At 55.5% G+C, this 56,639-nt stretch carries 57 protein-coding genes; 30 read left to right on the forward strand and 27 right to left on the reverse strand.

The window, feature by feature from the left end; all coding sequences use genetic code 11:
- Positions 1-3 precede the first annotated feature (3 nt).
- Both ACQY5R_RS14380 and ACQY5R_RS14385 read left to right on the forward strand, forming a co-directional pair.
- Complete coding sequence (locus ACQY5R_RS14380; RefSeq protein ID WP_428609740.1) at positions 4-372, forward strand: VOC family protein; 369 nt, start codon at positions 4-6, stop codon at positions 370-372.
- 227 nt (positions 373-599) lie between these two features.
- Positions 600-1,688, forward strand: coding sequence for a GGDEF domain-containing protein (locus ACQY5R_RS14385; RefSeq protein WP_428609622.1), 1,089 nt, complete (start codon positions 600-602; stop codon positions 1,686-1,688).
- 24 nt (positions 1,689-1,712) lie between these two features.
- Here ACQY5R_RS14385 and ACQY5R_RS14390 read toward each other — a convergent pair whose 3' ends face one another.
- Positions 1,713-2,048, reverse strand: a complete 336-nt coding sequence (locus ACQY5R_RS14390; RefSeq protein ID WP_428609624.1) for a winged helix-turn-helix domain-containing protein — start codon at positions 2,046-2,048, stop codon at positions 1,713-1,715.
- Positions 2,049-2,146: 98 nt separating this feature from the next.
- Complete coding sequence (locus ACQY5R_RS14395) at positions 2,147-3,409, reverse strand: MFS transporter (RefSeq protein WP_428609626.1); 1,263 nt, start codon at positions 3,407-3,409, stop codon at positions 2,147-2,149.
- 183 nt (positions 3,410-3,592) lie between these two features.
- Here ACQY5R_RS14395 and ACQY5R_RS14400 point away from each other — a divergent pair, with 183 nt between their 5' ends.
- From ACQY5R_RS14400 to ACQY5R_RS14425, 6 genes are all read left to right on the forward strand, one after another.
- A complete protein-coding gene (locus tag ACQY5R_RS14400) occupies positions 3,593-4,486 on the forward strand; it encodes a LysR family transcriptional regulator (protein ID WP_428609628.1) in 894 nt (297 codons plus the stop codon).
- A 160-nt stretch (positions 4,487-4,646) separates the two neighbouring features.
- Entirely contained in the window at positions 4,647-5,255 is a 609-nt protein-coding gene (locus ACQY5R_RS14405) for an FMN-dependent NADH-azoreductase (RefSeq protein ID WP_428609630.1), read from the forward strand.
- Positions 5,256-5,272: 17 nt separating this feature from the next.
- The gene (locus tag ACQY5R_RS14410) at positions 5,273-5,878 is read left to right on the forward strand and encodes a cytochrome b (protein ID WP_428609632.1); all 606 of its coding nucleotides are present in this window, start codon (positions 5,273-5,275) and stop codon (positions 5,876-5,878) included.
- On the forward strand, positions 5,875-6,453 hold the full coding sequence (locus tag ACQY5R_RS14415) for a YceI family protein (RefSeq protein WP_428609633.1): 579 nt from the start codon (positions 5,875-5,877) through the stop codon (positions 6,451-6,453). Before ACQY5R_RS14410 ends, ACQY5R_RS14415 begins: the two co-directional genes overlap by 4 nt.
- A gap of 184 nt (positions 6,454-6,637) precedes the next feature.
- A complete protein-coding gene (locus tag ACQY5R_RS14420) occupies positions 6,638-9,211 on the forward strand; it encodes a diguanylate cyclase domain-containing protein (protein WP_428609635.1) in 2,574 nt (857 codons plus the stop codon).
- A 99-nt stretch (positions 9,212-9,310) separates the two neighbouring features.
- Positions 9,311-10,039 (forward strand): MBL fold metallo-hydrolase, encoded by a 729-nt coding sequence (locus tag ACQY5R_RS14425; protein ID WP_428609636.1) that lies wholly within the window; start codon positions 9,311-9,313, stop codon positions 10,037-10,039.
- A gap of 9 nt (positions 10,040-10,048) precedes the next feature.
- Here ACQY5R_RS14425 and ACQY5R_RS14430 read toward each other — a convergent pair whose 3' ends face one another.
- Positions 10,049-10,402 carry a gamma-butyrobetaine hydroxylase-like domain-containing protein gene (locus ACQY5R_RS14430; protein ID WP_428609637.1) on the reverse strand — a complete coding sequence of 118 codons (354 nt, stop codon included), beginning with the start codon at positions 10,400-10,402 and terminating at the stop codon, positions 10,049-10,051.
- A 93-nt stretch (positions 10,403-10,495) separates the two neighbouring features.
- On the opposite strand from ACQY5R_RS14430, the gene ACQY5R_RS14435 reads away from it, so the two are divergent.
- From ACQY5R_RS14435 to ACQY5R_RS14445, 3 genes are all read left to right on the forward strand, one after another.
- Positions 10,496-11,074 (forward strand): hypothetical protein, encoded by a 579-nt coding sequence (locus tag ACQY5R_RS14435; RefSeq protein ID WP_428609638.1) that lies wholly within the window; start codon positions 10,496-10,498, stop codon positions 11,072-11,074.
- Positions 11,075-11,245: 171 nt separating this feature from the next.
- Entirely contained in the window at positions 11,246-12,442 is a 1,197-nt protein-coding gene (locus tag ACQY5R_RS14440) for a diguanylate cyclase (RefSeq protein WP_428609639.1), read from the forward strand.
- A 218-nt stretch (positions 12,443-12,660) separates the two neighbouring features.
- Positions 12,661-14,274 carry a sensor domain-containing diguanylate cyclase gene (locus ACQY5R_RS14445; protein WP_428609641.1) on the forward strand — a complete coding sequence of 538 codons (1,614 nt, stop codon included), beginning with the start codon at positions 12,661-12,663 and terminating at the stop codon, positions 14,272-14,274.
- A 566-nt stretch (positions 14,275-14,840) separates the two neighbouring features.
- Here the strand turns inward: ACQY5R_RS14445 and ACQY5R_RS14450 are convergent.
- The 8 genes from ACQY5R_RS14450 to ACQY5R_RS14485 form a co-directional block, all read right to left on the reverse strand.
- On the reverse strand, positions 14,841-16,577 hold the full coding sequence (locus ACQY5R_RS14450; RefSeq protein WP_428609643.1) for a cation:proton antiporter: 1,737 nt from the start codon (positions 16,575-16,577) through the stop codon (positions 14,841-14,843).
- Between the two features lie 138 nt (positions 16,578-16,715).
- A complete protein-coding gene (locus tag ACQY5R_RS14455) occupies positions 16,716-16,862 on the reverse strand; it encodes a hypothetical protein (protein WP_428609644.1) in 147 nt (48 codons plus the stop codon).
- 269 nt (positions 16,863-17,131) lie between these two features.
- Positions 17,132-17,599 (reverse strand): hypothetical protein, encoded by a 468-nt coding sequence (locus tag ACQY5R_RS14460; protein ID WP_428609645.1) that lies wholly within the window; start codon positions 17,597-17,599, stop codon positions 17,132-17,134.
- A gap of 47 nt (positions 17,600-17,646) precedes the next feature.
- A complete protein-coding gene (locus ACQY5R_RS14465) occupies positions 17,647-18,237 on the reverse strand; it encodes a TetR/AcrR family transcriptional regulator (RefSeq protein WP_428609647.1) in 591 nt (196 codons plus the stop codon).
- 81 nt (positions 18,238-18,318) lie between these two features.
- Entirely contained in the window at positions 18,319-20,430 is a 2,112-nt protein-coding gene (locus ACQY5R_RS14470; protein ID WP_428609648.1) for a nitric oxide reductase activation protein NorD, read from the reverse strand.
- Between the two features lies 1 nt (position 20,431).
- Entirely contained in the window at positions 20,432-21,238 is an 807-nt protein-coding gene (locus ACQY5R_RS14475) for a CbbQ/NirQ/NorQ/GpvN family protein (RefSeq protein WP_428609650.1), read from the reverse strand.
- Positions 21,239-21,449: 211 nt separating this feature from the next.
- Complete coding sequence (gene hspQ / locus ACQY5R_RS14480; protein WP_428609652.1) at positions 21,450-21,758, reverse strand: heat shock protein HspQ; 309 nt, start codon at positions 21,756-21,758, stop codon at positions 21,450-21,452.
- Positions 21,759-21,844: 86 nt separating this feature from the next.
- A complete protein-coding gene (locus ACQY5R_RS14485) occupies positions 21,845-23,248 on the reverse strand; it encodes a class II fumarate hydratase (protein WP_428609653.1) in 1,404 nt (467 codons plus the stop codon).
- A 233-nt stretch (positions 23,249-23,481) separates the two neighbouring features.
- Here ACQY5R_RS14485 and ACQY5R_RS14490 point away from each other — a divergent pair, with 233 nt between their 5' ends.
- Positions 23,482-23,949, forward strand: a complete 468-nt coding sequence (locus tag ACQY5R_RS14490) for a DUF4863 family protein (RefSeq protein ID WP_428609655.1) — start codon at positions 23,482-23,484, stop codon at positions 23,947-23,949.
- A gap of 38 nt (positions 23,950-23,987) precedes the next feature.
- On the opposite strand, the gene ACQY5R_RS14495 is transcribed toward ACQY5R_RS14490, so the two are convergent.
- The gene (locus ACQY5R_RS14495) at positions 23,988-24,494 is read right to left on the reverse strand and encodes a hemerythrin domain-containing protein (protein WP_428609657.1); all 507 of its coding nucleotides are present in this window, start codon (positions 24,492-24,494) and stop codon (positions 23,988-23,990) included.
- Positions 24,495-24,949: 455 nt separating this feature from the next.
- Between ACQY5R_RS14495 and ACQY5R_RS14500 the strand changes: the two genes are divergently transcribed.
- The gene (locus ACQY5R_RS14500; protein WP_428609659.1) at positions 24,950-25,699 is read left to right on the forward strand and encodes a ferredoxin--NADP reductase; all 750 of its coding nucleotides are present in this window, start codon (positions 24,950-24,952) and stop codon (positions 25,697-25,699) included.
- 29 nt (positions 25,700-25,728) lie between these two features.
- Here ACQY5R_RS14500 and ACQY5R_RS14505 read toward each other — a convergent pair whose 3' ends face one another.
- The 9 genes from ACQY5R_RS14505 to ACQY5R_RS14545 form a co-directional block, all read right to left on the reverse strand.
- Entirely contained in the window at positions 25,729-26,364 is a 636-nt protein-coding gene (locus ACQY5R_RS14505; protein ID WP_428609661.1) for a V-type ATP synthase subunit D, read from the reverse strand.
- Positions 26,365-26,384: 20 nt separating this feature from the next.
- Positions 26,385-27,764, reverse strand: a complete 1,380-nt coding sequence (locus ACQY5R_RS14510) for a V-type ATP synthase subunit B (protein WP_428609663.1) — start codon at positions 27,762-27,764, stop codon at positions 26,385-26,387.
- Positions 27,761-29,560 (reverse strand): V-type ATP synthase subunit A, encoded by a 1,800-nt coding sequence (locus ACQY5R_RS14515; RefSeq protein ID WP_428609665.1) that lies wholly within the window; start codon positions 29,558-29,560, stop codon positions 27,761-27,763. Before ACQY5R_RS14515 ends, ACQY5R_RS14510 begins: the two co-directional genes overlap by 4 nt.
- Entirely contained in the window at positions 29,557-30,201 is a 645-nt protein-coding gene (locus tag ACQY5R_RS14520; RefSeq protein ID WP_428609667.1) for a V-type ATP synthase subunit E, read from the reverse strand. Before ACQY5R_RS14520 ends, ACQY5R_RS14515 begins: the two co-directional genes overlap by 4 nt.
- A 2-nt stretch (positions 30,202-30,203) precedes the next feature.
- Positions 30,204-30,554: a V-type ATP synthase subunit F gene (locus ACQY5R_RS14525; protein ID WP_428609668.1), complete on the reverse strand. Its 351-nt coding sequence runs from the start codon at positions 30,552-30,554 to the stop codon at positions 30,204-30,206.
- 9 nt (positions 30,555-30,563) lie between these two features.
- Positions 30,564-31,007 carry an ATP synthase subunit C gene (locus tag ACQY5R_RS14530; RefSeq protein ID WP_428609669.1) on the reverse strand — a complete coding sequence of 148 codons (444 nt, stop codon included), beginning with the start codon at positions 31,005-31,007 and terminating at the stop codon, positions 30,564-30,566.
- 82 nt (positions 31,008-31,089) lie between these two features.
- Positions 31,090-32,985: a V-type ATP synthase subunit I gene (locus ACQY5R_RS14535; protein WP_428609670.1), complete on the reverse strand. Its 1,896-nt coding sequence runs from the start codon at positions 32,983-32,985 to the stop codon at positions 31,090-31,092.
- Positions 32,978-34,021, reverse strand: coding sequence for a V-type ATPase subunit (locus tag ACQY5R_RS14540; protein WP_428609671.1), 1,044 nt, complete (start codon positions 34,019-34,021; stop codon positions 32,978-32,980). Before ACQY5R_RS14540 ends, ACQY5R_RS14535 begins: the two co-directional genes overlap by 8 nt.
- Before the next feature lie 19 nt (positions 34,022-34,040).
- Positions 34,041-34,364 carry an ATPase gene (locus tag ACQY5R_RS14545; RefSeq protein ID WP_428609672.1) on the reverse strand — a complete coding sequence of 108 codons (324 nt, stop codon included), beginning with the start codon at positions 34,362-34,364 and terminating at the stop codon, positions 34,041-34,043.
- Between the two features lie 758 nt (positions 34,365-35,122).
- Here ACQY5R_RS14545 and ACQY5R_RS14550 point away from each other — a divergent pair.
- The 8 genes from ACQY5R_RS14550 (at position 35,123) to ACQY5R_RS14585 (ending at position 40,554) form a co-directional block, all read left to right on the forward strand.
- Positions 35,123-35,608: a c-type cytochrome gene (locus ACQY5R_RS14550; RefSeq protein ID WP_428609673.1), complete on the forward strand. Its 486-nt coding sequence runs from the start codon at positions 35,123-35,125 to the stop codon at positions 35,606-35,608.
- A gap of 3 nt (positions 35,609-35,611) precedes the next feature.
- Positions 35,612-36,097 (forward strand): c-type cytochrome, encoded by a 486-nt coding sequence (locus ACQY5R_RS14555; RefSeq protein WP_428609675.1) that lies wholly within the window; start codon positions 35,612-35,614, stop codon positions 36,095-36,097.
- A gap of 2 nt (positions 36,098-36,099) precedes the next feature.
- Positions 36,100-36,954, forward strand: coding sequence for a c-type cytochrome (locus tag ACQY5R_RS14560; protein WP_428609677.1), 855 nt, complete (start codon positions 36,100-36,102; stop codon positions 36,952-36,954).
- Positions 36,951-37,331 carry a heavy-metal-associated domain-containing protein gene (locus ACQY5R_RS14565; protein ID WP_428609679.1) on the forward strand — a complete coding sequence of 127 codons (381 nt, stop codon included), beginning with the start codon at positions 36,951-36,953 and terminating at the stop codon, positions 37,329-37,331. The genes ACQY5R_RS14560 and ACQY5R_RS14565 overlap by 4 nt, the downstream gene beginning before the upstream one ends.
- Positions 37,332-37,391: 60 nt before the next feature.
- A complete protein-coding gene (locus tag ACQY5R_RS14570; protein WP_428609681.1) occupies positions 37,392-37,805 on the forward strand; it encodes a c-type cytochrome in 414 nt (137 codons plus the stop codon).
- 103 nt (positions 37,806-37,908) lie between these two features.
- The gene (locus ACQY5R_RS14575; RefSeq protein WP_428609683.1) at positions 37,909-38,328 is read left to right on the forward strand and encodes a hypothetical protein; all 420 of its coding nucleotides are present in this window, start codon (positions 37,909-37,911) and stop codon (positions 38,326-38,328) included.
- A 257-nt stretch (positions 38,329-38,585) separates the two neighbouring features.
- Positions 38,586-39,773, forward strand: coding sequence for an acetyl-CoA C-acyltransferase family protein (locus tag ACQY5R_RS14580; protein WP_428609685.1), 1,188 nt, complete (start codon positions 38,586-38,588; stop codon positions 39,771-39,773).
- A 148-nt stretch (positions 39,774-39,921) separates the two neighbouring features.
- Positions 39,922-40,554, forward strand: a complete 633-nt coding sequence (locus tag ACQY5R_RS14585; RefSeq protein WP_428609686.1) for a trimeric intracellular cation channel family protein — start codon at positions 39,922-39,924, stop codon at positions 40,552-40,554.
- A gap of 13 nt (positions 40,555-40,567) precedes the next feature.
- On the opposite strand, the gene ACQY5R_RS14590 is transcribed toward ACQY5R_RS14585, so the two are convergent.
- On the reverse strand, positions 40,568-40,921 hold the full coding sequence (locus ACQY5R_RS14590) for a hypothetical protein (RefSeq protein ID WP_428609688.1): 354 nt from the start codon (positions 40,919-40,921) through the stop codon (positions 40,568-40,570).
- A gap of 295 nt (positions 40,922-41,216) precedes the next feature.
- On the opposite strand from ACQY5R_RS14590, the gene ACQY5R_RS14595 reads away from it, so the two are divergent.
- Entirely contained in the window at positions 41,217-41,570 is a 354-nt protein-coding gene (locus ACQY5R_RS14595) for a hypothetical protein (protein ID WP_428609689.1), read from the forward strand.
- A gap of 41 nt (positions 41,571-41,611) precedes the next feature.
- Positions 41,612-42,172 (forward strand): TlpA family protein disulfide reductase, encoded by a 561-nt coding sequence (locus ACQY5R_RS14600; RefSeq protein WP_428609691.1) that lies wholly within the window; start codon positions 41,612-41,614, stop codon positions 42,170-42,172.
- A 51-nt stretch (positions 42,173-42,223) separates the two neighbouring features.
- Here ACQY5R_RS14600 and ACQY5R_RS14605 read toward each other — a convergent pair whose 3' ends face one another.
- On the reverse strand, positions 42,224-42,634 hold the full coding sequence (locus ACQY5R_RS14605) for a glutaredoxin family protein (RefSeq protein WP_428609692.1): 411 nt from the start codon (positions 42,632-42,634) through the stop codon (positions 42,224-42,226).
- A 495-nt stretch (positions 42,635-43,129) separates the two neighbouring features.
- On the opposite strand from ACQY5R_RS14605, the gene ACQY5R_RS14610 reads away from it, so the two are divergent.
- Positions 43,130-47,374, forward strand: a complete 4,245-nt coding sequence (locus ACQY5R_RS14610; protein ID WP_428609693.1) for an EAL domain-containing protein — start codon at positions 43,130-43,132, stop codon at positions 47,372-47,374.
- A gap of 90 nt (positions 47,375-47,464) precedes the next feature.
- The gene (locus ACQY5R_RS14615) at positions 47,465-47,947 is read left to right on the forward strand and encodes a GNAT family N-acetyltransferase (RefSeq protein WP_428609695.1); all 483 of its coding nucleotides are present in this window, start codon (positions 47,465-47,467) and stop codon (positions 47,945-47,947) included.
- A gap of 119 nt (positions 47,948-48,066) precedes the next feature.
- Here the strand turns inward: ACQY5R_RS14615 and moeA are convergent, their stop codons facing one another.
- From moeA to ACQY5R_RS14635, 4 genes are all read right to left on the reverse strand, one after another.
- On the reverse strand, positions 48,067-49,332 hold the full coding sequence (gene moeA / locus ACQY5R_RS14620) for a molybdopterin molybdotransferase MoeA (RefSeq protein WP_428609697.1): 1,266 nt from the start codon (positions 49,330-49,332) through the stop codon (positions 48,067-48,069).
- 109 nt (positions 49,333-49,441) lie between these two features.
- A complete protein-coding gene (locus ACQY5R_RS14625; protein ID WP_428609698.1) occupies positions 49,442-50,164 on the reverse strand; it encodes an energy-coupling factor ABC transporter ATP-binding protein in 723 nt (240 codons plus the stop codon).
- Positions 50,161-50,862 carry an ABC transporter permease gene (locus ACQY5R_RS14630; protein ID WP_428609701.1) on the reverse strand — a complete coding sequence of 234 codons (702 nt, stop codon included), beginning with the start codon at positions 50,860-50,862 and terminating at the stop codon, positions 50,161-50,163. The genes ACQY5R_RS14625 and ACQY5R_RS14630 overlap by 4 nt, the downstream gene beginning before the upstream one ends.
- A gap of 7 nt (positions 50,863-50,869) precedes the next feature.
- The gene (locus ACQY5R_RS14635; RefSeq protein WP_428609703.1) at positions 50,870-51,676 is read right to left on the reverse strand and encodes a substrate-binding domain-containing protein; all 807 of its coding nucleotides are present in this window, start codon (positions 51,674-51,676) and stop codon (positions 50,870-50,872) included.
- 619 nt (positions 51,677-52,295) lie between these two features.
- On the opposite strand from ACQY5R_RS14635, the gene ACQY5R_RS14640 reads away from it, so the two are divergent.
- From ACQY5R_RS14640 to ACQY5R_RS14660, 5 genes are all read left to right on the forward strand, one after another.
- The gene (locus ACQY5R_RS14640; protein WP_428609704.1) at positions 52,296-52,778 is read left to right on the forward strand and encodes a 4Fe-4S dicluster domain-containing protein; all 483 of its coding nucleotides are present in this window, start codon (positions 52,296-52,298) and stop codon (positions 52,776-52,778) included.
- 15 nt (positions 52,779-52,793) lie between these two features.
- Positions 52,794-54,644 carry an aldehyde ferredoxin oxidoreductase family protein gene (locus ACQY5R_RS14645; RefSeq protein ID WP_428609706.1) on the forward strand — a complete coding sequence of 617 codons (1,851 nt, stop codon included), beginning with the start codon at positions 52,794-52,796 and terminating at the stop codon, positions 54,642-54,644.
- A 78-nt stretch (positions 54,645-54,722) separates the two neighbouring features.
- Positions 54,723-55,979, forward strand: a complete 1,257-nt coding sequence (locus ACQY5R_RS14650; RefSeq protein ID WP_428609708.1) for an NAD(P)/FAD-dependent oxidoreductase — start codon at positions 54,723-54,725, stop codon at positions 55,977-55,979.
- Positions 55,980-56,027: 48 nt separating this feature from the next.
- Positions 56,028-56,276 (forward strand): sulfur carrier protein ThiS, encoded by a 249-nt coding sequence (gene thiS, locus ACQY5R_RS14655; RefSeq protein WP_428609710.1) that lies wholly within the window; start codon positions 56,028-56,030, stop codon positions 56,274-56,276.
- Positions 56,277-56,307: 31 nt separating this feature from the next.
- Positions 56,308-56,607: a hypothetical protein gene (locus ACQY5R_RS14660; protein WP_428609712.1), complete on the forward strand. Its 300-nt coding sequence runs from the start codon at positions 56,308-56,310 to the stop codon at positions 56,605-56,607.
- Positions 56,608-56,639: the final 32 nt, after the last annotated feature.

Consider the following 56,639-nt stretch of genomic DNA (forward strand, 5'->3'; position numbering starts at 1 on the left):
CAGATGCGCCTTCACCACGCCAGTCTTATCGTTTCAGACACGCAGCGGGCACTGGCATTTTATCGGGATGTGTTGGGTCTGACCGTTGATCAGACGCGCCCGGATCTGGGTTATCCGGGTGCCTGGATTCAGGTGGGGGCCCATCAAATCCACCTCTTGGAGTTGCCAAACCCTGACCCGCTGACCGGTCGGCCGACCCACGGAGGGCGTGACCGTCATCTGGCTTTACAGGTTGAGTCATTGGAGGGTTTGGTGGGGGCGCTGGATGACGCCGGGATCCACTATACCCTCAGTCGTTCAGGCAGGCGGGCTCTGTTCTGCCGCGATCCGGATCAGAATGCCCTGGAGTTTATCGAGCAGCCATTGGTGTAGCCGACTGGCACTGTTTATCTTCGCAATCACTTTTTATTGTGTGGTTATAAATCACCAAACATTGCCGATATACCTGGGGCTGTTATCACGATGTGGATGTCCGGTGCCGGCCATCTGCACGGTGTAACAGGCCCTACTAAAATTTGTTTGTTGCCGGGTTTCTGGCGTTGGCCCATGGTCCGCTTGTAAGCGTTGCTTGAGCGACATTCAATACTTGAGGTATTGGCATGAAAAAGACGGATCAAACCCTGCTGGATCAAATGCGTATTACCGATCTGGAGATCGATTACCGTAAAAAGCTGTTTATGATTACGGATCAAGATGTACAGGCGTTGAAACGGGCCAAGCCGCTTGTCGAAGCGCACCTCGATACCCTGGTGGCCAGTTTTTATGAGATGCAGACCAATATTCCGGAGATTGCCCTGCTTATTGGCGATGCCGATACCCTGGCGCGTCTGCAAAATGCCCAAAGCCGCTATATCATCGATCTCTTCAGTGGGCTGTATGACCTCGAGTACGTCAATAACCGTCTCAGAATCGGCTTGGTACACAAGCGTATTGGCGTGGAGCCCACGCTATATCTGTCGGCGATCTACACCCTGAAAGGCCTGCTAAACGACCTGGTTCGCCAGGAGACTCCTAAAGGGGAGGAGTATCGTTCGGTCATCGATGCGCTGGAAAAATTGATCTTGTTTGATGTGACGCTGGTATTCGATACCTATATTCGCAGCCTGCTGTCCGAAATTGAAATAGCCAAAGAGAAGGCGGAACACTATGCGCTTGAATTGGAGGAGAAGGTTAAACAGCGTACGCAGCAACTCGAGGAGATGTCGCGTACCGATGCATTGACCGGTTTGCTGAATGTCCGGCACTTGAACGATACCCTCACCCGATGCCTGCGGGCGGCGCAGAGACGCTCGGAACCGGTTTCCATCGTGTACATTGATATTAACGATTTCAAGCTGATCAACGATACGGAAGGCCATCAACGGGGTGATGAAGTGCTGCGCTTACTCGGTGCCGCTGTCAAGCGAGTCGCGCGGAAAGAGGATGTCTGCTTTCGTTATGGCGGGGATGAACTCTGTATCGTCCTGCCCAATTGCCAGGAGCATGACGCACAGGAGATCTACATCACCCGGCTTAAGGCGGAGCTCGGACAGCAACTGGACAATTTGTCACTGAGTACCGGGGTGGTACAAACCGGTCCAGACGATTATGTCGAAGCTGAAGCGTTGATTCGTGAAGCCGATAAAAGAATGTATGAAGTGAAAAAACAGGGCAAGTTACAGGCGACGATGCAACCGTTAGACGACTAGCGAAGACGGGGTTGACCAGGTACGTTACGGTTCGGCCGAATCCAGCAGTTGAAACAAGGGGCCGGCAGAGTCGTAGGCCTGTTTTTCCAACATCCGGTAATGTTTGATCAGCGCCTTGGCGAAGGTTGTCAGGGATGCGCCACCGCCGCCTTTCCCGCCAACGGTCGTCTCCACCAGCGGTTGCCCGAGCGCCTCTTGAACAGTTTCTATCAGTTGCCAGGCGCGTCGAAAGGTCATACCGCACGCTTTCCCTGCCGCAGAGATACTGCCGTTTGCCTCGATCGATTCAAGCAGGGCTATCTTGCCCGGTCCGACAACCGTTTCGTTAAAACGAATCTGCAGTCGTAATTTTGTTTTCATCCGTTTACCCGAGTGTGATCCCTGACGATGAATCCAGGAATCGATGCGCTGAATAATCATCCCTATCCTAAAGCAGCCGTATCCCTGCCACAACAGTATCAGGTCATTTTGGGCTTCAATGTTTTCTTACGGTGTCTGCAGCGGTACTCACGGGCAAACCAGATCAAGGCCAGTAGCTGCAGCGTCAAGATGAATCCGAATGCCGACTGATAGGCCTCTTTCAGATAGTGGCCGGGTGAGACCTGGGGCCAGAGGTTGATTACGGCACCGATACTCGATTGGAGGATAAAGATCGCGACGAATACCAGCAGATTCATGGCGGTATTGACACGCCCGGCGAGGTGTCGGGGGTAGTGCTGCGACAGGACGGCGTATTGCACAATGCCGGTCGTGCCGAAAAAGCCGAATCCGATCCAGACCGGAGTCAACCAGTTTTGTTCGGGCACCAGGATGATCAATAGCTGCAGGCACTGAAACACCAGCATGCCACCAGCCGATAGTAAGATAGGCTCGACTCCCAGGCGTGAAAGCCGTTCAGCCAGTGTCCCCATCACCAGGAAACCGGCCACCATGGCGCAGGCTACCAGAAGCAGGGTATGTGCCATGGCCGTACGCTCCAGACCGCCCAAATCCTGCAGCCAGGGGCCGGCCCAGAGACTCTGTATCGAGATGAAAGAGGATTGGGACAGCATGGTGAGTGGGGAGATCATCCAGAAGAATCGATCAGAGAAGATCGCGCGCAGGCCTTGCAACTGGGCTCGCAGGGTCTCTTTGTGCTGCGTCTCGGTATGTTCCGGTACCAGAAGGAACAGGGTGGCGGACGCGACGACCATCAGGCCCGACAACAGCAGGAAGACGCCACGCCAGTCGGTGATGGTGAGCGCGGCCTGAACCGGCGCGGTGGCCGTAATGGCGCCGACACCGCCCGACGCGAGGATCACGCCGTTCAGCAACGGCAGTTTTTCCGGTTTGAACCAGAGGGTAAAGGTCTTGAAGGCGGCCATCAGGCAAGCCGATACGCCCAGGCCAATCAAGCCCCGGCCAATGATCAGGTCCCAGGCGCTGTTACCTATTGCGAACCAGAGGGCACCGACCGCCGCCACCAATAGCAGCAGGGACTCTATCTTGCGTGGACTGTAGCGATCCAACAGAATGCCCAGTGGGAGTTGTGCAACGGCGAAGGTAAAAAAATAGGATGCCGTCAGCAGGCCCAGGGTATCCGCCTCCAGGGAAAGGTCGGCCACTAGATCCGGGGCCAGCACGGCATTCACCACACGGGCAAGATAAGAGAGGTAATAGCCCAGTGCAAAGGGAAACAGAATGCACAGGAACAGGTGGCGACGGGTGAGACTGGGATCCAAGAGCGGGTGGCCTGTTATCGATAAGAGAGGGATCAGACTATGCCATTGTGTATTGAATCAAGACAAGCCGATGCAGAATGGGGAAATCGGCAGCGGTCGCTTCGGTGAGTCAACGGACCTTGCCACACTGTAATGGAGTAACCTGTATCCCGGGTAAACGGGGCTTTGGTAGGAAGGGCGCGTATGTTGGATTTCAATGAGATGGTCATTTTTGTCAAGGTAGTGGAGTCGGGCAACTTTACCGCCGCGGCGGCCAACCTGGGGATGCCGAAATCGACCGTCAGCCGTAAGATCAGCCAATTGGAGACGCGGTTGGGAACCCGCCTGCTGCAGCGGACCACCCGGCGTGTCAGGACGACCGAGCTGGGAGCTCTGTACTATGAACGTTGCGCCCGTCTGGTGTCTGAGGCGGAGGAGGCTGAACGGGCGATCAGTCAATGCCAGGAGCAGCCGCGGGGGCTGTTGCGGGTTACCATGCCGGTGGATATCGGTATCTCCATTATGCCGGCGATTCTCCGCGAATTCCTGCATCAGTATCCGGAGATCACGTTGCAGGTGGACGTCTCCGACCGCTACGTGGATCTGGTGGGTGAAGGATTCGATATGGCGATCCGCGCCGGTGTTTTGCAAGACTCTACGTTGGTTGCCCATCGACTCTATACCAGCCGTATGTTGATCTGTGCCACCCCGGACTATTTTATCCGCCACGGCAAACCGCTTGTTCCAGCGGATCTACGCCAACATGACTGCATTGTTTTCAACCCAAGCCGAGGTAGCGAATCGCTGAAGTTCAAAGGACCCAAGGGTGAGGAGACGGTGGAGGTCGGCGGTCGACTCAGTATCAACAATTTGAGCGCTATCCGCGGTGCCTGTCTCACCGGAGAGGCAATCGGCATGTTGCCGGAGGTCCAGTGCCAGGATCTGATCGCCACGGGGAAGCTCGTCTCGGTGTTGGATGATTGGTTAGTAAATGCAGGGGGAATCTACGCGGTCTACCCCTCACCGCGTCACCTGACACCCAAGGTCAGGTCGTTCATCGCGTTTCTGGATCAGCAATTTGCCCGTCTCCCTCACTGACCGAGCCATCCATCTCTCTTAACGAGGGTATTGGGTACAGCTCTCTTTGCTGATTGTCCCATATGTGGAACATAGTTTTTAAAAAATACGGTCTAATAACAATACGGGGACAATGCTAGGCTCTCTTTCAAGTTACCCATCACCTGAGAGAGGACGTGACATGTCCAATAAACGCTTACTCCATATCGATAGCAGCGCCCGGCTGACCGGATCCGATTCACGCCGACTCAGCAGTCAGTTTGTCCGGCAGTGGATCGATAATCATCCTGAGTACCAGGTTATTGAACGTGACCTGGTCAGTAAGCCGCTACCCCATCTCGACGAAACCATGCTGGCGGCCATGATGAGCCCGACGGAGCAGCATACGCCAGAGATGGCGCGCATTGCGGAGCGCATCAATATGCTGATTGATGAGTTTCTGTCGGCCGATGCGGTGGTGCTGGGGGTACCCATGTACAACCTGGGTATTCCGTCTACCCTGAAGGCCTACATCGATCACATCGTGATGGCCGGGCGCACCTTTACCTATACCGAGAAAGGGGCCGTGGGACTGGTGACCGACAAACCGGTCTTCATTATTACCGCCCGCGGCGGGGTTCATAGCGGTATGGTTACCGACCAGCAAGTCCCCTACCTGAAGACACTGTTTAATTTTCTCGGTATACAGCAGGTCAACTTCATCCATTCGGAAGGGCTCAATATGGGTGACGAGCTGCGTAGCAAGGGAATCGCCGAGGCGCAGGCTGAAATTGGGCGTTATGCGGCCTGAACCACAGGGGGGCGGTGATGAAGTTGGCTAACACGCATCAAACCTATGGTTGGGTCAGTATCGCCCTGCACTGGGGGATGGCACTGATAATTCTGGGTCTATTTCCGCTCGGCCTTTATATGACCGAGCTGGATTACTACCACCCCTGGTATCAGTTGGCACCGCATATTCATCGCAGTATCGGCATCCTGCTGTTGCTCCTGCTGTTGTTCAGATTGTGCTGGCGGGTGATCAGCCCGCCGCCGCAACCGGTGGGCGGCGATTCCCGTTGGTTGCAGCGTATAGCCGAGCTGGCCCATTGGGGGCTCTATCTGCTGCTGTTGGCTATTGCCCTCAGTGGCTACCTCATCTCGACCGCCGACGGGCGGGGAGTAGATGTGTTTGACTGGTTTACCGTGCCGGCACTGATTCCGGGGTTTCCCAATATGGAGGATGTGGCCGGTGCGATTCACCTCACCCTGGCGATCATCATGATGGGGCTGGTGGGTTTGCACGCCATGGCAGCACTCAAGCATCACTTTGTTGACCGGGACCGGACCCTGTTACGGATGTTCGGCAGAAGCCATCAGCAACAACCAGGCACCCATACACTTGTTAATTATTATTCCAAGGAGAATATATGAAAAAGCCGCTACTCATTTCCCTGTTGATAACGATAGGGGTCGTACTCTCTGCGCCGGTATCGGCTGCTCGCTATGTTATCGATAGCAAAAACGCACATGCCTTTGTTCAGTTCAAGATCGCTCACCTTGGGTATAGCTGGGTGCTGGGGCGTTTTAACCAATTTGAGGGAAGTTTCGATTACGACGAAAACAATCCGTCCGCATCCAAAGTTTCCGTTACGATTAATCCTGCCAGTGTGGACACCAATCATGCCGCGCGTGACAAGCACCTGCGCAGCAAGGATTTCCTTAAGATTGATGCGTTTCCACAGGTGACTTTTAACAGCACCGGCTATGAAGTAACCGGTGCCAACAAAGCCGTACTGAAAGGTGACTTGACCCTGCGCGGTGTCACCAAACCGATCACTATCGATGTGACCCCTATCGGCGCCGGAAAAGATCCCTGGGGCGGCTATCGTCGTGGCTTTGAAGGAACTACCAGACTGGCTCTGGCCGATTTTGGAATCCCGATGGACCTGGGGCCGGCGTCGCGCGAAGTCGAGCTGTTCCTCTCGGTGGAGGGGATTCGTCAATAGTCTTCATTGTCGGGAACAGAGGTGGTGGCCGGTGTCACGATCCGGTGTGACACCGGTGCATCGCTGTCGTTGAAACAACCCAAACCCTAGCTGTAACTCAAGTATTCAAAGCGGACGGCCGACACAGATTTAATTCCCTGTGTAATGCAGAATTAATCGATTCTCTCAGCCGGGCTTATCCGATTTGTCTACGATCCTTGTCATAGAACCCTCTGCAACGCTCCGCTTTGGTGTCCGCCGGGCGATCCATCTGCCGGGCCTGGAACTGCAGGAAGAGGCCGATTCCGCCCAGGCATTGGTGCGGCTCTCCTCAATGTCGGGACAGTCCGGTTGTCCCGACGCCATTATTTTAGGTTGGCCGGCGCGAGCCACGTCTGAGCTGCATGAGTTGGCAACGGTGCTTTGCGACCCACCTTGCAACCGAATACCGCTGATGCTGATGGTACAGGATACACAGGCGCTCAACGGTTTGGCGTTGCTGAATCGAAAAGCGACCTTGATCCAGCATTGGCGGAATCTGGAAGAGACCACGGCGAATCTGCAGCAGATGTTGCTGGCGCATAATCCACCCAATATAACGGAACAGGAACAATATCCGGTTCATGTTTTGCTGGTGGATGACTCGAAAACTATCCGCACCCAGTTTGGCGGGTTACTGCGCAAAGAGGGATACCGGGTGACGCTGACGGGTACGGCGGCTGAGGCCTATAAGGTGGCGAAACAGCAGCCGATCGATATCGCCATCGTTGATTACTACATGCCGGAAGAGAATGGCGATGTACTGTGCCAACGTCTGAAACGGGATCCCGCTACACGCCATATCGAATTGGCGGTATTGACCGGCAACTATGACGATGTGCTGGTTACTGCGGTACTGGCTTCCGGCGCGACAGAATGCATGTTCAAGAATGAATCCAGCCGGCTTTTTCTTGCCCGGGTAAAAGCGCTGGTTCGAAGTTGTGAGCAGCGACGCATAATCGCCAGGGAGAAACAGCAGCTCGACAATATCCTGGATTCCGTTGGGGATGGTGTCTATGGCGTGGACATGGAGGGCATTGTCACCTTCATCAATCCGGCCGCTTTGAAACTGCTGGGTTACGATCGGGAGTCGGATCTGTTGGGCCAATCTGCCCACGCGCTGTTTCACTATGCCGATGTGGCCGGTAACCCGGTGGATCCTCGACACTGTTTTTTACAACAGGCCTATCAACTGGGTGATGAGCTACTGCAATGGGAGACCCAGTTTCAAACCGCACGAGGGACGGCCATTTCTGTCGAGTGCAGCGTTCGTCCGCGCCACTTTGACGGTTACCTGGCCGGCTCGGTAGTGGCCTTCCGGGATATCTCCGAACGCTTGCTGTTCGAAGAGGAGTTGAAATGGCAGGTCAATCATGACCATCTGACCAAACTCTTGAACCGGCAGTATCTGGAACAGGCGCTGGAACAGGAGATACGGCGTCTGTTTCGCACCGGCGAAACTTCAGCGCTCCTGTTCATCGACATCGATCGCTTTAAACAGATCAACGACCTGGCCGGCCATGCCGCTGGAGATCAGCTGTTGATAGAGGTCAGCAACAAACTGAAGCAGCGTGTACGTCAAAGTGATCTCATCGCCCGGGTATCCGGAGATGAGTTTGTAGTCATTCTGCACAACGTAAAACAGGAAAAGGCCTACAAGTTGGCGGAGAATCTGCGGGAAATACTCGATGAAGCCGTTTTTCAATATGGTGAGCGGGTATTCGATATTACCGGCAGTATCGGCATGACGATGATCGATGCAAGCAGCTTTTCGGCTGAGCGTGTGTTGGCCAACGCCGATTCGGCTTGCCACACCGCCAAATGCCAGGGCAGAAATCGCATACACCTGTTTGATGAGGACAAGGATATCTCTCCCTTCGACAAACAGGAGCAGGGTTGGATCAGTCGTCTCACCCAGGCGTTGGAGAAGGGACGCTTCCAACTCGCGTTCCAACCGGTATTTGCCACGTACCACGTGCAGTCGATACTGGAAAACTGTGATACGAAGCATGACGGTCAATCCAATCTGATTGACGCAATCGAATGCCGGTGCGATTTCTATGAAGTGCAGATTCAACTGCCGGATGCCCAGGGTAATCCGTTGCCGGCCGCCGCGTTTCTGCCGGCGGCCGAACGCTTTGATCTGATCGGTAACATCGACTGCTACGTGATTAAGCGGGTGGTGAACCTGATACGTCGACAGTCCTGTAACGGCTGTGGCAGCATGGCGTATGCGGTTTCGATTTCAGAACAGACCTTACTGCAACACGATTTTGTCACCCTGTTGGATAATCTGGTGAGTGAAGCGGGCGTGGCGCCGGAGGCATTACTGTTTTCGCTGCGTGAAAACCATCCCGGTAGCCATGCTCGCGAGATACAGGCAAAACTGACGCTACTCTACGCCAGGGGGTTTGGGGTGATACTGGGCGAGCAAGTGCGCGGTTATACCGCGTTAACCCATTTGCGTCAGCTTCATGCCTCCCATATCACCATCAATGAAAATTTTATTGACGGGTTGCCGACCGATCCCATCGATCAAGCTGTGGTTAGGGCCATTGTCGATGTTTCCCATGCTCAGAAAAGAAAGACTATTGCCCGTCATGTCGAGAACCTGGAAACCTGCCAAGCCCTGGCTCATCTTAAAGTGGACTATCTGCAAGGGGATTTTCTTGCCCAAGCTATCAGCGAATCGGAGTTGGAGCAGGGTGTCACCGTCCAGCCGGCACGCCAAATCGTTTGACAGCGGCGTTGTCAAATACCTTATAAAACTACGGGTTGATCTCAGAACATTTCTCACGCATCTGTAGTCCTACAGAGAAATATCCGCCAAGGTGATGTGATGCAAATGCGACAGCTGTTTGATAAGGAGTCCAGTACCTACAGTTATCTCTTATGGGATAAGCAGACACTGGATGCGGTGATCATCGACCCGGTGCTGGAACAGGTTGAGCGTGATATCCGGTTGATTGAAGAGTTGGGGTTGAACCTGCGCTATTCACTGGAAACCCATATCCATGCCGATCATATCACCGGTGCCGCGCAGCTACGTGACCGCTTCGACTGCCATGTTGCTGTGCATGAAAATGCACGGGCTGCCTGCGCCGATGTCTGGTTGAAGCAGGGTGACCATATCCTGTTCGGCGACAATGTCCTGAAGGTGTTGCACACCCCGGGACATACCGCTACCGACATCTGCTACCTGGCGGCGGATCGGGTTTTTACCGGCGACACCCTGTTGGTCCGTGGTAGCGGACGCACCGATTTTCAGTCCGGTGATGCCGGGCAGGCTTACGACTCGGTTATCGACAAGCTGTTTGTGTTGCCGGATAAAATAAGAGTCTATCCGGCCCACGACTATAACGGCATGACCACCTCAACCATCGGTGAAGAGAAGCGCCTGAATCCCCGGTTAGGTGGCAATCAGACGCGGGAAGGGTATATCCGCATCATGGAAGGTATGAAGCTGGAGAAGCCACAAAAAATTGATGTGGCGGTGGCCGGAAATCAGCGTTGCGGCATCAGCGCGTCGGAAGGGCTCGTCAACCAAGCCGGCAGCACCCTGGATTAGCCTCACTTTTCACTCTGACTCCAGCCTGGCCACGCGCTTCAGGTGCTCCTGCCAATATTTTTCCTGGTTGGCACCCAATTCATAGAGAAAGCGCCAGTCGTACAGGCCGGAGTTGTGGCCATCATCGAAATAGAGCTTCAGGGCATAATTGCCGATGGGCTTGATCTGTTCCAATACCACGTCCTGCTTATTCAGCACCAGAATCCGCTCCTTGCCGAAACGTGCCCGTACCTCCTTTGAGGGGGAGAATACCCGAAGGTATTCCCACGGCAGATTAAAGCGTTCGCCGTTATCAAATACCAGTTCAAGGGTACGTGACTGTTGGTGCAGGACAATATCGGTGGGTTTGGTCTTTATTTGCATGACGGATAAGATGAGGATCAGTTCGTCGATTGCAAGAGTGAAGCTCGGGGTCCGTCAACCGGCTCGGGGCTGAAACGGAAACAGGAGAGAAAAATGGATGAGCGGGTACCAAGCCGGGAAGAGGCGTTTCAACTGTTAGCCACCTATACCAAGACGGAGAGCCTGATCAAACACGGGCTGGCGGTCGAGGCGGTGATGCGTTATTTCGCCCGTCAGCGGGGAGGCGATGAAGAGCAGTGGGGTATCGTGGGTCTGGTGCATGACCTGGACTATGAGCAGTTTCCTGAAATGCACTGCATAAAAACGGAGCAGATTCTGCGGGAACAGCAGTGGCCGGAGGTCTATATCCGGGCGGTGATCAGTCACGGCTGGGGGATCTGCAACGATATTGAACCGCTCAGCGATATGGAAAAGGTGCTCTATGCCACCGATGAACTGACCGGTCTGGTGACGACCACCGCCCTGGTTCGGCCCTCAAAAAGCGTTTTGGATCTGGAGGCGAAATCGGTCATTAAAAAGTGGAAGGATAAAAGCTTTGCGGCAAAGGTGGACCGCAGCCTCATTGACCGCGGCGCCGACATGCTGGGTATGGAGCGCCGGGAATTGATCACCCAGACTATCCTCGGGATGCGCGAAGTGGCCGATCAAATTGGACTCAAGGGGGCTTCGTGAGTCCACCAATCCATCCCGATGAAGTAAAGGCGTATTATTGTAGAAATCGGGTTTAGTTCATCCAGATCAATTTCATCACCGGTTTCTTCCCCTAGAATGGCCCGGAATTTATGTTCCCCTGTTTTTAATGAGGAATTAAGGGTGGATACGGGGTGGAGATTCGCGTCTGATATGAATTTTGTTACGAACTCACTAAAGTCTATCTGCACCGCATTTGGTGTCCACACCTGGGAGCAGGCCTATGAACTGCTCTGCGGTAATCGACACACCCTCTCGATTCAACAACACCGCGCCGAACTGCTCCTGAATCGCATATTCTTTTTTTCCTCAACCTTTGCCGTATTGACCCCCGCCTGGATACTGGTCGATGGGCTTATCTTTCCCTGGCCGCTATGGGTGGAGTTGGCCGTTCTGAGGATTCTTGCCGGCGTGGTGTTTTTGGCAATCGCCTGGCAGACCAGACGTGACGCCAGTCTGATGCGTGCGCGTATATTATTGATCACATTGCTGTTTCTGCCTTACCTCTTCTATTTTGTGGCGGATTTTATGCTTTCCCGCTATGGTTTGACCGGGATACAGAGCGCGACGGCCGATATTTATCGACTGTTGCCGTTTGTCATTATTGCCGGTTTAAGCCTGTTTCCCTTGACCCTAATCGAGTTCGGTTTCTATGCGCTGCCGCTGTTGGCCTTGACGCTATACTCTGTGTTTGCCACCAATGGGGTGGAGTTCAATACGGCTGTCTCCACGGTGTGGTTGTTTCTACTGATCCTGGGTGTTTCGCTGATCTCGTCACTGAATCAGCTCCGCTACATGATCTCTCTAACCAGCCAGGCTGCTTACGATGTACTGACCGGGGCGTTGACGCGCCGTGCCGGCATTGAGGCGATGGAACTGCAGTTCCGCTTGGCCAAGATACGGGGTGAGAATTTAGCTGTGGCGTTTCTCGACCTGGACCATTTCAAATCTCTTAACGATACGTTTGGCCATCAGGCGGGTGATATGGCGTTGCGCGGGGTGGGCGACCGATTACAAGAGACGGTGCGCAAGATCGATACGGTGGTTCGCTGGGGCGGGGAAGAGTTTATCTTGATTTTTCCCGGTGCGAGCTGCGCTGAGGCGAGAGTGGTATTGGGTCGGCTGATACAGGCCGGTCTTGGGCATCGTCCGAACGGTGAGCCGTTGACGGCGAGCATCGGCGTAGCCGAACTGCGCTTGGATAAAATCCGCCACTGGAAAGAGTTACTGGCCCTCGCGGATTCAAGAATGTATCGCGCCAAAGATGCCGGTCGCGCACGTTGCCTGGATAGTCATGATCACGAATTGGCTTGGCATGATCAAACTGATTGGGCACTCGACACGGCGTGACTGGTTCCGGGAAAACCCAGGTACCTAAAATACATTTCCTGCCGTCATCCAATTGGCTCAAAGGTTTTTCGCTGCGTAAATCCTGGATCTCAATTGAGCCAACAGACCGAACGTGCCTGCAATGGCAGATCGTCCAGTATGTCATCGCTATGATTATGCTAGACTTTTAGTAATGCAATAAGTGGGAGCAGGAGGCTCTATAACTGGAGACCTCCGGTATGTCTCTCGTAGGTAGGTTTGCCAACCTCAGTCAACGGACCCAGCTGATGGGTATCGTCTTCCTGGCGATGGTACTGCTGGGCGCGTTTTATCTCTATACCATCTTCTCATCGCGTGATATTCAGGAAGCGCAGGCCGAATCCCAGGTATTGAGTCAAGCCAAGTTGGTGGCGGTAACGCACCAGGAGTGGCTAGAAGAGTCTGAGAATCTGCTGTTTGCCCTGTCTACCGCCTTGCATTTGCACAGCGAACCCCAACTGCAGCCCTACTGTACAGAGCTATTCGCCAGCTTTATGTCTCGGGCGAAGGGTTTTGATATCATCCTGTTGGTTGCTCCCAATGGCGATCTGTTGTGTGCGCCGCAACCGGTCAAGCGGCCGGTCAATTTTTCCGATCGCAGCTATTTTAAACGAGCCAAGCAGAGCCGGGGATTCTCTGTGGGCGAATATATTATCGGCCGGGTCAGTGGCCGCCGCGTGCTGCCGTTGGCCCTTCCTTCCTTCCGGGACAACGGCGAACTGGATTTCCTTTTGGTAGCCGGCCGCGAACTGGACTGGATTGGTGAACTCATCACCCGACAACAGTTCTCGGCCCAGGGGGAGGTAATCGTAATCGACGGTCAAGGTACAGTCTTGGGGCGTTATCCTAATGGTGAGCGCTATCGTGAAAAGCCGCTAACGGAAAAGACGGTTCTGCAGGCCGTTCGGGAACACGGTCAAGGGTCACTGCAGGCCGTGGACGAACAGGGTGTTAGACGCTTCTACGGATACACCCAGTTGGGAGAGAATGTCAGGGGTATCACGGTTATCGTGAGTCGTCCTTATGAACAGTTGATGAGTACCTCGCGGCATTTCCTCTTCAGCAGTCTCTGGCAGTTGGCGTCGGCTTTGATACTGGTGGCAGGTGCCTTGTGGTTTGGCATCGGGCGGCTGATTCTTGAGCCGCTGCAACAGCTGTCGAAAAGCATGCAGCATATCAGTAACGGGCAGACCGATGAGCGTATTCAACATTTAGGGCGGTCGAGCGAGTTCGGGCAGATTGCCTCCAGTTTCAATGTCATGCTCGATACCTTGCAGAAGGCTACGGATCAGTTACGCTTGTTGTCGGAAAAAGACCCGCTGATAGATATTGCCAACCGGCGGGTATTTATTCGGCGTTTTGAAGAAGAGCGGAAACGGGCCCAGCGTCTGCAACAACCGCTCACCCTGTTGATGATAGATATCGACTACTTCAAACGTTACAACGATAGCTATGGGCACCAGCAGGGTGACCGGGCGTTACTGACAGTTGCCGAGGTGATCAAACAGGGGCAACGCCGGGCGGGAGATCTGGCGGCCCGTTACGGTGGCGAGGAGTTTGTCCTGTTGTTGCCCGATACCGATGCGGAGGGCGCTATTCATTTGGCGAAAGAGTTGCAACAGCAGTTGGATGCGCGGGCAATAGCGCATAACGACTCCGACGTCAGTGACCGCATCACAATCAGTATCGGTATCGCCACGGCCAGTGATTATGCCGCCAGTGAACGATTGTTGGCGAACGCCGATAAGGCGCTTTATCAAGCTAAACATACCGGCCGCAACGGTTGGGTGCATAGTAGGGACTTGGTGTCGTAGTGAATCAATATGATTAGTAATAAACGGAATGCTGCCTGTGGTATTGTAGCGATGGTATGACCAAGCCATCCGTATCCGCCTATCAATACACTTTGCTCTATCATCTGTAGATCTGGCTGTCACTAGCCGAAACAGCGTAAGCAATGTAAAACCGGACAGCACAGCGGGATGGCCGCTAAATACCATTGGCTGCTTAATCATGACACAGGTCGATCGAAGTGCTCTCGCTACAATAAACAGACCCACTAATAACTCTTTGTAAGGTTTGATGAGGGCACGCATGGACGGCATATGACAATGATGATTTTGGGGTAGATTATTCATTTTTCAGCTAACTCAAACGGTTCCCGTTGCATCGGCTGAATACTAATCGCACATTTGTTTAAGACTAGCCGGATGATGAAGAGGATGCCTTGATCTCGGTTGTAATGAAGTGTGGGATTATTGCTTTGACCGATCGTTACTGTTTGAGCAGTAGACCGTCTAAATGGAATAGATGAAATGCCATATTAGACTTTATGGATAGGGCGGACTTCAGTTGCAGTGCAGTTTTTGGTCGTCCCAAGCTAGGATGATGAGGTAACCTTCTCTTCCTGAACTATCTTGTATCCGTGACCTCTTATTCCTTCTATCAATAACTGCACACTATCCTCTGGTAATCCGGCCATTTTTAGCGCTTCGGCACCGAGCCGTAGACTGGCCTCAATCGCCTCAGGAAATGCTTGGGTGGCACCTGCCTTGAGTAATTGGGCACTTGCCTCCAGGTCCCGCGCACGAGCGATGACCGGAAGGCTCGGGTAGACGTTTCGGATGTGGGAGACCGCACGTAGCATCGTTGGGCCGTGGTCTATGGTGAGCACTACCAGCGATGAGCGTTCCACATGTGCCGCGGCTAGCAACTCCGGGTCAGAGATGTCGCCATAGAGTACCTGGTGTCCATTGCTATTTCCGCGTTCGACGTGTAGGGGATTGGTATCAAATGCGATAAATTGAATACCGCTTGTTTGCAGCAGTGTGGCAACGGTATGGCCAACTCGTCCATATCCGCCTATAAGTACGCTTCGCTCTGCCATCTGCAAACCGCTGGTTGTATGCTCAGCGTTTGATAGCGTTACTTTATCTAAACGTTTGGCCAGCCCATCACCCAGTTGGATCAGTAAGGGTGTGAAGAGCATACTTAGCGAGATCACCGCCACTGCCATGATAAAGATGTCCGCATTAATCACGCCGAGGGCAAGAGCTGAACCGAATAGCACAAAACCAAATTCGCCTGCCTGGGCCAACAGGAAGGTGATACGAGTAGCGTCACCCCGGCTATAGCCGAAGGCGATCGCGAGCGGAAACAGTACCAGCAATTTAATACCGATCAGCACAGTGGTGTGGCCGATAAACGCCATTGGCCGCTCTGCCAGGGCACCCAAATTGATCGACATGCCTACAGCCACAAAAAATAGGCTCATCAATAACCCCTTGTAAGGTTCGATGAAGGCACGTACCTGCATGTTATAACTGGATCCGGACAGCAACATGCCCATAATAAATGCGCCCAGGGCCATCGACAGTCCAGCTTGATGCATCATCCAAGCAGCGAAGAAGACCGCCAGTAACACCACCAGCAGAAACGCCTCGCGGTTGTCGTGGCGTGCCAGCCACTCTAAAGCCATTGGAACGATCTTTAATCCAAATATCCAGAGCACTACAAACATCCCGGTGAGGATTAGTAGTTGCTGCCACATCGGAATGCCGGAAGAGATGGGTGTGCTTTCGGATAACAGCGGCACCATCGCCAACAGGGGTACCACTGCTAGATCCTGCATCAGTAGAATAGCAAAGGTAGCGTTACCATGTTGGCTCGCCAATTCACCCCGCTCTTGTAACAGTTGCATCACAAAGGCGGTTGATGAGAGCGATAGGGTCAAACCAATCAGTAGTGCCGTTGGCCAGGAATTCACACTCAAGGAGACATAAAGGGTAATTGCTAGACCCACCAGTATGATTTGCAGAGAGCCTAAACCGAAAAGATTGCGCCGCATCGACCAGAGGCGCTCAGGTCTCATCTCCAGGCCAATAACAAACATCAGCAGCACCACACCCAGTTCCGTGAAATGGCGTACATCCTCCACATGATCCGTCACATAGGGGCCGGGCGAGTGTGGGCCCACTACAACTCCGGCAATCAACAACCCCAGTATCGAACCCAGTCCCAGATGTCTGAACAGAGCAACAGCCACTGAGGTAACCGCGAGCAACAGTAGGGCGGAAAAGATGAAAGTGTCGAGATGCACGTGGTCACCAATTGTCAACAAGCCTTTCTATGATGATAGCGGTGGATGAGGGTGTAGAGAAGCAGGGAGTCGATAAGCGCCATTTCATCTAATTAATCCACGAAAGGCTTTAATCAGCGCCTCCCTAAAGTTCTGCTGTAAAAAAGAGATCGGTAGTCATTGAAAAGGAGCGGTTTCACGTGCTTGCTTTTTGATTCCGCAAAAGTAACGTCCCTTATTTTTAAGTGCACCTTCACGGGGAATTTTCATTCCACAGGTAAAGCAGGAGACCAGGTTTTGTTCTGCCTGATGACGGGCTTCCATGGGTGACTTCCAAGCCAGTCCGAATTCTTGACGAAGTCGGACCAGTTTTTAGAATACGCGATGTGATGTCAACTTGTGGCGCCAATGTTCACGTTTTCGCAACAGTACAGTTTGCCCTATTTGGTTTCAGGTCGCCCGCGCCGGTGAATTTTGCCAATCCCCCTCAAACTACAGCGACGACTATGTTTTTTCAGGCGACCGAACAAACTGCTTTGGCGCAATCGTGATGAAATCCAAATCCTCATGAATTATTTGGGCAAGGGTGATCGTTACTGTGGCTTGTTGAGGGTCATTCGATAGGCGGCGTGGCAACCGACACAATTCTGCATCAACTCACTCAGTTGGCCCAGCGTGTGGTTGCCGTCTCCCAATTGCTCGGCATCCAGTGCCAGTTGATCAAATTTCTGATGGGTGTCCAGTCCCAGTTGCTTGAACTCCATGGGGAGTTTTCCCATCAGCGACAACGGCACGCCGCCTTGTGCCGCCATACCCGCTTTGCGGGCGGCAAGCGCGGCTTGCGGTAGATCGTCGTCGGCGATGCCTTGGGTGATGTTTTGCAGGGTGGCAACAAACGCCCGCATTTCGCTTAGTATCAGATCCCGTTCATTCTCGGTTAACTGTATGGCGACCCTTCCATCGGTCATCGGGGCGGTGTCGCCCTGAAATAGGAATTTGTAGCCGAACAGGGCGACGGCCAGGAACAGGGCGGTGAGTGAGCTCCAGCAGAGTTTGCACATATCTCTCTCCATTTGTGATTAATTAATCACAATTTAATTAAAAAAAATTATGTTGATTTAATCGCTCTGGCGACAAAGTCACCAAGTGATTCCGCTTCGGATACCAGATCGAAGTCAAAATCGAACACCGACCAGCGCATCAGCAGGCCCTGAATCAGCATCACCAGCTGACGTGCGGTGGTTTCCGGGTCAAGCATGTTGTCAAAACGGCCCGACTCCATGCCTTCCTGCAGGAGTTGGGCAACCCTGGATGTGAAGTTACGCATCACGCGCTGCACATTCTGTTTCAGTTCAGGGGATTCAAGATGCAGTCTGTCAGAGAAGAGTATCCTTGGTAATCCTTTGTTTTTACTTACATATTCAAGTTGAGTTTGGATCAGCTTACGGAGCCTCTCATCGGCAGGTCCCGCACCGCTGAAACAGGGCTCCAGGGTCTGCAACATATTGGCGCCCAGCCAGTTAATGGCGGCAAAAAAGATCTCGTCACGGGATCTGAAGTGACGAAAGATGGTCGACTGCGCGATGCCGACGCGATCCGCGATCGCCTGGGTGGTGACGGCGGCGACACCCTGTTCGGCGGCGACGGCCAAGGCGCTTTCGATAATTTCAGCCCTTCGGGTTTCGGTGGGTTTTCCCATAGCGGTATATTTGTGATTAAGTAATCGCAAATATACCGAGTAGGTTCGAGGGCGTCAATCCGTCATTGGGCCGTGCCGGGATCAGCGGGTCAGGCGTCGGTAGATATCTGAGACCTTCAACGGCAGGGATCGTACATCATCCACTACACTGTAGGCGGCAGGGCCGTAGAGGTGGGGCAGGTAGTCCCGTGCCGCCTCATCGATCGTGATGCAGTAGGGGTGGATACCGCCGCGTCGCGCCTCGATCAGGGCACGCCGGGTATCCTCGATACCGTATTGGCCGCGGTAACTGTCGTAGTCATCCGGTTTGCCGTCGGAGAGGGTGATCAGGAGGCGGGTCTTGGCCTCAGTGGTTTGCAACACCCGGGTGAGATGGCGAATGGCGAATCCCATGCGGGTATAATCCTGGGGCTCGATGCCGCTGATACGCGCCCGAATCAGTTCGCTGTAGGGCTCTTCAAAATGCTTGATATGAAACAGCTCGCAGCGCTTGCGGGTCATGCCGGAGAAGCCGTAGATGGCGTAGCGATCTCCCAGGCTCTCCAGCGCCTCGCAGAGCAGGAGCAGGGATTCCCGCTCGGCGTCATTGATCCAGCCTTTAGTGGAACCACTCATGTCCACCATGAAGATAACGGCGATGTTGCGCTCATTGCGCTGCATCTTGGTGAGCAGCCGATCAGTCATCTCAAACCCGAGGTGGGCGTCCGACAGGGCCTCCACCAGGGCATCGATATCCACGTCGTCGCCTTCGGGTTGGCGCTTCAACAGGCGGTTCTCATGGCGCATCGCCTCGAAGGTTTTGCGTAGCTGTTTGATCAAGCCGTGGTATTTCTCCAGGGTGCGTTCGCTGAAGTCATCGTAACGCGGGGTGATCTCTCGCTCCCGTACCGCGCACCACTGCTTGCGGTAGTGGCGACGTTGAAAGTCCCACTCGTCATAGAGGTACGCCCCCTCTTCGTGATAACTGCCACGCCACACATCCTCCGCATCGCGGGTCTGGTCGTGCAGCAGGGCCGGGTCGTACTCGCCCGGTCCGGCGGGCTGCAGGTAATCGTCCGGGATATCACCGAGATCGAGCAGGATAGAGCGCCGCAGGGCTTGTACCGAATCGGGGAGGGGGACCGGCATGTCATCCAGCAGGATTTCAACCTGTAGGCCTTCCGCAGCGGTTGGGTCTTGTTGTGGACGTTTACTGAACTGACGTTCGCCATGCTGCTCCGCAGGGTCATTGCGCGGCAACTCGTCGAGCAAGGTATTGAGCGCGACTTTGAAGCGGGCCCGCTCCTTTTCGATCCGCGTGATCATGCAGCCCTGAACGGCATCCAGCGCCAAGGTTACCGGATGGCTGGCGGGCGGATAGGGGGTGAGCCGGCCAAGCTGTTGCCGGGCCAGGCGGAGTACGTCTTCAGCCTCTGTTTCGGTTGCCGAGAGTGGTGCCAGGAACTGTCGCCACTCTGCCGGCAGTTCCGGTTCGTGAAGTGTTTGCCGGATCTGTTCCAGAGCCCGGTAGAGCCCCGGCAGAGCACGTTGCAGGCGGGCTTCCAGTCGCAGCATCTCCATGGCGTGATAGAGCTGAAGCAGTGCCGGTTCCGTTGAAGTCAGTGGCAACAGTGGGCGAAATGAGCCGAAGCGGATCTGCGCCCAGAGCAAGGCGCAGGTCACCTTGTAGTGGTGGAAGTTCTGCTCCGGTGTCGGCAGCAGGGAGAGCAGCGGTGGCAGGAACAGGGTTTCCGTATCGGTATAAATGGTCTCCGCTACGGCCAGTTTCAACGGACGTCCGGAAAGTCCCTGCAGAAAATGGCTCAGTACCCCCTCGTGCTCTTGCAGCAGTGCACCACGCAGTCGTGCCTGCTGTTGTTCGGCAAATTCCCGGTACTGTTCGATAATCAACAGGGCTGGTCGCAATCCCTCGGCATCGTAGCGGTCCATGCTGTGGAACAGCCACGCTTCAAAGTTGTCCGGCTCAATCAGTGCCTGGGCCTCGGCCCCTTTACAAGCGACCTGATAGCCCAGCTCCACATGGGTGCTGGCGATGCGCTCAATCCAGTTGATCAGCTGCGCTTGCTGTGGAGCCGGTAGTGCCGCGATAGCCTTGGCTGGGGCCGCCGTATCCCTGAAGGAGAATTCCACCTCCAGCAGCTCGTCGAGCCGACTCTGGACTTCAGGCAGCGAAAGTGGGGTGGTTGTGGACATCTCAGAACAGGGAAGAGGAGAGTTCGTTCACCGAGGCGAGCATCTCCGGGTCATCGGTGAGGGCCTGGGCGATCGCCCCCTGGCAGGCGGAGGCCGGATTGACGCCAGCGGTCATCAGTTTGGCCGCGTGTACCAGCAGCCGGGTGCTTGCCCCCTCTTCCAGACCACTACCCTTGAGATTGCGGGTCATGCCGGCAAACTTCACCAGACGGGCGGCCAGCTCCCGTTCCAGTCCCGATTCCCGTACCACGATTTCGGTCTCCAGTTCTGCACCGGGATAATCAAACTCCAGGGCGATAAAGCGCTGTCGGGTACTCTGTTTCAGATCCTTCAGCACGCTCTGGTAACCGGGATTGTAGGAGATGGCGATGGCAAACTCCGGGTCGGCTTCGATCAGGGTGCCCAACTTCTCGATGGGAAGGACGCGGCGGTCATCGGCCAGCGGATGAATCACCACCATGGTGTCCTTGCGTGCCTCGACAATCTCATCCAGATAACAGATGCCGCCAGCCTTGACCGCCTGGGTCAGGGGGCCATCTATCCAACTGGTTTCGCCGCCCTTGATCAGGTAGCGCCCCACCAGGTCAGAGGCGGTCAGGTCGTCGTGGCAGGAGACGGTGATCAGCGGTCGCTGCAGTCGCCACGCCATATACTCCATGAAGCGCGTCTTGCCGCAGCCGGTGGGACCCTTTAGCAGCAGCGGCAGTTGATTGCGGTAAGCGGCTTCAAACAGCTCGATCTCGTCGCTGGTCGGTTGGTAATAGGGTTCTTTCTCAATCCGGTACTCATCCAGTTTGAAGCTGCGCATCCTCGGGTTCTCCTGCCTTACTGCTCATTTTCCTAGTCTGCTGGGGAAGCAGGGGGATATCAACAATCGGAAAGTAGGGATTTTTTATGCCGGTATTACAGCATCGGCTTCAGACGGTCTGAAAGAGGTTATTGTATGGACTCAGCCTCTCTCTGAGGTGGTTGAAATGGCGGGAAGAACCTGAACCCGCTGTGACGGTGGGATATCACCGTTAATTCGGTTGTTCGGCAAGATAGCGGTCGCCGGTAAATGCCTTAAAGACCCGGGCGACATCGGGATGCTCAATCGGATCGTGGCGGCTGTCCGGTTCCAGGTTGCATTGCGCGACATAAGTTTCATAATCGGCACCATCCACCAATACCCGATACCAGGGTTCATCTTTGGGCGGGCGGCTTTTCGCCATCTGCTCGTACCAGTCGTCTGAAAGCATGAACTCGGCATCCACGTCGTAGATAACGCCGCGGTAACCAAACAACTTGTGGTGAACCAGTTGCCCCACGTTCCACTTTGCATATTTCATCTCAATCTCCCCGGCATGGTCGCCATGCGGATGCCATTGTATTACCTCTAAGACCCCGCCGGTGCGCATTCTGTTTCATCGATCGGTTATTTCTTTTTATTCGTACCGGCTTGAATACCGCCGCGGGTCAGTTGTACGGGGTCGAGCAGTCGCTCCAGCTCATCGCGGGTGAGCGTGGTCTGTTCCTCGGCCACATCCACCACCGGACGGCCCTCTCGATAGGCCTGTTTACAGATTTCGGCGGCCTTTTCATATCCGACAATCGGATTGAGGGCGGTCACCAGGATCGGGTTGAGGGCGAGGCGTTGCTGCAGTTGTTGTTCGTTTACTTTAAATCCGGCGATCGCCTTGTCGGCCAACAGCCAGGCCGCGTTCGCCAGCAGTTCGATGCTTTGCAGTAGATTGTAGGCGATCAAGGGCAGCATGGTGTTCAGTTGGAAGTTACCCGATTGGCCCGCCATGGCGATACAGGCGTCATTGCCGGTCACTTGGGCGGAGACCATCATCACCGCTTCCGGTATGACCGGATTGATTTTACCCGGCATGATGCTGGAACCCGGCTGCAGCGCGGTCAGTTCGATCTCTCCCAGACCGGCAATGGGGCCGCTGTTCATCCAGCGCAGGTCATTGGCGATCTTATGCAGGCTGATCGCGGTGACCCGTAGCTGTCCGGAGAGTTCGACGGCGCTGTCCTGACTGCTTAATCCCTCCATGGGTGAGGGCTTGACGGTGAACGGCAGGCCGCTGTCGCGGCTGAGTGCTTCAATCACCCGCTTGGCGAATGCCGGGTGGGCATTAATACCGGTGCCCACCGCGGTACCGCCCAGCGGCAGTTGCTGTATCCGCCGGCGAGATTCCTGGATGCGCTCGATGTTGTTGTCGATCTGTGTCGCCCAGGCGGTCAGCTCCTGGCTGAGCCGGATCGGCATGGCGTCCATCAGATGGGTACGGCCGGTCTTGCAGACGGTATCCAGCCCGGCGGCACGCTGCCTGATGTCGGCCGCCAGTTGTCCCAGGGCGGGCAGCAGTTGCTGTTCGAGGGCCAGGGCGGCGCTCACATGGATCATGCTGGGTATTACATCGTTGCTGCTTTGGGACATGTTGACGTGATCATTCGGATGTACTGCCACGCCCTGTTGTGCGGCCAGTGTGGCGATCACTTCATTGATATTCATGTTGCTGCTGGTGCCGGAGCCGGTTTGGAACACATCGACAGGAAACTGCGCCATGGGGACGGCTGCCAGTAAGTGATCGATGGCCGCGACGATGGCGTCAGCCTGTGTGTCTGAGAGCAGTTCCAGCTCCCGGTTGGTTTCGGCCGCGGCCCGCTTGATCAACAGGCCGGCCTGGATGAATCGCTCCGGCAGCGGAATGCCGCTGACCGGAAAGTTATCGATGGCGCGCTGGGTCTGGATACCGTACAGGGCATCTTGCGGGACTTCCCGCTCACCCATGCTGTCCCGTTCGATCCGAAACGGTTTTTCGATCATCTGGTATTACCTCACTGACTCGTGGGCTCTGTAGTTAAAGTATGTACCGAAACGAAAAAAATGCTGAAAGGGTGGGGATACGATGGGTAGGCGCGGTGTTTCACGGGCGAGCGGTGGCGACGACGGTCGGTGGTTGCGCCTGAAATTATCCATAGACTTCATCAGGTTTCTTTTACATTCGCCACGGAGTCGTTATTCTCTCTTGCAAAACAAACCGTCAATAGGTGAGACAGATGAACGTGGAACAGTTTCAGCAGTTACTAAAACCCATTATCGATCTGGCGGCCGGCATGCCGGTGGATCAAGGGCTCGAGGCCGCATTGGAGGCCAGATTTCCGCCTGGGAGCGAGCAGTTTGATGCTATTGATCGGGCTTGCCACGAAGCCATTGCCGCCGGCTGGATGTGTGCGCAGGGTGCGGAAGGACGACGCTTCGGCCGAGTGATCGAACCCTCTGACGAGACCGGACGGCTGAGCGTCGATGTGGTTGACCTGATCGATATAGCCGGCCCGCATCACCGTCATCCACTGGGTGAGATCTGTATGGTGCTGCCGGTTACAGAGGGGGCACTTTTCGACGGCAAGCCACGCGGCTGGTGCGTCTATGAGCCGGGCTCACAACACCGACCCACCGTGACCCATGGGCAGGCACTGGTGTTGTATCTGCTGCCCGAAGGTCGGATCGAGTTTACCCGTAGTTAATCTGTGACAGGTGACAGGGGGGCACCATGCACCCCTTGTCACGTGCTCTCACTGGGGATGTCGTAGAGCGGGTAGAGGAGTTCCTCTTCGGTCTCGATGCGGTTCACCAGGGCGTTGCCGATCTGTTCCAGTTCGCCGATGAATTGGCTCTCCATTTCCTCTTCCCAAGGCCAGATATCGTAGCGCTCGATAAATTGATTGACCGCCTTTCCGATATGGCGCATTTCGCGGCGCATGTCACGGGCCCGTTTACAGGGTTCGCCTTCCGGATCCAGGCTATGGGTCAGGTAGACATAGAGTTTTACGTTTTCCAGCAGGATGTGTTGGTGGAACAGTGTTTTAAATCGATTCAGCTCCGCCTGCACGGCTTTGAAATTTTGCTCAATGGCGTTTTTCTCAATCTGCTTGTAATGGGCCAGCAGGGTTTGGTGATCCTCCTCCAGCGTTTCGATGAGATCGGTATCGTAGGCGATGCTGGTGTTGGGCGCGGTTAGTGTGGAAGCGGTTTCCGATGGTGGGCGGTTTTTTCTGAAAAAACTGAACATACTCTCTTCCTGCTGCCGTGGCTGAGGTTCCCGAACGGCCAGTCGTTCGCGATATAAATTCTCTTGAGTGTATACCATGAGATGGGCTGTCGGGGACGGCCAATAATAAAATTACAACATGGCGGTGAATTATGTGAACAGTACCCGTTTCTCCTTTGTGTGCAACGGTTTCAAGGTAACGGATAGGTCGGGCACATATACGGAGATCGGCACTCGGCAATGCGTTGTGCTCCGGTCGACCGGATGTGCCTGAATGGGGAGGATGGTTAGTCAGAAATAATGCAGTTGGTGCGCTATCTTAGCTGAATTACTGGAATCGATTTATAAGATGCATATAATATGTTGATTATAAACCGAGTGCATGCTATACAAAGAGGCATTGAGAATATTAATCGTTGTTAGCGGCTTCACCCTGATCCGCTAACGGATCGGCGTGAAGTGGAAGGAGTTTTGTTATGGTCAGTCCCAGACATCCGGTGATACTCAAGCAGAAAAAGGCGTTGGCGCCCAATACGCTTGAGCTGACCTACGTGCGTGAAGATGAAGCGGTTATCAGTTATCTGCCGGGACAGTTTTTTTCTCTCGACTTTCCCCACCAGGGTGAAGAGAAGACGCGCAGTTACAGCGCCGCGGGACGGGTCCCGGATCTGAAGAATAATCGAGAGTTCCGTTTTGCCATCACCGCCGTGCCCAACGGCGCCGCCTCCGACTATTTTTTCAACGCGACACCCGGTGACCGGGCGAAAATGAGCGGGCCTTTCGGTGCCCTGATTTTACCGCCGGTGGATCCGCATCGTTATCTGTTGATCGGAACCGGCACCGGTGTGGCGCCTTATCGGGCGATGTTGCCGGAGATTGAGCGTCGTCTGCGGGCCAATACGGCGCTACGTGTTGAACTGGTGATGGGCGTACGTAATCCGCAAGAATTGATCTATGGCGAAGAGTTTGTGGAGGCGGCGACCCGCTACATGGGATTTCGCTTCCATGCCTGCTACAGCCGCCAGATGCCGGCTACGCCACAAGCTCATGAACAGGCCGGCCGGGTGCAGGTGCTGTTCGAGACGCTGGAGCCTAACCCGGAACAGGATATGGTCTACATCTGCGGCAATCCGGATATGGTGGAAGAGGCGGGTTCCTGGTTCCTGGCACGCGATTTTTCGCCCAGGCGTGTCAAACGCGAAAAGTATAAATTTTCCACGCTTTGATTCCGCTCCGTCTTCGTTCATTCCCGTGCTTATCGTTCGTCGCGGGGTTTTTTTTCGCGCAATAGCTTGATCTGGTACAGCACATTGCGCTCCTCTTCCTCCAATACCGATTGGATATAGCGGATCGTGTCCCGATAGCGCGGGATGATGTTGTACTTCAGTGCATTGACCCGCTTTTGCGCCTTGCGCTGTTCCGCCATCAGTCGACTCAGGGCCATTTCCGATTCGCCCAGACGGGTCAGCAGCAGTGTGGCGTCGGTGAGTTCCTTGCGTGTTTCGTCAAAACTGGCGTCGGTGCCGAGCAGACCCACCGGCTCCATCGGCAGTTTTTTGGCTGAGATGGCGGGATACTCCACCCCCATGCTGCGCTTGGGGATGATGTTGATCCGCAGGCTCGGGGCGATCCCCAGGCCGGCTTGTTGCAACGCCCGGCTGCCCATGCGTAAGTGGGCCATGCCGAGCCAATGAAAAGCGGATTGGAGGGCGGCATGGGTCTCCCGGCGTAACTGCTGATATTCGCCCACCCGTTCGTAAACCAGCCGCGTGAGCAGCTCCCGCTTCCTTTCCAGCAGGGCGTGCCCATCCTCCAGGAAGCGCACCTGCTTTTTCAGATCAAGCAGGGTGCTTTTGGTAGGCGGGACCTTGATCAACGGGTGTCGGCTCATCGCGCGTGCTCTGTTTCCGCCTATTTGTCGGACCGGTGATACTTCGCCAGGTCCGTTTCGCTGACCCGGGTAAGCATTTCGTTGGGGAACATGCTGAGCAGTTCCCAGGCGAGATTGAGGGTCTCGATGATTGAACGTTCTTCGTCTTCCCCCTGACCGATAAACTGGTTGTCGAAGGCTTCGGCAAAGCTCAGATAACGACGATCGCGTTCAGACAGCTCTTCGGCACCGATGATGGCGGCCAGATTACGCGTTTCCAACGCCTTGGCATACAGGGCATAGAGTTGGTTGGCCACCCGTGGATGGTCTTCCCGGGTATCATCTTTCCCAATGCCATCCTTCATCAGGCGCGACAGGGAGGGGGAGATGGTGACGGGCGGATAGACCCCCTGATTATGCAGGTCCCGACTGAGTACGATCTGGCCTTCGGTGATGTAACCGGTCAGGTCGGGAATCGGGTGCGTGATATCGTCGGAAGGCATGGTGACCACCGGTACCAGGGTGACGGAGCCGTGGCGGTCCTTGATGCGGCCTGAACGCTCGTAAATCTCGGCGAGATCGGAATAGAGATAACCGGGGTAGCCTTTGCGCGCGGGCACATCCCCCTTGGCGGTCGCCACTTCCCGCAGTGCTTCGGCATAGTTGGTCATGTCGGTCAGCACCACCATGACATGCCGGTCTAGATCGAATGCCAGGTATTCTGCCGCCGTCAGGGCGACCCGAGGCAGGGCCAGGCGCTCCACCGGTGGATCGTCCGCCAGGTTGATGTACATCACCACGTTGCCCAGGACGCCCGAGTCGGCAAACTCTTCCTGAAAGAAGCGGGCATCGGCATAAGAGACGCCCATGGCCGCAAACACTACGGAAAAACTGCTCTCTTCATCTACCAGTTTGGCCTGCCTGACAATCTGTGCGGCCAGTCGGTTGTGGGGTAGGCCGGAAGCGGAGAAGATCGGCAGCTTCTGGCCGCGTACCAGCGAATTGAGTCCGTCGATGGATGAGATGCCGGTCTGGATAAATTCACGCGGATAGGTGCGGGCCGCCGGGTTGATCGCGGAACCGTTCACGTTGCGACGGATATCGGAAAGGATGGGGGGACGCTGGTCCTTGGGATTGCCGATACCGTCGAATATCCGTCCGAGGATCTCCGGTGACAAGTTGATCTCCAGAGGCTGGTCCAGAAAGCGCACCCAGGTGTTTTCCAGGTCCAGGTCGCCGGTGCCTTCAAATACCTGTATCAGCGCCTCTTGCTCACTGGTGCGGATCACCTGTCCATGCCGCTGATGATTGCGATGATCGCGGATCAACACCTGATCGCCGAATGCCACACTGGGCGCCTGTTGCACCACCAGCAGACTGCCCTGGGCGGAGGAGATGGTGCGATACTCTTTGGCGCTCATTGTGCGTGCTCCTTGAACTTGGCGTACTCTAGGCGGATCTGGCTAAAAGCGTGTTTGAACTCTTCCATCAGGGCGCGAATCTGCCCTGTCTGTTCACTGCTGAAGGTCTGTTTGGCGCGTCGTGCTTTGGCCATCAGCGGTAAGTCGGTCAACTCCTGGACGGAGATGCCCAGCTCGATCAACTCGACCCCCCGGTCATAGATCATCAGTACCATATCCAGCAGCAGGAACTGTTTTTCCGGTGAAGCGAAGGTGTCCACCGGGTCCAGCGCACTCTGTTGCAACACTCCCTCCTTGATCAGGGAAGCGCCCACCAGCTCCCAGCGTTGGGCGGAGGAGAGTGCCTCCGGTCCCACCAGGTTGACGATGCGCGACAGTTCGGCGTCGCGCGCCAACAGTCCCAGCGCCTGTTGACGCCGGCGCTCCCAGTCGGGACTGATCTGCTTGTGCCACCACTGGGCGGCTGTGGACACATGCTCCGAGAAGCTGCCGACCCAGTCGATTGCCGGATAGTGCCGGGCATCTGCCAGCTCCTTGGAGAGTGCCCAGAAGGTCTGGATGATCTCTTTGGTGTGGGCGGTCACTGGTTCCGAAAAGTCACCGCCGGGAGGTGAGACCGCACCGATCAGGGTGACTGAGCCCTTGCCGCAGCCGCGGGTTTCGACCCGACCGGCCCGTTCATAAAAAGCGGCCAGTCGGGAGGCGAGGTAAGCCGGGTAGCCCTCTTCCACCGGCATCTGGTCGAGCCGACCGGAGACTTCGCGCAGGGCTTCCGCCCAACGGCTGGTGGAATCGGCCAGCATCACCACGTCATAGCCCTGGTCACGGTAATATTCAGCCATGGTGATGCCGACATAGATCGAGGCTTCGCGCGCCACGACCGGCATATTGGAGGTGTTGGCTACCAGCAGGGTACGCTCCATCAGCTTATGTCCGGAGTAGGGGTCCTGCAGTTGAGGGAAGGTCTTCAGTACATCCACCAGCTCATTGCCGCGTTCGCCGCAGCCGACATAGATGACGATATCGGCATCGGCCCAACGGGCGATCTGTTGCTGAAGCACTGTTTTACCGGCGCCAAAGGGTCCGGGAATGGCCCCCTTGCCCCCTTTCAGCAGCGGAAAAAAGGTGTCGAGAATACGCTGACCGGTCACCAGCGGCATCAATCCGTGGTCACGTCGCAGATAGGGGCGGGGGGTGCGTACCGGCCAGTGTTGATAGAGCATCAATTTGCGGGTTCGGCCATCATCCAGCTTCAGCCGGCCGATGGGGTCATCCAGCCGGTAGTCGCCTTCCGGTGCCAGTTCCAGCAACTCGCCCGCCCAGTGGGGCGGTACCAGAATGCGGTGTTGAATAATGGCGCTCTCCTGGACCCGGCCGATGAGTTGGCCGGGCGACAGGCGGGCGCTGGCCTGGATCTCCGGCTCCGGGGTGAAGTGCCAGTGGCGATCCCGGTCCAGGGCCGGCAGTTGAATGCCTCGGCCGATATGGTCACCCGATGCCAGGAGTACCTTGTCCAGTGGTCGTTGTACACCGTCGAAGATGCTGCCGAGCAGACCCGGTCCCAATTCGACCGAGAGGGGCTTGCCCAGGCTGACCACCGGTTCGCCGGGACAGACCCCTTCGGTAGATTCGTAACACTGTACCACGGCCGTTTCGCCTTTGAGCGCGATCACTTCTCCGTATAGCCCCAGCTTGCCGATCTTTACCTGCTCACCGTTGCATATGCCGGGAATACGGATGCGCAGGATCGGGCCATTGACTTCGTGGATGACACCCTGTTTGTCTCGGTCGCTCATCGTATACTGCTCAAGTTGTCGTGAAGGGTGGCGGCGGGAAACAGGCGCTCCAGTATGACTTGGTGCAAGCGGTCGGTGAGCCGCTCCTCCCGCCCTTCGAAACTGTTGTCGAAGCGAATCAACCCATCTTCGCTGCTGAGGATTATCCCACCGATGCGATGGATGGGGTTCGGGTCGAGAGTGATCTGTTTATCGGTTGCAGTGGCTTGGACGAATGTCTCCCATTTGCTCCGTACCCGCTGCAGGTCCCGCGCGTTAAAATGGGCAACCAACTGTTGGCGCTCCAGCGCCTGGGCGGCATGGGTCATGAGTGATTGCAGCAAGGGCAGGTAGCGTTTCTCGTCTTCGACCAGCTCAAGGATCTGCTCACGCAACTGTTGTTTAACCGTCAACACCAGGTTCCAGCGCAGATGATCCATCTCTTTCTGCAGTTTTAGCTCGTTTGCCTGGACTTGGCGGCGGAAGGTTCTCTCGGCTTTGGATTTGGCCAACAGCACTTCGCGCTCTTCCCGCAGGTGGAGCCGTTTATGCGCCTCCTGAAGAATATTGTCGCGGCTGTGGCCGGCACGTTCGCGATACTCCACGGCCAGGCGATTTGCCCGTTGCAGTATGGCTGATTCAAGTTCCTGTACCTGTTCCATGTCTACTCCTGAGAGAGCGATAGCTCAGCGCCGAGCAACAGCTGCAAGCGATCATCTATCTCACAGTGGAAGTTATCCGGCTCGGCCAGCGATGGGATCTGGGTGACGATAATGTACCCCCCTTCGGTGCGTACCTGTTTCAACAGGGCGGATTGGCACTGGGCCAGCGCCGGGCCCAGGATGATGAAGGCCTTTTCCCGCCTTTTGAGCAACTGCTCCAGCTGTTGATCCAGAACGGCCGGCGTGGGATCGGCCCAGGTCTTGAAGCCGATCAGTTTGAAGCCGTCGGTCAAGGCGGCCTCGCCCATGAAGAGCATACGCGTCGGTGTGATCTGTTCATCAAGACTGTTCATGGATAGGCCCTACAGCTTGTCGAGCAAGAGGATACTCATCACCAACCCGTAGATGGCGATACCCTCCGCCAGACCCAGGTAGATCAGGGTACGGCCAAAGATTTCCGGTTTTTCAGCCAGTACCGCCAATGAGGCGGCCCCGATCGGACCTACGGCTATGCCGGCGGCTACGGTGCTGAAAGCGGTGGGAATACCGACACCGATAATGCCGAGCCCCATGCCGAGGGAGATCTCGTTGGCGCCCTCCGCCAACGCCGGGGCGGCGGCTACCTCCTGGATACCAAAGAACACCAGCAGTGCCTGGGCGCCGACAAACAGCAACAGGTTGCCGCCGATGGCCGGTTTGAACCAGCGTCTGCCGCCGATGCCCTTACTCGGGTGCAGTTCGATAAGCACCCCGGTGATGATGAGACCGAGGATGCCCAGGGTCATCAGTGTGATCAGCCAATACATGTCCTACTCCTTTGCTCAGCAACATAAATAAGGTTGTGGTCTATCGGGTTGACGGTGCGACGACAGTCCAGGTATAGCGGATTCATTTCGCCCTCCCCACAGCTAGGGTAAGCGGCTTGAACTCTTCTCCATCACCGGAATAGAAACGGGAGAAGCCTTCGTAATACTCCAGTCGTAATGCCTGTATGGTGACGATGGCTCCCTCCAGGATCAGGATGAACAGATTGCCGGCGACTACCATCAACCAGTGCCCGGTTCCACCCAGCATATCCGCCAGGGTGAAGACGGCGATGGCCAGGGCAACATGGTTCAGGCTGAAGGCCGCGACGCGCAGGAAGGAGAGCGTATTGGAGATATATCCGGTCAGGGTTTCGAAGGTCTCGATGGTGGCGACCAACATCCGTTCGCCCGGCGCGGCATGGGTCTCGATCAGTTTGAAGGCAAACAGTAGCACCAGCATGAGGATACTGATCGCCGCCGGCAACAGGCCGAAATGGCCGGTCTGATAAAGGCGATAAAGCCCGGCCAGCACACTCAGGTAGAGGCTGATACTGACGACGCCATTGGTATCAAACAGGGCATGGGTGACCTCACCGGAAACCAAGCGGTTATGGATATACAGCAGGCTGATGATCACCATGAATCCGATACCCCAGTAGAGGGCCATGCTGAGCATGTACAACGGGTCCGACAAAGGCGCTATCCAGATGGCGTGGAACAGGTGCTCGTAACCGAACAGGCTGCCATAAAGCAAGCCAAACAGGCTGGCCGAAAGGCCGGCGCAGACCGCGAATGGGGTAAAACTTTTAAGTCTCTTTCGACCCAGCCAAGCGGTCGTGATAATCACCGCACCGTGGCCGACATCGCCAAACATCATGCCAAACATGGCGATGAAGGAGAGGGCGAAAATGAGGGTCGGGTTGATTTCGCCATATCGTGGTACACCATACTGTTTGACCAGCGTGGAGAAGGCGCGGGTGAGCCAGTTTACCGGCAGATAGGTGGGTACCTCGTGGTGATGTGATCGGGACGGGGTGTGGGCGGTGATGTGGAAGGGATTGTCCAGACTCTTCGTTAAAGCCGTCGCCACGCGTGGCAGTTCGCGTTCAGGGATCCAGCCGGTGATGATCCCGAGATTGCCACGGTTGCGTGCAGCGTCCTCCAGGGCGACATAGGGTTTGGCCATGATCAACAACTGCCGTGCCTGCTCCAGTTGTGTGCGCAACTCGTCGCCGCACGCCTGCATAGCGAGTAGGCGCTCCGTTTTTTCTTCCGCCAGTTCCCGGCGGCGCTGTAGCAGATCGGCACTCACCTTTTGAGGTTGATTGTCCAGCTCAGGGGGGATCTCAAGGGCGTGGAAACCGGCGGTATCCAGCACCGATAGCAGTTCCTGTTCGCGTTCACCCTTGGGTCCCAAAATGATGACGTGGGTATGGTTGCTGTTCTCCATGTAACTGAATAGCAGGTAGTCCGCCAGCGTGATCGCTTCACGCAGCTTGGGTACATTGACGCTGGGCAACATACCGATATGCAGGTCCAGGAACAGCCGGTCACCGTGTAACAGCGACAGATCGATGTTCAGCGAGGTAAAGTTTTCCAGCGTCTGTTCCAGTTGATTGAGGGTCTGCTCTTCATCGGTCAGGCGGCGGAAATGCTCTTCGAACGAAGAGCAGCGCTCCCACACTTCACCCAGCCAATCGTTGCTGGTAGCCAGCTCCGCTTCGCTGACGACCCAGGTGGGTATAACGGGTAATACAGGGGCGAGCCGGATATGGGTCTCGATCTTTTGTAGCCGGCTGCATGCCTGATGATACAGTTCCCGGTAGTGGGAGCCGGGCACATCGGGAAACGGTTCGGTGAACGCCTCCTGGCTACTGGGACTGAAAACACCCAGTTCCGCCAAGGTGAGGGCGGCCCTCGGCAGATCGTCGGCCAGCAGTTGAATGACCACCTGTTTCATCGGGAGCGGTTTAAACACCGGCCACCTCCCTGAAAATATCGGCCGCCTGATGGATCACGGTCTCATTTAAGTTGAGAATCCTCCCCTGCAGTATGGCGAAGACCCTTCTCAGGTCCGCTTCCCTCAGCATCATGTAGGCCAGCGACCGGGTAATGGCGGAGGGGCTGAACTGCAGGCATTTTCGTGCCTGCTTGAGTAGGCTGTCCGTCATCGCTTGCTCAACCGCCATTATGTGCGGTAGACCGGTGAGCCGTTCAGCCAGTGGCGCTGGCAGCGCCTCCAGTATGTGTGGCAGCTCTTGCATGTTGACCAGTTGCTTCAGCAGATCGGCGTGGATGTGCCGCCCCGAGGGGATCATCAGGTAATAGGTTTCGGTAGGGGAGAGCTGGTAATTGAGTCGATAGCGCAGCAGCCATGGGAGGTTTTGCCGGTCTATCAAGGTGCCGATCAATTTGAGCAGCGGTGCCTGGTCTTCGCCTGGGCAGCTCCGGGCATGCTTGAGCAATCCCGTGTAGTAGCGGTGGTCGATAGTCGCATCGAGCGAGAAGGATTCATTTTTCTCTTCGTAGACCCGGCGTGCTTGCCGGGCGATGGCTTCGTAGGGGGTCTGCTCCAGTTGGCGTAGCAGCTCCGGTACATTCTCGGTGCGTAGCAGGGTTTCGTGCGGCAGGCTGATCAGTGAGGGCAGACTATGCAGGCTTTCACGTATCTGGTCATAGGGGAGATTATTCAGCTTGCCACGGATCAGCGCCTTCAAATTAAACAGTTCAAATTTACGTGCCCAGTAAATCAGCGTCTCCCGGGGCGAACCGTCGAGCGGTCGCAGCAGGATCGACAACTCATTCATCAGGCTGTGGATCAAACCCCGTTCGATGTGGCGGTTAAGGTCGGTGGCATTCAAGCCACGATCACCGATGCCCGTTAAGCCAAACTGGCTCTCCAATTGATGAAGCGGAGCATGCAGCAGGGCGGTGAAGGTCTCTTCTGCTAACAGTTGTCCAGACATCACCGCGGTGCGGGTCTTGAGATAGGTTTGTCCGGCAATAGGGATCATCGCTTATTACCCGAACCGCTCAACCGTCTATCTCGGGGTCGGTCAGCAATTGAAAGGCGGCCTCCAATGCGTCGTTTTCATGTTTTTCCGCCAGGTTGCGTAACTGGACGTGGTGTTCGTCATAGCGCTTTTTCAGTTCGTTGTTGGTTTGATTGGCCCGTTGCTCGGCCTTTTCGATAAAAGATCGGTGCAACTCCGGAATACGCGCTTCGAAGCGCTCCTCTTCGGCATGGGCCTCCTGCAGAGCTCCCTGGATGATCCGGTCACGCTCTTCATCGGCTTGTCGCACGATCGCTTCCGCCTTGCGTTCGGCATCCAGCAGGCGTTGTAGTGTCTGATCCATAAGCCTCCCCGTTGTTACCCGATTAACAGTTTAGCAACTACCAATGTACTGTATATTGCGAATTATCAGCTTGTGCGGTTATTTATGTTTAAGGCGGTACTGTCTGGGCGACGCGTTTTTCGGTTTAACGGCGGGTGAGTTCATGCCGGCGGCGTGCGGTAGTGTTGTATAACGGATAGGAAACTCAGCGGCGAAATGGTGGTCATACCCCTGGTGCAGCCGGTGCTGCCAATCTACCTTGACAGCCGTCTGTAAAAAGAGGATTGTTCCGCGTCATGACCCCTGGGCAGAAAAAACTGATCGCGATTTGTCTGGCACTGTTTGTCAGTCTGTTGCCGTTCAGGTTCAGTTATGCCCTGCCGCAGAGTAGTACCGATTCGCACGTAGCCCCCCATCAGCACAGTTTCCAGTCTGGTTGCACGAGGATAACCAGCGGGGGCGAATGCGCCGCCGTGACCGGAAACGCCCAGACCGGTGACCAGACCGGTGAGAAGTGTTGCAGCCACCACTGTGACAGTTCATTTGGGGCGCAAATATGCATCGATGTCGGTTATCGGTTTCAGATCCCCTCCGGCCGCTTGTACCCGAATACCCACCGTGTCTGGACTCCCGGTCCCGTACCCCCCACGCTTTTGCATCCACCTTCCACGTTCGCCTGATCACATCGCCGGGTGCCTTCGGACTCCCGAGCCAATACATGGCAGTCAATGCCAGCCAAAAGGTATAGGGCCTGCGGGCCATACGTTGGAGAGCGTGTTTTGAAATTGCAGATAATGGTCACGGGATTATTGTCCCTCTTGTTGGTTGCCTGTTCCGATGAGCAGCCCAGTTCCCAGGCGGCTGTCGCCAAAGTCGAGGCGCCACAGGCCGCCGCGGTAGTCAAGTCTTGGTATAAATTTGAACAGGTCAGCGCCGGTGCCCGGATTTTCCAGGAAAATTGCGCTACCTGCCATGGTAAGCAGGCCCAGGGTGCCGACAACTGGCGTCAGGCCGGTCCCGACGGCAAGTATCCGGCCCCGCCGCTCAATGGCAGCGGACACGCCTGGCATCACCCGCTGAATATCCTGTTTCACACCATCAAGAACGGCTCTCCCGGTGGCCAGGGCAACATGCCGGCCTGGGGGGCCAAACTGTCGGACGAAGAGATTATCGCCACCATCGCCTGGATTCAGTCGAAATGGCCAAGAGAGATTTATCAAAATTGGGTTCAGCGTGATGCGGCGGCTCGGTCCAGTAAGGGGTAATGCATGAGTAAAATATTTAAATTCAACGGCTTGCGATTAGTTTTTGTGGGTGTGGTCGGTGTCTGTTTAGTGTTGATGGTTGGGCAGTCGGCAATGGCCCACGGTAATGCGACCGGGGTGGTCAAGCAGCGTATGGACTTGATGAGCGGCATCGGTAAAAAGATGAAAAGCATTGCGGCGATGGTAAAGGGCAAAGCGCCATTTAATCCTGAGTCCATCGGGCTGGACGCGGCCGGGATCGGACAGGTATCGCCGGAGATCAAAACGCTGTTTCCGGCGGGCAGTTTGCACAAACCGAGCGAGGCGTTGCCGGTCATTTGGGACGATTGGGAGCGCTTCACCAGCTTGACGGTGCGTCTGGAAACGGAGGCGAATAACCTGCAGGCGGCGGCCTTGCAGGGGGATAAAAAGGCCGTGACACGCCAGTTCGTATCCTTGGGTAAGGTGTGCAGCAGTTGCCATACCGATTTCCGAAAGAAAAAGGAGTGAGCATGACAAGGTTTGGCTTACCGCTCCTGGCATCAATTCTGCTGCTGTCGCTCACGGCTAACGTGCAGGCAGATGAGTCGTCGGCTAGCCGGGGGGAATATCTGCTTAAGTTGTCCGGCTGTGCCTCCTGCCATACCCGGGAAGGCGGCCAGCCGCTGGCCGGTGGTCTGAAAATGGAGACGCCGTTTGGCACCTTCTATACCCCCAATATCACCCCCGATCCAAAAACCGGTATCGGCAACTGGAGCGACGATGATTTTATCCGGGCATTGACCGAGGGTGTTGCGCCGGATGGCAGCCACTACTACCCAGCCTTCCCCTACACCTCCTACAGTCGTATGAGCAGGCAGGACCTGCGCGATTTGAAGGCGTACCTGGATAAAGTACCGGCGGTGCAGGTTGCGGCACCGGATCATGATCTGAAGTTTCCTTTTAACCTCCGTGTGCTGCTGGGTCCCTGGAAATGGGTCAATTTTGAACCGGACAGGCTGCAAACGGTGCCGCAAAAAAGCGCGGCCTGGAATCGGGGGCGCTACATCGTGCAGGGGCCGGGACACTGCGTTGAGTGCCACACCCCGAGAAATCGTCTCGGCGGGCTGGAACGGGAGCAGGCGCTTATGGGCAATCCGCAAGGCCCGGATGGTGAAGTGGTACCACCGATCGTGCCGACGAAAAAGCCATTTAGCGAATGGGGGCGGGAGGATATCGTTTTTGCCCTGCAAACCGGCATGAAACCGGACGGAGACTTTCTCGGCGGTACCATGGGGCACGTCATTGAAAACAGCACAGGAGCGCTAACAGAGTCGGATCTCAAGGCTATTGCCGAATATCTGTTGGATCCAAGGGAGCCTTTATGAGTCGCGATCAATTTATCAAGATGCGTGGTGCCTGGGACACCCGCCACTGGATCAAAGTGCCGGGACTCTCCCACGCAGCGGATGCTCTGCAACTGGAACAGTGCTTGACCGAACTGGATGGTGTGCAACGGGTACAGATTGTGCCGGACAGGCGGCGGATTCGGGTTACCTATGACCAGACCCAAACCGATTACCAAACGATACTGGAGCGCCTGGCCGCTATCGGTTTTCCGGCCTCAGAGAGTTGGTGGTCCGCCCGTAAGGCCACCTGGTTTCAATATCTGGATCGCAATGCAAGGGACAATGCCCAGGCGCCGGAGCCGCCCTGTTGCAGCAATCCAAAGGGAATAAGTGCCGGCAAGGTGCGAAAAAAGTAGTGAGGTCGAGCACGATTTCAGTGTGTTGTAAGCGCCTCCCTGAACAACAAGGTAATCGATATGTTTAACAAAATATGCCTGCTCTTGTTGCTGGTGATCAGTCAAACCATCAGCGCGGAGACAGGGAGAGCACCGACCGCTGACCAAGTGAACGCAGGTAAAGTCCTTTATCAACGCTACTGCGTGGCCTGCCATGGCGAAAACGGCGTGGGTGAAGCGCCTATACCGGACACCATCCGGGCACCCGGTTACTTCACCGCCATGCCACTTGACGAGCAATCCCACGCCTGGCATCACAGTGATGAACAGTTGCAGGAGACCATTTTGCAGGGGTTGCAGCGCACCCAGCGGATGCCGGCCTGGAAAGCGGTCATTACCCCTGATCAGGCCGCCCTGTTGGTGGCTTATATCAAGAGTCTCTGGAGCCCGCGGATAGTGGCTTGCCAGGGGCCGCGGCACATGAGCTGTATGTAGGCGGGATGGCAAGATGTTTGCCAGTTGAGTGGGATCAAGGCAAGAAGCGCTGGTTTTATTAACCTAATTGGCCCCGTTTCATCTCAGTGGGAAACTGTCATCCATGGCTGTACGACTTGCTGCAATTAGTTGGAAAGCACTGCTGTTCGGCGGTGCCACGATCTTGATTCTGGGGCTCATGATGCAGCTCGCTTTCCTGATAATAGCGGTCTGGCAGGTGATGCTGATCAAACGGTTTCCCGAATCGACCGCTTGGGCACAGGCGGGGCTCTATCTGATCGGTGTACTGTTGTTCTTTACCACGATGGCGGTCGGCGGTTATGTGACGGCCCGGGTGGCTGGTCGGCGGCTGATTTGGCACGGAACGGTGGTAGCCGTGACCGCCGGCAGTGTCTCTTTTATTCAGTCCCTGAATGTGGGAGGGTTGACGCTGTCCGGGGCGTTGCTGTTTCTACTGGGTATCCCGTTTACCTTGGTCGGCTGCTGGATCAGCCGTCGACGGCATGCTCACGGTGACGGCTGATCCGGTGCGTGGTGGCTGCGGTCAGCGCCTGACAATGAATTCGCAATTCAACGCTTTATTCGTGACTTGATTTGCATGAAAACGGTCATTTATGGTGGTTGCCCCGGGTCAATATAAGACCTGGTTAAACCCGCTTGCGTTGGCCGCTTTTGCTCCACTAGAGTAGTCAGGGACGGTGAATCGTCTATGCTTTCTCTGCTGTTGGCCGGGTCAATCGATAGCAGCTTAATAGCCCTGAATCTGTAAGGAATTCCCCTATGAGCACGATGAAAGAGATAGTGGTACTGAGTGCGGTACGGACGGCGGTTGGTAGTTATGGTGGCGGACTGAAGGATGTGCCGGTAGTGGATCTGGCGGCGACCGCTGTACGCGCAGCGGTGGAACGTTCCGGGGTAGCTCCGGCCGATGTCGGACACACCGTGTTGGGCCATGTTATCCATACCGAACCACGGGATATGTATATTTCCCGTTATGCTTCCGTTACCGGCGGCCTGCCGGTCGAAACCCCGGCGTTTACCCTCAACCGGCTGTGCGGCAGTGGTCTGCAGGCCATTGTCTCGGCGGTCCAGCAGATCGAAACCGGCCATTGTGATGTGGCGGTAGCCGGTGGCGCGGAGAACATGAGCCGGGCCGGATACCTCACCCCCAGCCTGCGTTGGGGCGCACGCATGAGTGATGCGCAAATCGTGGATATGATGGTGGGGGCGTTGACCGATCCGTTTGAAGGGATACATATGGGCGTGACGGCGGAGAATATCGCCGAGAAGTGGGGCATCAGCCGGGAAGAGCAGGATGCGCTGGCTGTCGAGTCCCATCGGCGTGCCGCCCAGGCTTGGGAGAACGGTTATTTCAGCGAACAGATCGTGCCGGTGGAGTTGAAGAGCCGCAAGGGCACCACTCTGTTTGAGCGTGATGAGCATTTCCGTGCCGATGCCAGCATGGAAGGGATGGCCAAATTGCGAACTGTGTTCAAAAAGGACGGTACGGTGACCGCCGGCAACGCCTCGGGTCTGAACGACGCCGCCTCGGCCGTGGTGCTGGCCACTGCCGAGTATGCGGAGACCCGGGGGATCAAACCACTGGCCAGATTGGCGGGGTACGCTCACGCCGGTTGTGAACCGGCCTATATGGGGATCGGGCCGGTGCCGGCTGTAAAACGCCTGTTGGAACAGACCGGTCTCACGGTGGATGATTTCGATGTGTTGGAAGTCAACGAAGCGTTTGCCGCCCAGGCGATCGCGGTCTGCCGTGATCTGGGATTACCCATGAATAAAACCAATCCCAACGGCAGTGGCATCTCATTGGGTCATCCTATCGGTGCCACAGGCAGTATCGTTACCACCAAGGCGATACATGAACTGCGCCGCACCGGTGGTCGTTATGCGTTGGTCACCATGTGTATCGGTGGCGGGCAGGGAATTGCCGCCGCTTTTGAACGCCTCTAAGCAGAACCCAGGCTGGTATTGAATCCCTGGCCGGGATACGCCACGATGGGTCTCGCCGCTAAGACGCGGTGAGATCCATCTGCTATTGTGGCCGTAAGTTGCGCCACCCATTTCACAGGACTGCCATGACCAGAAAGGCACATAGTTTATGACTGGCTTTAACCTGGGAAGCATTATCAATTGGATAGGCCTGTTCGGGATTGCGGTGTTTGCCATATCCGGTTCCCTGGAGGCGGCCAGAAAAGAGATGGATATTCTCGGCTTTTTGCTGATTGGCAGTGTGACCGGCCTGGGAGGCGGCACTCTACGGGATCTGTTGATGGGGTCGACGCCGGTATACTGGATCCAGCAACCGGAGATGGTGATGATCTGCCTGGTTGCCTCGGTGGTCACCTATTTCACCGCGCCTTTTCTCGCATCCCGCTATCGGGCACTGATCTGGATGGATGCCATCGGGCTGTCCACCTTCGCAATCACCGGGACGGCCATCGCCCTGGACCAGGGAGCCTCTCCCCTGATAGCGGTCTGTATGGGGGTCATGAGTGCTACCTTCGGCGGCATTATTCGCGATGTGCTCTGTGCCGAATCGCTGGTGCTGTCATCCCGCGAACTCTACGTCACGACGGCGGTTGCCGGTGCCTCCGCTTATCTGCTGCTACAGATGTTGAATCTGGGTGAAACCTTGGCCACGCTCGGCGCTTTCGCCATCGGATTCGGCCTGCGCTCGGCGGCTATCGTATTTGGTCTGACATTGCCCCGTTATCAGCGTCCGGAAGTTTAAGCGGGTAAGCGGTTCATGCCAGCCGCGTCGGCTCTTCGTCACTCAACTGATACAGCTTGGCGGCGATACCCATGCTAAAGATAGAGAAGTTTTCGATATCTCCCCATTCGTCGGCCGAGCCCATCACTTTTTCTTGATTATCCAGTAGGACGCGGATGCGGTAGCGCCCCTGTTGGCGCTGTGACGGGGGATTTACTTCGGCGGTGACATAGAGGCAGGGGTGCTGTGCGCCTTCATCAATCAGCGCCATGATATAACGGTATTCAGTGGGATCATCCGTCTTAATGTCGCTGAGAATATTGACGATGAATGAGCCCAATTGATAGCGCCTCTGGGGCAGGGCTGTCTGGATGTGGGGCGTTGTCATACGGCGACTCGCAGGGCCAAGGAGTTATTGCCCCTCATTATGGCGGATCTTCTCCGTGGTTGCAGCCCGGAGGCAGTTGACCCTGGCTGGATATTCAGTAGTTGATGAAATAATAACCATGATATTCTGGTCACTATAGATAACGTGGGATGAATGACGTCATCCTTCAGACAAATGCACAGGAAATGGCCGAAAAAGCCGACAATTGACGATGAAAACAGCGAAACGACCCCGATGGGTGTTACCGATACTGATGCTGTGTCTGATACTGCTGCCCGCAATTGGGTGGGCGGACATGATAGAAGGGCGTATCAATGGCTTGGGATGCGCCTCAAAGGGGAAGCTGTGTCCAACCGGTAAAAACGACCCTCATGTGTTGCTGGAAAGGGACTTTGTCGTTCAGACCGCCGATGGTCATTACTTCTATATCACCAATATCGACTGGAAGACCAAGCTCAAGTATGTGCTGCGGACAGTGCGGGTGGTGGGTCAATTCAGTGATCGGTCATCGGCTATCGCCGCGGATGAGTTGTGGGTCAAGCAGGCGGATGATTATAAACTCATGTGGAGTCTGGAGATGGCGAGAGAGAAACAGCGCCGGGACCAGAAAATTTGGGAACAACAACGGCTGCATCAGCAAAATTATTGATTATGTATTCGTCGACCGACAAGCAATTAAAACAGGTTAACATGCTGAGAGGGATGCTTCCCTGGCGTTGGGCCGGCTTGGGGTTGTTCCTGTTGTTGGCTGTTGCCGGGGGCCTGTTGTTGTCGGGCCATGCCTCAAGCAGTCCGCAACGCTTTCACCAGTTGGAGCGGATGACCGGTAACGTACCGGCTCCGGAGATGTCCTTGCCAACCCTAGACGGAGTGCTCCATCGCTTGGGGGATTATCAGGGGCGGGTTGTGGTGCTCAATTTCTGGGCGACCTGGTGTGCACCTTGCCGACGTGAGATGCCTTCCCTGGAGCGCGCATGGCAGCGGTTGAAAGCAGCCAATGTCGCCGTTTTGGGGATCGCGATCCAGGATGACCCGGAGATGGTCAAGCGTTTTCGAAAAGAGAGCGGCATCACTTTCCCCATCCTGATGGATCAGGAGGGCGACCTGTCGCAGCGCTGGCCGTTCTCAGGCATACCGGCCACCTTTGTCCTCGATCGTCAGGGGCGGATTGTCTACCGTGCCATGGGGCTGCGTGAATGGGACCATGATGCGATTCTTAGCCGTATAATCACTCTGTCAGAAACGCATTGAGTAATGGTCCTCGGCATTCGACTGAAGGCCAATTAATTGATTAAGCTGCATTTATTTACCTGTGCAGGGTTGGGTTTGCCCGGCTATTCGGGGATCAGCCTGCAGGTATTGCCGCTCTAGATAGCGGATGATTTCTGTTGACTCATACAGCCACCGGGTGCCGTGCTCATCATCTTCAATCCTCAAACAAGGGACCTTTATCGCTCCACCGCCCGTTAACAACGCTTCACGGTGTTGCGGGTCACCTTTGGCGTCCCGGGTCTCGATATTCAGTGTGTGTCGTTTGAGAAAACGGCGTACCTTGACACAAAACGGACAGGCCTTGAATTGGTAAAGGGCGAGATGACGGGTCTGTTGATCCAGTGCCGTTTGCTTTTCGGTGGGGCGCGTCACTCCGCGAGGGCGGGTGAGGGCGTCAGCCAGTAGGATTAGGCGTCCAAGAATCCAACGAACTATGCTCATGCGATACTCCGGTTACTTACGATCAAACCGGCGCATCCTAACATGCGTAGCGGGCGAAATTTCCACGCATAATTCATGACTATTGATGCGGGTCGGTATCCGGTGGAAGCGGTGGTGAAAGTGGACGGATCGTCGCTCGGCCAGGTCAAGGTGTATTACGGTAACTCGTTTGCACAACGTTGCGGTGAATCGCTATTCGGTATGCCCGTATGTGAACTTTCTCCAAGGATTTTTTCCTTTTTTTTGAAGAGATTAAATCAAGTTCGTGATACGCTACGTTGAAAGTGTAAATGGGGGGGTGTTCGGTGCTTGCCTGGAGATGAAATCTTCCGGCGGTTCCGATAGTAGTAAGACTTAAATTTTTGCCAGGGAGGCGTCACTCATATACCCAATAACGCGTGAGTTATTTTTTTATTCCCACATATAAAAAAACAATCTATGCCTGTTGAAAAAGTAACGGTTCTACCAAGATCTGAATTGACCAGTCTGAAATGGATGATCTTAATTGGTGGAGTGGTTGCTGTTTTTACGGTGTTGGTTGTTTCCATCTATCTGCATATTGCGCTGGAACGAGAAGCGGTCCAGAGCTGGCAGGGTCAAAATCTTCCGTTGGCTAGGGCATTGGCCGGACGGGTCGATCAGGAAATTCAAAAGGCCAAGGAGGCGCTACGCCTTGTTGCCGAGTTACCATCGTTCCAGAAACGGCTGGACACGGCGGAGATTAAGCAGGCGATTGGTGGTGTGCCTGAGTCGTCCGATACGGTCAAGCGTCACATCCTGCAAAAACTGCTGGCGGAATACCCCGGTTTCTCCGTTCTGTTCATGTTGGCCACCAATGGCGATCACTATCTGGCCGAGCCTTTCTCGGTGCAGCGTTCAATCACCAAGTACAACATGAGTGATCGCCCCTATTTTCAGGAGACGAAGCGCATTGGGGATACGGTGATATCCGGTAGTTATCACGGCGCTGATGGCAAATTGGCCGTTGCTATCGATACGCCGATTAAAGGAAGCGACCATGAGATCATCGCCCATCTGGGGGGAGTGTTTCATCTGGAGCGTCTCTCCCAGTTGATCGGTCAGTTTTCCGTGGCGTCATTCGATGAACTGTTCCTGTTGGATCGGGAAGGAAATTTAATCGGCCACAACAACAAAAGCTGGCTGGTGCCTGATCGTCGGAACGTTTTCTTGCGTCGGCCGGAACTGCACACATTGCAAGAGTCGCTGACGGGCGACGAGGCGCAAAAAATAAGCTATCAAACGTTGCGTGATGGCGAGAGGGGCACTTCGTACCACACCTTCAGAATACCCCTCGAATCCGGTTGGCAGCTGGTGGCGATGCGTGACCGGGAGTCGCTACTGGACAGTATTCAACCCCGCTCCAATACCATTACCGCCACCACGGCGCTTATTCTGCTCTGCATTGCCGGTTTTGGCTTGGCCTTTGTCAATTCAGTCGGCAAACGCTGGGAGCTGGCCGAAACCACACTGAAGTTGGCTAAGGAAGAGCTGGAAAAGGAGGTTGAAACCCGTACCCATGAGTTACTCGCGTCCCATGAGCACATTGAACTGCTGCTCGCCTCAACCGGGGCCGGTATCTTCGGGATCGATCTGGCCGGTCGCTGCACGTTCTGCAATGTGGCCTGTATCGAAGCACTGAATTATCGCAGTGATCGAGAGTTGCTGGGGAAACACTTCACCGAATTCATCCAGCAACGCCGGGTTGACGGTATCCCTTATGATCCCGAAGAATCGCCGATTCTTGATGCGATCCGCCGAAACACCAAAGTATATGTGGAACATGAAATCTTCTGCATTACGGAGGATGAATGTCTGGTGGTGGAGTATCGCGCCTTTCCCATGCGTCGACAGGGCGAGGTGGTGGGGGCTGTGGTTACCTTTAACGATATCAGCGCCCGAATTCATGCCCAGGAAGCACAGGCAGACAGTGATGCTCGCTTCCATTCCCTGTTTACTCAATCCAATGACGCCATTTTTCTGTTAAATCCTGAAACCGGTCACTATCTCGACGCCAACCGGGCCGCGGAGAAACTGACCGGCCGCCCGGTGGATGAGTTGATCACCTTAACCACTTCGGATGTCTGTCCGAAGGGGGCGAAACGGCGTCTCAACCAGGCAGGGAGTATCGATTCAACCTGTGACATGGGAGAAGTGGTCTATCTGCGACCGGATGGAACGGAACGTATCGCCCTGTTAAGCGTGGTGCCGCTTGCGGGTAGTCTGGTATTTGGTATTGCCCATGACATTACCGATCAACTGGCTACGGAATTGGCGATCAGACAGAGTGAGGCACGCCTTCGCGCGCTTTCCGAAGCGGCTTTCGAAGCGATATTTATCTCCGAAAATGGCGTCTGTCTGGGGCAGAATCTGACAGCTGAAAAACTGTTTGGCTACACGCTGGACGAGGCGATTGGCCGGTCCGGCATGGAGTGGGTTGCGCCCGAATCCCGTGAGTTGATTAAACAGAAGATGGCGAGCGGCTACACCGAGCCCTACGAAGTGCTGGCGTTACGCAAGGATGGCACGACTTTTCCGGCCGAGATACGCGGCCGCTCCATGGCCTATCAGGAGAGGGAGGTCCGTGTAACGGCACTGCGGGATATTTCAGATCGCCGTGAAGCCGAGCTTAAACTGCAACGTTCCAACACCTTGCTGCACGCCGTCATCGATCAGGCGCCTTTTGCCATTACGCTGAGTGAGGGGACATCCCAGGATTGGACATTGACCCTGGCAAATCAGGAGGCACAACGCATAACCGGTGCGGCGGCCGAACAGCAACGCAAGATACGTTTCCTGGATGGAAAACTGGTAGAGACGCACCCTCGAACCTGGCGGATGCTGCACCCGGACGGCACGCTCATCGAGGTGCAAGACACGCCGCTGGTAAAGGCGATGGAGGAGCAGCGGGTTACGCGTAACAAGGAGATGATTATCCGTCGTGCAGACGGACTTGAAACCTTTGTACTGGCCAACGCTTCGCCCATCTATGGTGAGGACGGCAGCCATATTGCCGGTATCTTTACCTATCCCGATATTACTGAGCACAAACGAACCGAAGAGACTATCCGAACCCTCTCCCAGGCGATGGAGCAGAGTCCGGTATCGGTCATCATTACCGATCTGGAAGGCGTCATCGAATATACCAATAAAGGGTTCGAGCGCTCCTCGGGCTATCTGTCTGAGGAGGTAAAGGGGCAGCACACACGGCTACTGGGTTCGGGATATACACCGCCAGAAACCTACCGGGATTTGTGGGCGACCATCACCCGCGGCGAATCTTGGCAGGGAGAGTTTCAAAACAAGCGCAAAGATAGCTCGCTGTTCTGGGAGTATGCGCATATCTCTCCCATTTTTGATACGCAGGGCAGGATTCGCCGCTACTTGGGAGTGAAAGAGGATATCACCTTACGTAAGGTGCAGGAGGAGAAGATCCTGCATCAAGCACACTACGATAGCCTGACCGGCCTGCCCAATCGTTTCTTGTCTCTGGATCGACTTTCACAGATCATCCGCGGCGCGTTGCGTGAGGGACACCAGGCGGCGGTTCTGTTCCTCGATCTGGATGATTTCAAGAAGGTGAATGATACGCTTGGGCATGAGGTGGGTGATCAAGTAATCGAAGAGGCGGCGCGACGGGTTAGCTGTGCGATACGGGATGAGGATACGGTGGGCCGGCTGGGTGGTGACGAATTTATCGTGCTGCTTTCCCATCTGCATGACAAGTACGATGCACAACGGGTTGCGGAAAAAATCCTGAGTGCCTTCAGGACGGTATTCAGTCTTGGCGACCGGGAGATTCTGTTGACCACCAGTATCGGCATCTCGATCTTCCCTGATGATGGGGACACCGCCAAAATCCTGCTACGCAATGCGGATACCGCCATGTATTACTCCAAGTCGGTGGGTCGCAACGCTTTCAACTTCTATACCGACGCCATGAATCAGGATGTATCGCGCCGGGTCGAGTTGGAAGAGCAACTGCACACCGCCCTGGAGAATCAGGAGTTTTATCTGCTCTATCAACCGATCGTGAATATCTATACCCAGGATATAGTGGGTGCCGAAGCACTACTGCGTTGGAATAATCCGAAACTGGGGCAGGTGGAACCCTCGGAATTTATTGAAATCGCCGAGCGCACCGGTCGTATTGTCCCAATCGGTGAATACGTGCTGCGCCAAGCCGTACAACAGGCGTACCATTGGTATAAGTGTAATAAGCAGACCTTCAGGGTAGCGGTGAATGTATCACCGGTACAGTTGAAGGATGGTGATTTCCCCTCAATGGTAGAGGCTATTCTCAAAGAGTATGGGTTGCCCGGTCGTTTCCTGGAAATCGAAGTGACCGAGAATGTGCTGCTAAGTGAAAAGATCAATGCGGTGGAGATTTTGAACGGGCTGCGGGATCTGGAAATCTCTCTCTCTATGGATGATTTCGGAACCGGCTACTCTTCGCTCAGCTATTTACGCCACTATCATTTCGATACGTTAAAAATCGATCGCAGCTTCGTGCGTGATATCACCACCGATCCGGATGATCGGGAACTGGTGGTGGCTACCATCTCCATGGCTCGCAGTCTGGGGCTCAAGGTGATAGCGGAAGGGGTGGAGAGTGCGGAACAACTTGCCATACTGCAGACCGAAAAGTGCGACTTTGCCCAAGGTTACTATTTCAGTAAGCCGATTTCCGAGGCATCGCTGGAACGGTTGTTCATGAGTTAAGAAGTTTCTGATTACGTCAGAACTTCCCTCAGTGGTTTTCAGGCGATAGCTCGACGCCATCTAATCAATATGAATCATTCAGGAACGATGATGATTGAAATCGTACAGGCTGACTTTTCACAAGCGTTACATGCGGCCGCACTGGTGGCGTTGATGGATGCCTATGCCGGCGATCCCATGGGCGGAGCCGCACCGCTTGAAGAATCCGTCAGACGGAATCTGGCGGCGGCGCTGCAGCAGCGCCAGGATGCCGTGAGTATTTTGGCATTTGATGGGGATCTTCCCGTTGGGTTGGTAAATGCATTCGAGGGGTTCTCCACCTTTCGCTGCAAAGCCTTACTCAATATCCACGATGTCGTGGTGATCGAGGGTTATCGTGGCCGAGGTATCGCCCGGGAAATGCTGCAGGAGGTTGAATCATTGGCTCGATCCCGGGGTTACTGCAAATTGACGCTGGAGGTGCTGGAAGGCAATCGACAGGCTCAGACTGTGTACCAACGGGCCGGTTTTGCCGGGTATCAGTTGGACCCGGCGAAAGGGCGGGCGCTGTTCTGGGAAAAGAAATTGAGCTGACAGCACATGTGCGACAACCGCTTAAGGGCAACCCCCTGGGTCGCCCGGCGGACTAAAAAACATTAATGATTGTGAACATCTACCTGTACTTTCGATACGGTGAGCAGGATGCTCTCTGATCAATGTCGCAACAGATCAAACGGTTGTACATCCACGAGATCTCCAGGGCGGATATCGCTGCTCTCGTCGGATAAACAGATCAGGCAGTTACCGCGGCTCATGGAACTGAGTACGCCGGAACCCTGACGCCCGGAACTGTTGACCACCAGCTCGCCTCCTTCGTCCAGTGACAGAATGCCGCGTTGGTACTCGGTACGTCCCGGCAATTTGCGCAGTGGGGACCCGGCCTTGACCCGGAGTGTAGGGGTTAACTGTTCCTGTTTGCCCTGCAGACGCCGAATTGCCGGACGTGCAAATTGCAGGAAAGTGATCATGACCGCGACCGGATTACCGGGTAAGCCAAAAAAGCAGGCGTCACCAATATGGGCGAAGGTAAGGGGGCGTCCCGGTTTGATCGCCACCTTGGAGAAGTGTACGGTGCCCAACTGATGGATATTTTCGGCGATGAAATCGGCTTCGCCGACGGAGATGCCGCCGGAGGTGAGTACCAGGTCAGCCTCGCTGGCAGCCTGGAGCATGGCGTCGCGGATGGCCTCCGCTTCGTCCGCGATCACCCCCATGTCGATCACGTCGGCGCCCAGTTCGCTGAGCATGCCGAACAGCGTATAGCGGTTACTGTCATAAATTTGCCCCTCTTCCAGCGGCTGGCCGATACTGCGGATTTCATCGCCACTGGAGAAGAAGGCTACACGTACACGGCGGTACACCTTTACTTCCGGGATACCGAGTGAGGCGAGCAGACCCAGCTGTGCCGGCCCGATCTCATCCCCCGGCTGTAAAACGATCGAATCTACCTGGATATCCTCACCGGCCTGACGCACATTGGCGCCCGGTTTGGAGCGGTTGTCGATAATCGCCTCGTCGCCTTCACGCTCCACCCACTCTTGCATAATCACGGTATCGGCGGCTTGTGGAACCTTGGCGCCGGTCATGATGCGAATGCATTCGCCCCGGTTCAGTTCGCCCTGATAGGGTTGTCCGGCAAAGGCGCTGCCCACCACTTTGAGCCGGCACGTGCCGGCGGCCGGAATGTCTTTGCCGAAGAGGGCATAGCCATCCATGGCGGAATTGCGATAGGCCGGGACATTGATCGGTGAATGGATGGGCTGCGCCAGTACCCGCCCCAGTGCGTTACGCAGTGGAATCGCTTCGCCACCCTGAACCGGTTGAGTATTCGCGGCGATGACCTTGAGGGCATCGCTGGCGCTGATCGAACTGTCGGTGGCATCCATGCAGCAGTCGCTGGGCTTGTTACTGTCGGTCATGATCGATATCTGTAGTCGGGTGCTTAAAGGGCTTCGAATGGTTGGATAAATTACCGAATAACGCGGAGGAAAACCAACTTAATCTGGGATTAAGTGTAGCAAGGCGTGGCTAGCCGGTCGTTCCATCGACCAGTTCAATAACACGACTGTTTTCTGCCTGCAGCGGTTTGGTGGTCAATTCCCCGTTATAAAGATGGATGTGGCGACTCAGGTTCAGTCGCCCAATCTGGGGCTCATGGCTGGTATAGATCACGCCAATCTGCTGTTGCTGCAGTTGGTTGATCAGATCGTAACAGATCCCGCGCGAGCGCTTGTCGAGATTGGAAACCGGTTCGTCCAGCAGCATCAGGCGGGGAGCCAGTACCCAGGCGCGCGCAATCGCCACCCGCTGTTTTTCGCCGCCGGATAGTTCCTGGCAATTTCGCTGTGCCAGATGCTCCAGGGAAATCAATTCCAACGCTTCGCCAACCCGGGTGCTGATCGCCTGTCGCCCTAGTTTTTTACGCTTCAATCCGTAGGCGATATTTTCCGCCACCGAACAGTCGAACAGATAGGGGTGCTGGTGCAGATAGCAGATATGCTCACGCAGGAAACGGTAGCTTTGCCGCCATTTGCGTTGCTGGTCGTCGATCTGAAAACCCACCTGTTGGGGTTTCAGCAGTCCGGCAAGGATACGCAGCAGGGTGGTCTTTCCCGAACCGTTTTGGCCTGTCAGGAGGGTGAGTTCACCGGGTTGGAAAGCCAGCGAAATATCCTTGAGGATGGGCCGGTCTCCCCGGTTAAAGGAGAGTCGTTCCAGTTTCAGCCAGGGACGGGTGCGATCAAGTGTCACTGGATTACCTCGCCTTTACCCTGTATTTGGCCGAGCAATATATTCAGGAACAGCGCCATGCACAATAGCACCAGTCCCAGGGCGATGCCTTCGGCAAAGCTCCCCTTGCTGGTTTCGAGTGCAATGGCAGTAGGGATATTACGGGTGTAATTCAGAATATTGCCGCCCAGCATCATGGAACTGCCGACTTCGGCAATGATACGCCCAAAACTGGCTACCAGGGCGCCGACCAGTCCGAAACGGGTCTCATGCAGGATGGTCAGCAGTGCGCGTAGCGGGCTGGCGCCCAGCGTTAGCGCGGTCTCCCAGGCGCGTCGGTCCGAAGCCTGTAGCGCGGAGTGGGCCATGGCGACCAGCAGCGGAAAGCAGAGGCACATCTGGCCTATGATCATGGCGTCCTGGGTAAACAGCAGTCGCCAAGAGCCTAACGGGCCGGCTTTGGAGAGCAGGATATAAAGCGTCAATCCCACCACCACGGCGGGGATCGAGAGAGCGGTATTGAATATCGATACCAGCAGGCGGCGGCCGGGGAATTTGACGTAAGCCAGGAAAAAGGCCACCAGTATGCCAAAAGGGGCGGCGTAGAGCAGGGCACGCACTGAGACGCTGAAAGAGATACCAATGATGGTCCAGAGCGCGCTATCTCCGGTAAACAGCAGATAGAGGGCCTGGTAACTTGCAGCGCTCAGTGATTCCACGAAGTACCTATTTCAACAGCAGGGGGATAAACAGCGGCTCACCATGCAGACGATAATCCCTGATCAGTTCCTGGCCCGGTTTCGAACTGACCCAATCGATCAGTTTCTTGGCATCGGCATAATTGGTGTCCGGGTGTTTGGCCGGATTGACGGCGATCACGCCATAGGGGTTGCTCAATTTATTGTCGCCTTCATTCAGCAGTGCCAGTTCCACTTTGTCCTTATAGGCCAACCAAGTGCCGCGGTCGGTCAGGGTATAGCCGTCGAGTTCGCTGGCCATCTGCAACACCTTGCCCATGCCTTGGCCCGCTTCAATATACCAGCTTCCGTTCGGTTGTATATGGGCGGCTTTCCAGAGAGACTTCTCTTTCTTATGGGTGCCTGAATCGTCACCACGGGAGACGAACTTGGCTTTCGCGCTTTGAATCTTCGCCATCGCTTCGGTTACCGACTTAACGCCTTTGATGGCAGCGGGATCGCTTTTCGGTCCGACAATAACAAAATCGTTATACATAAACTGGATGCGGTCGGTGCCGAAGCCTTCGTTGACAAATTTCTCTTCGGCTGATGCGGCATGCACCATCACCACGTCCACGTCGCCGTCACGCCCCATCTTCAGGGCCTTACCGGTGCCGACGGCAATAACATGTACTTCGATGCCGGTCTGTTTCTGAAATTCGGGCAACAGAATATCCAGCAGGCCGGAGTTCTGCGTACTGGTGGTAGTGGCCATACGGAGCGGTGTGGCCTGGACGGCGACGGCCAATGACCAGAGCAGGCAGAGGGCGAACAAGAGTCGGATTTTTTTATACATGGGTACATATCCTTTTGGGTGTCAGTGGTGGCAGGGAAACCGCCGTGTTGGATTCATGGAGGATGAATCGTATCTATGCCGTTGGACCGGGTCTGTCACCACACAAATAGTTGCGATTGTAATGAATATGGCTAACGCCTATGGCGTTATGTTTTATATCACATAACGAATGCCGCCAACAACGCTGATAAATAACCGGCCACTTTTTATTGCTATGGCCCGTCACCTCGACAACAGGTAATCGATTAACGATGGATAAGTCGTGTGAATGCGCTCGTTATGCTTTAAAAAACATAACGAAATAAATAACTTAGTACCCATATGCGCTCGCAAATTCGGGTTTCTTCTTCTATATTCTTTAGGCACTAAATACGGAATCAATCAAGGGAACTACCGATTAAGGAGGATAATCGCAGATAACAATAATACTAAAGTATAAGGGCGGATTTATCCGTACTGGTTGATTGTCGAGTAGGTGGGTGATTGGCGTGAAACCGATTGACAGAGTGGAAGTGGGCAAGGTGCCATTCAATGATCGGGTTCAGGCAGTTGCGGATCGGCGAGAATGCCAGACAGGTTTTCAACACAGCAATAAGCATATAACTATTCAGAGGAGGCAATGATGCAGAGGTCGCTCTATATCTCGCCGGAAAAATGTACAGGCTGTCTACAGTGTGAAATGGCCTGCTCCTTCGAACATGAAGGCAATTTCAACCCCGCAAAATCCCGTATCAAGGTATTTACTTTTCACACCGAAGGACGGTTCGTCCCCTACACCTGTACGCAGTGCGCCGAAGCCTGGTGCAAGAGCGCCTGCCCCACTGAAGCGATTTCTCTGGATGCAGCCACGGGCGCCAAGATGGTCAACGATAACCTTTGCGTCGGTTGCAAGGTCTGCACTATCGCCTGTCCCTTCGGTACGATCAACTACAACACCGCTACCGGTAAGGTTATGAAGTGTGATCTGTGTGGCGGTGATCCCGCCTGTGCCAAGGCCTGCCCGACGCAGGCCATTACTTATATCGATGCAGAGGGGACCGGTTACGACAAGATGCGTGCCTGGGCTTCCCGTACCGATAATCAGACCGCGGCACAAGCCTAGACAAGGGAGCAGATCATGAGCTGGCAGAAAAAAATCCTGCGTGTAAATTTGACAGAAGGCAGTTGTACCCCTGAACCGCTAAATATGCAGTGGGCGGCCGATTATCTGGGGCAGCGTGGCCTGGGTTCGAAATATCTGGTAGAGGAGGTTGACCCGAAGGTTGATCCGCTGTCGCCGGACAACAAACTGATATTCGCCACCGGTCCGCTGACCGGCACCGCCTCTTCCACCAGCGCCCGCTACTCGGTGATCACCAAGGGGGCGCTCACCGGAGCCATTGCCTGTTCCAACTCGGGCGGCTATTTCGGCGCCGAGCTGAAGTTTGCCGGCTGGGACATGATCATCTTCGAGGGTAAAGCGCCGAAGCCGGTCTACCTCTATATCAATGATGATCATGCCGAGCTGATTGCGGCCGATGAGATCTGGGGCAAGAGCGTATGGGAGGCGGATAAGATCCTGCACACCAAACATCAGGACCCGCAACTGAAGATATCTGCCATCGGTCGATCCGGCGAAGAGGGTGTACTCTACGCCTGTATCGTCAATGATCTGCACCGGGCGGCGGGACGCTCCGGGGTGGGCACCGTGATGGGCTCGAAAAACCTGAAAGCGGTCGCGGTGCGTGGCACCAAAGGGGTTTCGGTAAAAGATCCGCAACGCTTCATGCAGACCGTGGCGGAAAAGAAAAAGATCCTGGCGGAGAATCCGGTGACCGGGCAAGGGCTGCCGACCTACGGTACCCAAGTGTTGATGAATGTGATCAACGAAGTGGGTGCGCTACCGACCAAGAACGCGTCGGTTGTTCAATTTGACGGAGCCTCCAATATTTCCGGTGAAGCGATGCATGAACCGCGGGGCAGCGAAGGCAAGACCAATCTGGTCACCAATCAAGCCTGCTTCGGCTGTACCATCGCCTGCGGTCGGGTGTCGCGGATCGACAAGGAGCACTACACGGTGAAGAACCGCCCCGAGTACTGGGGTGCTTCCGGCGGTCTGGAGTATGAGAACGCCTGGTCGCTGGGTGCCGATTGCGGTGTCGACGATCTGGATGCGCTCACTTTCGCCAACTACATCTGCAACGAACAGGGTTTTGATCCGATCACCTTTGGCGCTACCCTGGCGGCGGCCATGGAGCTGTACGAGATGGGCGCCATCACCGATGCCGACACCGGTGGCGTGAAGTTGAACTTCGGCTCGGCCGAAGCGCTTACCACCATGGCCGAGCAGGTGGGTAAAGCGGAGGGCTTCGGTAAGATCCTGGGTCTGGGTTCCAAACGATTGTGTGAAAAGTATGGGCATCCGGATCTCTCCATGAGTGTGAAAGGGCAGGAGTTCCCGGCCTACGATCCGCGGGGTATTCAGGGCATGGGACTCACTTATGCCACCAGTAATCGGGGTGCCTGCCATCTGCGTAGCTACACCGTGGCATCTGAGATCCTGGGTATTCCGGAGAAGACCGATCCGTTGGTTACCGAAGGGAAGGCGGGACTGGTCAAGGCGTTCCAGGATGCCACCGCCGCGGTGGACTCCAGCGGACTCTGCGTTTTTACCACCTTCGCCTGGACCCTGGAGGATTTCTATCCGCAGATCGACGCCGCCTGTGACGGTGAATGGACCCTGGAGCGCTTGGCTGAAACGGGTGAGCGTATCTGGAATATGGAGCGTCAATTCAACCTGGCCGCCGGCTTCACGGCCAAAGATGACACCTTACCTAAACGTCTACTGACCGAACCGGCTGCAACCGGTCCGGCTGCCGGCAAGGTAAATGGCCTGGATAAGATGTTGCCGGAGTATTACCAGCTGCGTGGCTGGACCAATGAGGGGGTACCCACCCCCGATACCCTGCAAAATCTCGGTCTTTCATAACGGACCGGCTTGGGTGGCATCGAGGAGGGCAGCGTTCGCTGCTCTCCTCAATCTTTATCAGGCAAGGAGTAACATTCCATGCGATATGTGGTAATCGGTGCAGGACCGGCAGGTATAACGGCCGTTGAAACGCTACGGACAGAGGATCCGCAAGGTGAGGTGATATTGATCGGTGACGAGCCGGAGCCGGCCTACTCGCGGATGGCTATTCCCTATTACCTCTCAAATAAAATAGCCGAACAGGGGACCTATCTGCGCCACGATCCCCATCACCTGGACGGATTGGGGGTTCAGCAGATAAAACAGCGGGTGACGGCGATTGATAGCGCGGCGAAAGCGTTGCAACTGGCGGGTGGAGAAAAGGTTGACTATGATCGGCTGCTGCTGGCAACCGGATCGACCCCCATCAGACCCCCGATCCAGGGGCTCGATCAGCCGGGGGTACACCACTGCTGGACCCTGGAGGATGCGCGCAATATCGCCAAGTTTGCCGAACCGGGTTCCAAGGTAGTGCTGATGGGCGCCGGATTTATTGGCTGCATCATTATGGAGGCGCTGGTGGCTCGTGGTGTCAAGCTGACGGTGGTGGAGATGGGTGACCGTATGGTGCCGCGGATGATGGACCAGGCATCCGGCAATCTGATCAAACAGTGGTGCCTTGACCAAGGGGTGGATGTGCATACCTCAACCCGGGTCATGGCGGTCGAGAACAACCCGGACGGTGATTCCCGATTCCGTCTCACCTGTGATCCGGTGGATCCCGTCGATGCCGATCTGGTGGTCGTGGCGGCCGGGGTGAAACCGACTACCGACTACCTGGCCGGCAGTGGCATCGAAATCGGACAGGGCGTAGTGGTCAATGAGTACCTGGAGTCATCGGTACCCGGCATCTATGCTGCCGGGGATGCCTGTGAAGGAATGGATTGGGGGACCGGCCAGCGGGCCGTGCATGCTATACAGCCGGTGGCCGCCGAGACCGGGCGCACCGCCGCGCTCAATATGTGTGGTCAGCCTACTCGCCACCTAGGCAGCATGGCGATGAATGTGCTGGATACCCTGGGGTTGATCTCGGTATCCTATGGCCAGTGGATGGGCGTGGACGGTGGAGATGAAGTGCATCAGATCGATGAATCGGCCTTCCGTTATATCAAGCTGCAGTTTGAAGAGGATAGATTGGTGGGTGCCATCACCCTCGGTATGACGGAACATGTTGGGGTATTGCGAGGTCTGATTCAGAGTCGGTTGCACCTCGGCGAATGGAAACAGCATTTGATGGCGGATCCCACGCGTATAATGGAAGCGTATCTCGGTGCTACCCAGTTAACGGCTGGATAGCGGGCAGCCGCACCAGGTAAAACAGATAGTCGGAACTAAGTAAGTCATATGAAGGTTAATTTCAAATTGTACGCCTCGTTGGGGCAATACCTGCCACCCGGCAGCGTGGATCATAAAGTCGCTTTGGACGTGGCTGACGGTATGAGTCCGTCGCGCCTGCTTGAGCAGCAGGGGGTACCCCAGGCGGAGGTGCATCTGGTGCTGGTCAACGGGGTATTCATTCCTCCCAGCCAGCGGGATAACCCGCTGGTGGAGGGTGACGAACTGGCTGTCTGGCCGGCGGTGGCCGGCGGGTGAGGGTTGCTCGTATTGACCAGGAGGCGAGTGATTGAACGCCTCCATGCCCGCCAGGTTTTGTCGCGATATGGGGTTGACCCTGAACGACTTTCTCCGGTCGTTGCCTGCCGCAATTGAACCCCTCACTTTTCAGGTTGAAGGACGTGTCTTCACCATTTCCCATCCGCTCGGTTCGATCCGCATTGCGCTCGGCGAGACGGGCGAGCGGCGTATCGCTTCCCTGCGTCTGCCGGTCACGCCGGTGGAGTTCGTGTTTAGCGGGCTGGATGAAGCGGCCAGAGATCGGTTTATGCAGCGCTTCGATCGTTATTTTCACCGCGGGGGCGGTTAGCCCGGATATTTCACAAAGACGGACGACCTTTG

Origin of the sequence: Sedimenticola sp., from assembly GCF_050289425.1 — a bacterium.
Taxonomy (GTDB): domain Bacteria; phylum Pseudomonadota; class Gammaproteobacteria; order Chromatiales; family Chromatiaceae; genus Sedimenticola.

Coding starts and splice junctions, on each gene's coding strand:
- ACQY5R_RS14405 (WP_428609630.1), top strand. CDS start 4,647: ATGTCCAATAAACGCTTACTCCATATCGATAGCAGCGCCCGGCTGACC.
- ACQY5R_RS14500 (WP_428609659.1), top strand. CDS start 24,950: ATGGTCAGTCCCAGACATCCGGTGATACTCAAGCAGAAAAAGGCGTTG.
- ACQY5R_RS14425 (WP_428609636.1), top strand. CDS start 9,311: ATGCAAATGCGACAGCTGTTTGATAAGGAGTCCAGTACCTACAGTTAT.
- ACQY5R_RS14610 (WP_428609693.1), top strand. CDS start 43,130: ATGATCTTAATTGGTGGAGTGGTTGCTGTTTTTACGGTGTTGGTTGTT.
- ACQY5R_RS14530 (WP_428609669.1), bottom strand. CDS start 31,007: ATGTATTGGCTGATCACACTGATGACCCTGGGCATCCTCGGTCTCATC.
- ACQY5R_RS14560 (WP_428609677.1), top strand. CDS start 36,100: ATGACAAGGTTTGGCTTACCGCTCCTGGCATCAATTCTGCTGCTGTCG.
- ACQY5R_RS14465 (WP_428609647.1), bottom strand. CDS start 18,237: ATGGGAAAACCCACCGAAACCCGAAGGGCTGAAATTATCGAAAGCGCC.
- ACQY5R_RS14645 (WP_428609706.1), top strand. CDS start 52,794: ATGAGCTGGCAGAAAAAAATCCTGCGTGTAAATTTGACAGAAGGCAGT.
- ACQY5R_RS14595 (WP_428609689.1), top strand. CDS start 41,217: ATGATAGAAGGGCGTATCAATGGCTTGGGATGCGCCTCAAAGGGGAAG.
- ACQY5R_RS14545 (WP_428609672.1), bottom strand. CDS start 34,364: ATGGATCAGACACTACAACGCCTGCTGGATGCCGAACGCAAGGCGGAA.
- ACQY5R_RS14615 (WP_428609695.1), top strand. CDS start 47,465: ATGATTGAAATCGTACAGGCTGACTTTTCACAAGCGTTACATGCGGCC.
- ACQY5R_RS14475 (WP_428609650.1), bottom strand. CDS start 21,238: ATGCGCAGCTTCAAACTGGATGAGTACCGGATTGAGAAAGAACCCTAT.
- ACQY5R_RS14640 (WP_428609704.1), top strand. CDS start 52,296: ATGATGCAGAGGTCGCTCTATATCTCGCCGGAAAAATGTACAGGCTGT.
- hspQ (WP_428609652.1), bottom strand. CDS start 21,758: ATGAAATATGCAAAGTGGAACGTGGGGCAACTGGTTCACCACAAGTTG.
- ACQY5R_RS14385 (WP_428609622.1), top strand. CDS start 600: ATGAAAAAGACGGATCAAACCCTGCTGGATCAAATGCGTATTACCGAT.
- ACQY5R_RS14590 (WP_428609688.1), bottom strand. CDS start 40,921: ATGACAACGCCCCACATCCAGACAGCCCTGCCCCAGAGGCGCTATCAA.
- ACQY5R_RS14445 (WP_428609641.1), top strand. CDS start 12,661: ATGTCTCTCGTAGGTAGGTTTGCCAACCTCAGTCAACGGACCCAGCTG.
- ACQY5R_RS14580 (WP_428609685.1), top strand. CDS start 38,586: ATGAGCACGATGAAAGAGATAGTGGTACTGAGTGCGGTACGGACGGCG.
- ACQY5R_RS14495 (WP_428609657.1), bottom strand. CDS start 24,494: ATGTTCAGTTTTTTCAGAAAAAACCGCCCACCATCGGAAACCGCTTCC.
- ACQY5R_RS14570 (WP_428609681.1), top strand. CDS start 37,392: ATGTTTAACAAAATATGCCTGCTCTTGTTGCTGGTGATCAGTCAAACC.
- ACQY5R_RS14440 (WP_428609639.1), top strand. CDS start 11,246: ATGAATTTTGTTACGAACTCACTAAAGTCTATCTGCACCGCATTTGGT.
- ACQY5R_RS14565 (WP_428609679.1), top strand. CDS start 36,951: ATGAGTCGCGATCAATTTATCAAGATGCGTGGTGCCTGGGACACCCGC.
- ACQY5R_RS14510 (WP_428609663.1), bottom strand. CDS start 27,764: ATGAGCGCCAAAGAGTATCGCACCATCTCCTCCGCCCAGGGCAGTCTG.
- ACQY5R_RS14650 (WP_428609708.1), top strand. CDS start 54,723: ATGCGATATGTGGTAATCGGTGCAGGACCGGCAGGTATAACGGCCGTT.
- ACQY5R_RS14415 (WP_428609633.1), top strand. CDS start 5,875: ATGAAAAAGCCGCTACTCATTTCCCTGTTGATAACGATAGGGGTCGTA.
- thiS (WP_428609710.1), top strand. CDS start 56,028: ATGAAGGTTAATTTCAAATTGTACGCCTCGTTGGGGCAATACCTGCCA.
- ACQY5R_RS14460 (WP_428609645.1), bottom strand. CDS start 17,599: ATGTGCAAACTCTGCTGGAGCTCACTCACCGCCCTGTTCCTGGCCGTC.
- ACQY5R_RS14390 (WP_428609624.1), bottom strand. CDS start 2,048: ATGAAAACAAAATTACGACTGCAGATTCGTTTTAACGAAACGGTTGTC.
- ACQY5R_RS14490 (WP_428609655.1), top strand. CDS start 23,482: ATGAACGTGGAACAGTTTCAGCAGTTACTAAAACCCATTATCGATCTG.
- ACQY5R_RS14455 (WP_428609644.1), bottom strand. CDS start 16,862: ATGGAAGCCCGTCATCAGGCAGAACAAAACCTGGTCTCCTGCTTTACC.
- moeA (WP_428609697.1), bottom strand. CDS start 49,332: ATGACCGACAGTAACAAGCCCAGCGACTGCTGCATGGATGCCACCGAC.
- ACQY5R_RS14515 (WP_428609665.1), bottom strand. CDS start 29,560: ATGAGCGACCGAGACAAACAGGGTGTCATCCACGAAGTCAATGGCCCG.
- ACQY5R_RS14400 (WP_428609628.1), top strand. CDS start 3,593: ATGTTGGATTTCAATGAGATGGTCATTTTTGTCAAGGTAGTGGAGTCG.
- ACQY5R_RS14435 (WP_428609638.1), top strand. CDS start 10,496: ATGGATGAGCGGGTACCAAGCCGGGAAGAGGCGTTTCAACTGTTAGCC.
- ACQY5R_RS14635 (WP_428609703.1), bottom strand. CDS start 51,676: ATGTATAAAAAAATCCGACTCTTGTTCGCCCTCTGCCTGCTCTGGTCA.
- ACQY5R_RS14525 (WP_428609668.1), bottom strand. CDS start 30,554: ATGAACAGTCTTGATGAACAGATCACACCGACGCGTATGCTCTTCATG.
- ACQY5R_RS14485 (WP_428609653.1), bottom strand. CDS start 23,248: ATGATCGAAAAACCGTTTCGGATCGAACGGGACAGCATGGGTGAGCGG.
- ACQY5R_RS14505 (WP_428609661.1), bottom strand. CDS start 26,364: ATGAGCCGACACCCGTTGATCAAGGTCCCGCCTACCAAAAGCACCCTG.
- ACQY5R_RS14380 (WP_428609740.1), top strand. CDS start 4: ATGCGCCTTCACCACGCCAGTCTTATCGTTTCAGACACGCAGCGGGCA.
- ACQY5R_RS14605 (WP_428609692.1), bottom strand. CDS start 42,634: ATGAGCATAGTTCGTTGGATTCTTGGACGCCTAATCCTACTGGCTGAC.
- ACQY5R_RS14470 (WP_428609648.1), bottom strand. CDS start 20,430: ATGTCCACAACCACCCCACTTTCGCTGCCTGAAGTCCAGAGTCGGCTC.
- ACQY5R_RS14600 (WP_428609691.1), top strand. CDS start 41,612: ATGCTGAGAGGGATGCTTCCCTGGCGTTGGGCCGGCTTGGGGTTGTTC.
- ACQY5R_RS14555 (WP_428609675.1), top strand. CDS start 35,612: ATGAGTAAAATATTTAAATTCAACGGCTTGCGATTAGTTTTTGTGGGT.
- ACQY5R_RS14410 (WP_428609632.1), top strand. CDS start 5,273: ATGAAGTTGGCTAACACGCATCAAACCTATGGTTGGGTCAGTATCGCC.
- ACQY5R_RS14520 (WP_428609667.1), bottom strand. CDS start 30,201: ATGGAACAGGTACAGGAACTTGAATCAGCCATACTGCAACGGGCAAAT.
- ACQY5R_RS14430 (WP_428609637.1), bottom strand. CDS start 10,402: ATGCAAATAAAGACCAAACCCACCGATATTGTCCTGCACCAACAGTCA.
- ACQY5R_RS14585 (WP_428609686.1), top strand. CDS start 39,922: ATGACTGGCTTTAACCTGGGAAGCATTATCAATTGGATAGGCCTGTTC.
- ACQY5R_RS14540 (WP_428609671.1), bottom strand. CDS start 34,021: ATGATCCCTATTGCCGGACAAACCTATCTCAAGACCCGCACCGCGGTG.
- ACQY5R_RS14575 (WP_428609683.1), top strand. CDS start 37,909: ATGGCTGTACGACTTGCTGCAATTAGTTGGAAAGCACTGCTGTTCGGC.